This is a genomic window from Actinoplanes awajinensis subsp. mycoplanecinus, from assembly GCF_001509495.1.
GTDB classification, from domain to species: Bacteria; Actinomycetota; Actinomycetes; order Mycobacteriales; family Micromonosporaceae; genus Actinoplanes; species Actinoplanes palleronii.
The window spans coordinates 168,454-225,375 of record NZ_LLZH01000121.1 but is presented as its reverse complement, the minus strand read 5'-3'; the positions used below and the strand labels follow the sequence as shown (position 1 = coordinate 225,375).

Sequence of the window (56,922 nt, the reverse complement as noted above, 5' to 3'; positions counted from 1 at the left end):
TGTCGGCGCTGCGGGAGAGCGTCGCCGGGCCCAGCTTGCCGGCCTGGGCGTGCATCGCCTCGAGCTGGTCGGCCGGTCCGTCGATCAGGCCCTTGGCCACCGCGTCCGGGACCTGCTGCAGGACGATCAGGTCGCGGAGGCGTTCGAGCAGGTCGGAGGCGAAGCGTCGGGCGTCGTGACCGGCCTCGGCGACCCGGTCGATCGTCGTATAGGCGGCGGCGCCGTCACCGGCGGCCAGCGCGTCACACATCTCGTCGATCAGGGCCACGTCGGTGACGCCGAGCAGGGCGACCGCGCGGGCGTAGCTGACGCCGCCCTCGCCGGCGCCGGCGATCAGCTGGTCGAGGACCGAGAGGCTGTCCCGGGCGCTGCCACCGCCGGCCCGCACCACGAGCGGGAAGACCGCCGGCTCGACGTGCACGCCTTCAGCCTCGGTGAGCTTCTGCAGGTACGGCCGGAGCGTCGCCGGCGGGATCAGCCGGAACGGGTAGTGATGGGTCCGCGAGCGGATCGTGCCGAGCACCTTGTCGGGCTCGGTGGTCGCGAAGATGAACTTCACGTACTCCGGGGGCTCCTCGACGAGCTTGAGCAGCGCGTTGAAGCCGGCCGACGAGACCATGTGCGCCTCGTCGATCACGTAGATCTTGAAGCGGCTGTTGGCGGGCGCGAAGAACGCCTTCTCCCGCAGCTCACGGGCGTCGTCGACGCCGCCGTGGCTGGCCGCGTCGATCTCGATCACGTCGATCGAGCCGGCGCCGTCGGTGGCCAGGGACTTGCAGGAGCCACAGACACCGCACGGGTCCGGGGTCGGGCCCTGCTCACAGTTGAGCGAGCGGGCCAGGATGCGCGCGCTGGACGTCTTGCCGCAGCCGCGTGGCCCGGAGAAGAGATAGGCGTGGTTGAGCCGGCCGCTGCGCAACGCCTGCGACAGCGGCTCGGTCACGTGTTCCTGACCGATGACCTCCGCGAACGTGCGCGGCCGGTACTTCCGGTAGAGGGCGAGAGCCACTCCTGCCACCTCCTGACGACCGCGCCATTCTCCGTCGAGGGTGTGACAAGAACAAACGACATGCCCTAACAGGGGAAGTCGCGGGGAGGAGACAACGAAAGGACCCCTCGTGCACCCGTCAGAGCCCGCTTATCCTTGCTGCCTTCCGGCCCTGGGGAGGTTCACAGGATGACGCCGCACGAGGGGCTGATCGAGAGCCTACCCGGCCGGGTAAAGTCCGTTGCGCCGACCCCCGATGCGCGGGGTGTCCCGCCGAGCCGTATTCTGGCGCACGGAGGATTCGCCTAGTGGCCTAGGGCGCACGCTTGGAAAGCGTGTTGGGGGAAACCCCTCACGAGTTCGAATCTCGTATCCTCCGCACCGATGAAAGGCCGGACCCAAGCGGGTCCGGCCTTCTTCGTCTACCCGGTCAGCGCTTGATCTTCACGCTGCCGCTGGTCCTCCGGCCGTCGTAGCAACCGGTCCGCTTGGCGATCACCGTCACGGTCACCTTCTTGCCGCCCCAGGACTTCTTGAGCGTCAAGGTCGAGCCGGTGGCGACCAGTTTGCCGTCGACTCGCCATTCGTACCGATAGGAATCTGCTCTCGGCGACCAGGTGCCCACCGCGACCTTGACCTTGCGGCCTGCCTTGACCGTCCCGGCGATCTTCGGCGACGTCGTCGCCTTCGGCGCGACGCCCCAGCCCACCGTGCCGCCGGCGGACACCGCCGGAGAATTCAGCCGGTTGGCACGCTTGGCGGTAACCGTCACGGTGATCCGTTTGCCGCGGAGAGAACCAGGGATTACGTACGACGATCCGGTCGCTCCCCTGATCGCCGCCCCGTTCGCGGCCCACTGGTACGCGTACCCGGTCGCCGCCGGAGTCCAGCTGCCGGCCACGGCCCGGACCGTGGCGCCGACCCGGACCGTCCCGCTGATCGCCGGTGCCTTGACCAGCTTCAGCGCGGTGGTGGTCACGGTCAGGCCGCCGTACAGCGTGCCCTGCCGCCAGTCGGTGTCCGAGGACACCGCGATGTCCCAGACGCCCGGTGCCACCCCGGTGAGGTTCGCGGTGGCGGTCAGGACGCCGTCCGAGACGCTCTGCACCGCCGCCGTGATCGAGGCCGACCCGGCGTGGTTGAGCTGCACCCGGTCGCCGGTCGCGAGGGCCTCGCCGCGCAGGGTCAGCGTGACCGGCCCGAGGTTCGACGCGCTCGCCGGAGTCGACGAGGTGACCTTGCAGGGGTCCGAGTCGCAGATCGTCCCCACCCGGTACGGGAACGTCCCGCTCGCCTGCTCGGGCGCCAGCACGAACAGCGCTGTGGACGACTTCGGCGCCGGGTACGACACATACGCCCCACACCCACGCCCCCCACTGGCCCACGAACAGCGCACGATCCCGGCCCCGGTACCGAGGGTGGAGAAGTAGTACGGCTCGGGCAGCGCCTCGCCCCCGGCCGGGTTGGTGATCACCGCGCGGAAGTCGCTCCGCCCGTTGATCACCGGCACGGCCACGCAGATCGCGGTGTGCGCGGCGTCCAGGGTGCCGGCACGGGTGAACCCGGGCACCCCGGTGACCGCCGGGCACTGCGCCGCCGGCTTGTCCGCGGTGCCGAGGTTCCAGGTGTCCACGGCGTAGGGCACCGCGCCCGCGGTGGCCGACCGGACGAACAGCAGGTACGACGTCGCCCCGCTGACCCGGCACGGCACCACGTATCCGGCGCACCGGTCGGTGCCCGCGGCGTCGGTGATCCAGTACCTCGCGTCGTAGTCGGTGCTGCGGACGCCGAGCCAGTAGTTGCCGCTCGCCGCGGCGGTGACCCGATAACACCGGACGTCGTCCAGCGCGGTCAGGGTGCCGGTCGCGGCGCTCCCGCCGAGCACGGTGTTGGCCGGCGTCTGGCAGTTCGTGCCGGTGGCGTCCCGGCGGGCGACCCGGTACTGGGCGTTCTCGGCGGCCGCGGTCAGCACCGCGACGTACGCCTTGCCGGTCTGGAACTTGCACCGCAGGACGATCGCGGAGGTGCTGTACGACCCGCACACCTCCGCGCCGGTGACACTGTCCTTGACGGTCAGCACGGCGTAGCCGGTACCGCTCACCGACGCGAACGACACGATCTCCGAGGCAGTGTGCTGCGTCCCCGGGATGGTCCAGCAGGTGGCGAACTTCGTGCTGGAGAACGTCGTGGTCAGCCCGGCCGGTTTTCCGATCAGGCCGGCCGGCAGTGTGCCGCAGCCGGTGATCTGGTCGAGCCGCTGCACCACGACCGCGTAGTCGCCGGGCGCCGAGTCCTCCGGCGCGTTGAGCAGGAGCCGGTACGGCGCCGCCCCGGTCAGCACGCAGTTGTTCGTCGAACAGAGGTCGTCACCGGCCGCGTTGATCAGGGTCCAGTCCGGCCGTGCCGCTCCGGTCGCCCGCGACGGGGTCAGCACGCTGATCTTCGCGCCGGCCGGGCTGGACAGCCGGAGGCAGTCGGTCTCGCCGGCAGTGCCGAACGAGCCGCGGATCGCGCCGGTGGCCAGGCCCTGCTCGGTGACCGGAACACAGCCCGGGCCGTTCGGCGCGGTGAAGACGGTCGCGTAGGAGCCGTCCCGCACCCCGCTGTTGCCACCGCCGACGACCAGCGTGTACTTCCCGGCGGCCGGGAACGGGCAGAGGTAACCGGCCTGGCAGAGCCGCTTGCCGTCCGGCGTGTAGACCTGCGACCAGGTCTCGTAGTTCTCGTCGTCCACCACGCGGACCAGGTACCGGCCCGCCGCGGGCACGTCCAGGGTCCGGCACCGGATCCCGCCGAGCGCGCCGGCCGGTCCCGTTCCGTACGCGCCGGGGGTGATCTCCGGGCAGCCGGTCGCCGCGGAGAGCGACCGGATCTGCAGGGTCACCGGGTCGGTGTCGTCCGCCTCGGTGATCACCCGGTACGGCCCGGAGCCGGGCAGCACGCACCCGTCCTGGTCCGACTCGTACTCGGAGCAGATCGAGGTGCCGCTGCTGTCGGTGATCCGGGTGACCCCGCCGCCGGACGCGTAAACGATCACCCGCTCGCCGGGCTGCGCCGCGAACGGCTGGCAGAACACCTCCACCGGGCTCGTCGGGGTGAACGTGACGACCGGCTGGTCCCACCCGGTGCCGACGACCGGCGCGCAACCCTCGTCCCCGGCCACGTCGACGATCGACGCCCGGAAGCTCGTCGGGTTCCCGGTCCAGTCCGGGTGCCGCAGCCACAGGGTGTAGTCCCCGGTCGCGGGCACCTCACAGGCCACATGGTCGTACTCGGCGCAGATCCGCCCCGCGGCGTTGCTGAGCTCCCAGTCGATCTGGCCGCCGTCGACGGTACGCACTGACTTGGTGCCGGCCGTCAGGTGCACCGAGTAGCAGGTGAACTCGGCGGTGCCGAGTTCACCGGCGACCACCTGGCCGGCGCTCAGCGGGCCGAACGCACCCTCAACGAGCGCGCCACAGCCGATCGGCTGGTCGGTACGGATCAGGCGCAGCGTGTAGTCCACCGCGCTGCCGTAGTCGTCGGTCAGGAAGAACGAGTGGGTGCCGTTCGCGGTCAGCGTGCAGTCGCCGCCACCGAACTGGATCGGGCAGACCTGCTCGCCGGAGGGGTCCCAGAGCGTGCCCCGGATGTCGGCGGAGTAGCCCGGTGCCGTGGTGGTGCCGCTGGTCTCCACAGTCAGCCGCATGCCGGCCTGGCCCTCGAAGCGGTAGCAGTCACCGGCCGAGCCGCGGGCCGCCGACCGGGACAGCGCGGCGCCGTGCACGGTGAAGGTGGCCGGATCGAGGGTGGTGCAGGAGGAGGGCGCGTCGCGGGATTCCACCCCGATTCCGTACGACGCCTCGCCCTCGCGGTAGTAGAGGTAGACGTCGACCTGGTACGTGCCGGGCTGCTCGACGGTGCACTCACCCGGGTACGGGCCGAGTGAGCAGGAGCCGTCCGGGGTGTGCAGGATCGCCTGTGCGGAGTCGCCGACCGCGTTGAACTGGGTGAGGATCCGCTCGTTCGGCAGCGTGGTGGTGATCGTCCAGGTGTGGTGCTCCGAACCGCGCAACGCGTCGCAGGTCTCCGGTTCACCCATGGCCAGTGTGCCGCCGCAGCCTTCGGCCACCGGGGCCGACGGCGAGGCGGGCGACGACGAGGTCGGGGACGGCGTGGCCGGCGGGGTGGTGGCCGTGGTCGTGCCCGGCCAGGCGGGCGGGCTGAGGGTCGGCGACGGCGAGACCGGCGACGCCGACGGCTCCGGCGAGGTCGGCGCGACCGGTGACCGCGTGGGTGTGGGTGGTGCGGGCGACACGGTGGACGGTGCCGGCGCCACCGTGGATGACAAGGGTGTGACCGGCGGCGACGGATCCTCCGCGTACGCCGCCGCCGGCAACCCGACTGCTATGACCAGGCCGCTGAGCACAGCGGCGCTCCAACGCCTCACGAATTCCCCCCGGATCGCATCGACGGCTTGAGCCATCGACGGAGATCTTGTCAGGGTGAATATTCACTAAGGCAGATATCCCAAAATGCGGGAAACCCCAGGTGGTAGGCGGCGACGCTCCCGTGCCGACCTATAGCTGGCCGGCAGCTATCGCGTCGTCGATCTCCGGAAAGATGGCGAAATAGCGGCCCAGGCCGACCGTCTCCAGCAGCCGGGCCATGAACGGCCGCGGCCCGGCGAAGCTGAGCCAGCCGCCCCGGTCCGCGATCACCTGCTTGCTGGTGATGAACGCGCTCAGACCGACCGAGTCGCAGAACTTCAGCGCGGTCAGGTCCACGACGATCCGGGGCACCGGTCTCTTGAGGAGCTCGGCCAGGACGGTCTGCAATTCCCGGGCCGAGTCGGCGTCCAGTTCGCCCTTGAGATGCAGCACGGCGACATCGGGTCGGTGTTCGGTGATGATGGCCCGCATGACGATCGCTTCCTGCCCGGTGGGATGGAAATTCAGGTTAGATCGTCGCTAACCGCGCACATCGGACTCAAGGTGCGTCGCATCCCGGCGTGACCACCGGGCCCCGCACCCAGCGAAAAAGGCCGGACCCCATCGGGGGATCCGGCCTCATCGAAGGCTGGCCGAGACAGTCAAGCAACAACGGCACAGCCCGGGCTCCTGGCGCTCAGAGCTCGCGCCACCGCCAGCGTGGACCGCGCCACGCGTCGGCCAGAATCATCGCTGATGACCGGCCGGGACACTGCTGCACCTTCGACTTCCCCTCGGGGCCGCCCAATTGGGCCTCGACCTCCCACAGGACACCGTCGGTGCGGACGTAGACGTCGCGGCGCTGAAGCCGGACGTCGCCATTCCACCAGTGATGCTCAACTCTCACGTGTCAAATCTACGACAGGCATCGACGAACCTAGGTGGGGCGATTCTATGAAAGTTTCTCGTCGTCCGGTCGGAACCACATTGTCTGATCCGGTGTATTTGGGTTGCGTGACTTGCGCGACACCCTATGTCGCTGGGCCGTCCCCGATCCACTACGGAACGTAACTCAAGGCTTTGACGTGCGACGACATCTGCCTGTTACAAGAGTGCCGCTGATCATGGAGAACGTCCGAACGGACGAGGTGCCGCCGGTACGCCCGGTCGACCCTCCCGCAAGGCACACAGAGTGACGTACGAGACGAGAGAAAACAAGAGAGCCCGATCCAGACGGATCGGGCTCTTGTTGGCGGTGGTGAAGGGATTTGAACCCTTGGAGGGCTTGCACCCTCACACGCTTTCGAGGCGTGCTCCTTAGGCCGCTCGGACACACCACCGGGAAGTACGTTACCGGATGCCCCCGGGCGCTTGTCGCCGGGTGCCCCATAACCGATCTCGGGGCCGCTGACCTGGCAAGATCGCAGACAAGATCGAATGAGACGGAGAACTCGTATGAGCGTGCACATCGGTGCCAAGCCGGGCGAGATCGCCGAGCGGGTGCTGCTGCCCGGCGACCCGATGCGGGCCAAGTGGATCGCGGAGACGTTCCTGGAGGACGCGGTCTGCTACACCCAGGTCCGCGGGATGCTCGGGTTCACCGGCACCTGGCAGGGACAGCGGGTCTCGGTACAGGGCTCCGGCATGGGCATGCCGTCGGCCTCCATCTACACCCACGAGCTGATCAACGAGTACGGCGTGAAGTCGGTCATCCGGATCGGCTCCTGCGGCGCCCTCGCGATGGACCTGAACCTGGGTGACGTGGTCGCGGCGATCGGCTCGGCGACCGATTCCAACATGAACCGGGCCCGGTTCGACGGCCTGATCGACTACGCCCCGGTGGCCGACTTCGGCCTGCTGCGCACCGCGGTGGACATCGCCGAGGCCCAGGGCGTCCCGATGCGGGTCGGCCCGATCCTGGCCGCGGACGCGTTCTACACCGACCGCCCCGACCTGTACGACGCGCTCGCCCTCTACGGCGTGCTGGCGGTCGAGATGGAGTCTGCCGCGATCTACACCATCGCGGCTCGCTACGGCGCCAAGGCGCTCACCATTCTGACCGTGAGCGATCACATCAAGCGTGGCGAGGCGATGGAGTCCGCGCAGCGCGAGCAGGGCTTCAGCAACATGGTCAAGATCGGCCTCGACACGATCATCGCCGGCGCCTGACCGCACCGAGCCGAAGCCCCGGGCGCACTCCCCGCCCAAAGTCCCCACGCAACGCCGTTGAGCCGCTTGCGTGGGGACTTTCGGCGCGCTCCGCACCCCAACTTCACACACAACGCTGTTAAGCCGCTTGCGTGGGGAGTTTGGGCGCGCTCCGCACCCCAACTTCACACACAACGCCGTTGAGCCGCTTGCGTGGGGAGTTTGGGCGCGGTCCGCAACCCCAACAGGGGTGGGAGCGCGGCCGGGGCCTGGAACCGGGCGCGGCCTCGCGGCGGCCTCACGGGCGGGACTCGGCTCGTAGCCTACGGACGAGCGCTCGTCATTCGTACCAAATAGGGTTTAGCGGAAGAAACCCCGCAGCAACCTGGCGCACTCGTCCTCCAGGACCCCGGCGTAGACCTCGGGTTGGTGGTTGAGCCGCCGGTCGCGGACGACGTCCCAGAGGGAACCGACCGCACCGGTCTTCGGCTCCCACGCGCCGAACACCAGTGTCGAGATCCGGGCCAGCACCAGCGCGCCGGCGCACATCGTGCACGGCTCCAGCGTGACCACCAGCGTGCAGCCCTCCAGGCGCCACTCGCCGACCGACGCGGCGGCCCGGCGCAGCGCCAGCACCTCGGCGTGCGCGGTCGGATCGCCGGTCAGCTCCCGCTCGTTGCCGGCCGCGGCCAGCTCGGTGCCGTCCGGTCCGAGAATGATCGCGCCAACCGGGACGTCTTGCGGCGAGGTGGACGCGACCGACAGAGCCCGCCGCATCCACCCCTCATGCCGCTCGCGACGAATCACGCCTCGCGCAGCTCCTCCATCTCGTCCCCACACCCGACCTTCTGACAGATCTCGGCGGTGATGTCGGACGGCAGCATGCCCTCCATCCCGCACAGCGCCAGCAGGCGTTGCGCGGTCACCCCGAGGTCGTTCAGCAGCTCGGCGTCGCCGATCGGATCGGCGTCCGGGTCGGCCGCCGGGCGGTCGTCCTCGTCGTCGTCGTCGGCCTGATCGGCATCGTCGTGATCGAGGAGGTCGTCGGTGTCGACGGCCGGCGCCTCGATCTCACCGAGCAGCACCGATCCGATCCGCGACTCCTCGGCGAAACCCGAGTCGGACCCGAAGACCCGCAGGTCCTCGCCCTCGTCCAGACGCAGGATCGAGAGGTATTCGTCATCGCTCTCGACGAACAACAACGCCAGCTCGGCATCCGGCTCGGCATCCCGGAGCGCATCCACCACCTCGTCGATGTCAGCCAGGCCAGAAAGGTCCAGCTCCGACGCAGTCCACCCATTCTTCCCGCGGGCGACAGCGGCAGCGAAAATCGACACGATTCCCCCAACGCGGTTCTTATCCTCAGCGCCCTGACGGTAGCGGGTGGGGCGGCAGGTGCGGCGCGCCACGCCCTTATCTACAGCGAGATCACTGCATGTGTCCGAGAGAGATCAGTTAACGGTACGACGACGGGTGGCGATCAGCTCACGCAGGCGCATGCCCCGCACCCGCTGTGGCGGCGCCGACACCCGCACCGATTTGGCGCGAGCCACCGCCGCCAGGATTTCCAGACGCCGGCGGCACCGGTCCACGTCGAGCCGCTCCGGGGAAGCGTCCAGCCGTTGCCGTGACGCGTCCAGCCGCTGCGCCGAGGCTTCGATCCGCTGCCGTGACGCGTCGAGCCGCTGCAGTGAGGCGTCGAGCCACTGCCGTGAGGAGGCCATGGTGCCGAGAGTGCCGAGCCGTCCGGCGTTCGTCAAGAGTCGATCCGCACTTCGGGCACACCCGTGCGCAGGGCGATCAACACCTTCCGGAGCGTGGCCGGAAGACGTTGGTCACCACAGGGGGAAGTCGTACGTGTCCACCCATCGGGCGGTCACGAAGCCCAGGGCGACGGACAGGCCGATCCCGCTCACGATGGCCACCCCGGCCGCCACGCCACGGTCCCCGATCAGGGTCAGGACCAGGGCGACCAGCCAGGCGGAGACCGCCGCGGCGATCGTCCACCAGGCATACGACACCAGGTCGCGGCCGAGGCTGCCGAACAGGATCAGCCACACCGCGCCGGCGGCGAGGCCGCTGAGCACCGGGGCGGCGCCGATCGGGTGCGGCTCGCGGTAGACCGGGCGGGGCGGGAGCCCGGCGAGGAAATTCAGCGGGGGCTCGGGGACCGACGCGGGGGCGGGCGCGGGCCAGGTGATCTGCCGGTCGGCCATCTCGATCCTTTCGGTCCACCACAACCACGCCACGACTCCTGCAGCGTATCCGGCCGGACATCGGCGCGGGTCTGCGCGAAACCGGCTCGTCTGCCAGGATGTCGCGGTGCGTTTACTCCGTACCCTCTCAGGTTTGACGATCGCGGCCGTGTTCCTGTCCGGCTGCAGCGCCGTCGGCGGGTCGGTCTCAACCGCCGACACCGCGGCGCCGGTCAAGGCGGCCGCCACTTCGACGCTCACCACCACCAAGGTGGCCGTGGCCGCCGCCGCGAAGGCCAAGAAGTACGCCTTCCCGGTCGCCGCCAAGACCGTCTCGTGGCACAAGACCCACTCGGGTTACAAGGCCACCGACATCTTCGCGGCCTGCGGCTCCAAGTTCGTGGCCACCACCAACGGCGTGGTCCTGGAGATCAGCCTCAAGGACCGCTACAAGAAGGGCATGAAGGACGGGCCGTACAACGGCGGCCTGTTCGTGTCGATCCTCGGTGACGACGGTGTCCGCTACTACGGCTCGCACCTCAAGTCGGTGACCAAGGGCATCAAGAAGGGCGTCCGGGTCAAGACCGGTCAGCTGCTCGGCAAGGTGGGGCACACCGGCAACGCGAGCGGTGTCTGCCACCTGCACTACGGCATCTCGCCGGGCTGCAAGAAGGTCGGCGACTGGAAGGTGCGGCGCGGCGTGGTGTGGCCGTACTCGTACCTGGCGTCGTGGCGCAAGGGCAACCAGAAGAGCCCGGTCGCGGCCGTGAAGGCGTGGAAGAAGAAGAACAACTGCAAGGCCTGATCGACTCGACGGATTTCCGGGGGGCCCGCGCCGACGCGCGGGCCCCCCGCCGTCTATAACCAGTACGTGCGCATCGCGGTCATCGGACTCGGACTCATCGGCGGCTCGCTGCTGCGGGCACTCGCGGCGGACGGCCACGAGGTGATCGGGTACGACGCCGACCCGGCGACCCGGGAGCTGGCCCGGGCGGCCGGCTACCGGGTGCTCGGCTCCGCACCGGCCGCCGTGGACGGGACCGACGTGGCGGCACTGGCCGTACCGTTGCCGGTCCTGCCGAAAGTCCTCGCCGACCTTGCCGGGTACGACGGTCTGGTGACCGACGTGACGTCGGTGAAGTCGCCGGTCCGGGCGCTCGCCGAGGAACACCTGGTGCGCCGCTTCGTCGGTGGCCATCCGATGGCCGGCACCGAGGCGTCCGGGTTCGCCGCCGCCGACTCGGAGCTGTTCACCGGCTGCGTGTGGGTGCTCTGCGTGGAGCCGCACGGCACCGACCTGGCCGACTGGCTGACGTTGGCCCGGCTCTACACCGGGCTGGGCGCCCGGGTGCTGCCGATCACCGCGGCCGAGCACGACAACGCGGTCGCGTCGATCAGCCACGTCCCGCACCTGCTGGCCGCCGCGCTGGCCGGCAAGCTGGGCAGCCCGCTGAACGAGGCCCTGGCGGCCGGATCGTTCCGGGACGGCTCCCGGGTGGCCGGCACCCGCGCCGAGCTGACCGCCGCGATGTGCGGGGGCAACGCGACCGAGGTGGCCCGCGAGCTGCGCCAGGTGATCGGCGATCTCGAGGCGATGCTCCGGGATCTGGAGAGCCCGGACCCGGTGCGGGCGCTGATCCCCGCGCTGGAGCGCGCCGGTGAGCTGCGGCGCGCCTGGCCGCCGAAGCCGGGGGTGCCGGGGGTGCTGACCGGGCCGGCCGTGCGGACGCTGCTGGAGCTGGGCCGGGCCGGCGGCTGGGTGACCGGGATCGGCACGGACGACATTCTGACAATGCGGCCAGAATCTGACCGCTACTCCTCCTAGCGTGGTTCCTGACAGCGAAACCCGCGACTCACAGGAGCCGAAGATGCCCGGTCAGGTCGGACCCATCAGCAACGAGCAGGAGGGCCTGCTCGGTTACCTCACCCAGATGCGCTACGTGCTCAAGCTGACCGCGTACGGACTCACCCCGGAGCAGCTCCGGGCCGCTCCGAGCGCCAGCCCGCTCAGCGTCGGCGGCCTGATCAAGCATTGCGCGTCGACCGAGGAGAACTGGCTCGGCACGGTGCGCGGCGAGGAGCAGAAGGCGGACTTCGCGGCGTACCAGCAGAATTTCGCCCTGGCCGACGGCGAGACGATCGACGAGGTGTTCGCGCGCTACGACCGGATCGCCGAGGAGACCGAGAAGACCGTCGCCGAGATCGGTGACCTGAACTTCTCGATCCCGGTCGACCACTCGGTGCCGTGGAATCGCCCCGACCTCGATCACTTCACGCTGCGCTGGATCCTGCTGCACCTGATCCAGGAGACCGCGCGGCACACCGGGCACGCCGACATCATCCGGGAGAGCGTGGACGGCGGCACCGCGTTCCCGCTGATGGCCGCGGCCGAGGGCTGGCCGGAGACCCCGTGGCTCAAGCCCTGGGTCAAGCCTGGCTAGGGCCGCTCGCCCCGATCGACGCGGATCACCCGGCGGTCGGTGACGATCGCGGTCACCAGGTCGTAGGGGGTCACGTCGAAGGCCGGGTTGACCGCGTCGCTCCACGCGGTCACCTCGGCCGCGCCGCGATCCTCGATCTCCACGTGCCCGCCGGTCGGTGTAGCCGTGTCGACAGTCGACTCCGGGGCCACCACCAGGAACGGGATCCCGGCCCGGTGGGCGCCGAGCGCGTGCGAGAAGGTACCGATCTTGTTGATCACGTCGCCGTTGGCGCAGATCCGGTCGGCGCCGAGGATCACCGCGTCCACCTCGCCGCGGGCCATCAGGAACGGTCCGGCCGAGTCCACCGCGACCCGATGCTCGATCCCTGCGCGAGTGAGCTCCCACGAGGTCAGCCGCGCGCCCTGCAGCAGCGGCCGGGTCTCGCTGGCGATCACCCCGGCCAGGGCACCGCGCCGGTGCAGCTCGCCGACCACGCCGAGCGCGGTGCCGACGGTCACCGCGGCCAGCCCGCCGGTGTTGCAGTGGGTCAGCAGCCGCGGCCGTTCCCCGCACAGCTGCAGGACCAGGTCGGCGCCGCGCGACGCCATCGCCGCCGACGCCGCGATCTCCTCGTCCCGGATCACGCAGGCCTCGGCCAGCACCGCCTCCGGGCCCGAGGACAACAGGTGGGCGGCACGTTGCGCGCCGCGGGCCAGATTCACCGCCGTCGGCCTTGCGGTTTCAATTTTTCGTACGGCGTTGTGCAGCGCCGCCGGGTCGTCCCCGTGCACCCGGGCCGCGAGAGCCACGCCGAACGCCCCGGCCACACCGAGGGCCGGGGCACCGCGTACCGCCAGCGACTGGATCGCCGCGATCAGCTCGCCGACCGTGTGCAGCCGGAGCACCCGCAGGTCACCGGGCAGCGCCGTCTGATCGATGATCTCAACAGCGCCGTCCACCCAGTCGATCGTCCGCATGCCTGAAAGGTTACTGATCCCCGCGATCGCGCAACTTGGTGAGGATCTCGCGGAAGACGTCGTCGCTCTTGCCGACCTTGTCGGACGTCCAGCGCTCCTGGATGCCGACGGTCTGCCCGCCGTGCAGCAGCAGGGTCGTGTTCACCGGCACCTCCCGGTCGATCCGCACGGTGGAGATGTCCTCGAACGCGATGAAGCGGTACCGGGCGGTCAGCTCGGCCGGTGACGTGCCGCTCAGCAGCGCGGCCACCCGCTTCTCGCCGTCGTCGGTCGACTTCGGCGCCGGCACCACCACAAAACCCTTGCTGAGCAGGATCAGGTCGGCGTGTTCGGTGCCGTCCATCTTGACGTTCGGCATCGCGCCGAGCACGTCGGCGCCCTGTCCGGTGGCCCGGGTCTGCACCACCTGCACCGCCTCCACCTGCACGCCCTGCTCGGCCAGCCGGGCCCGGGCCTCGCCGACGGTCTCCGGCGCGACCGCCAGCTTGGCGATCTCGGTGAAGTCGACAGGCTCGCCGTTCCGGTCGGCCAGCACGGCCGGCTTCGACCAGGAGTGCTGCCAGCCGGCCTGGCCGGAGCGCACCGCGGCCAGCCCGAGCAGCGTCGCCATCACGTCGGCGAACTCGGCGGCCGCCTCCTTGCGGGTCGACTGCGGGAAGAACTCGGCCGCCAGCTCACCGAGCCGACCCGCCTCGACCAGGCCGAACACCTCGGCCAGACCGGCCACCGGGAGACCGGCGATCCGGGCCGCGCTGCGGAACACCCGGTCGGCGCGGTTCTGCAGCACCAGGGTCATCGACGCGGCGGTGAAGTCCTCCCACGGCAGCACGGTCCGGGTGCCGAAGTCGACGACCTCCCGCTGCAGTGCCATCCCGGCCGCTTCCACGGTGGGCATCAGCGCGGTCGCCGACCGGCCGTCGACGGCGTGCGCGGTCCGCGGCGCGGCCCGCATCGCGGCGATCCGCTCGGAGATCGCCGGGTGGGTGTCCCAGCGCGACGTCTCGTCGTCCGGTTCCTCCTCGCGCATCCGGGCCAGCTCGTCCGCGCGGGCCTGGTAGAGCTTGGCGAAGCCGCCGAACACGTCGTCGGGTGCGTAGCCCAGCTCCCAGCCGTACGCGATGTACCGCCCGAAGTAGAAGTCCCAGGCCGCGTCGACCACCGGCAGCTCCCGCATCGAGGAGACCGCCGCGTCGACACCGGCCACCCGGACCGAGGCCAGGTCGGCCTCGAGCTCCTGCCGGCGCGCCACCGCGTTGCTGACCAGCTGGTAGAGCCAGCCGTACGCCTTGAAGACCCAGCCGAACACGTTCCAGTTGCCGACCCCGCCGAGGGTCTCGTGCATGGCCAGACGACCCCGGTAGGCGACTCCCGCGAGCCGGGTGTGCGAGCCGGAGTAGTGCCCGAGCTCATGCGCGAGCACCGAGCGGAGCTGGTCGACGGTGAACGTCTGCAGCAACGGCATGCCGATGTAGAGCCGGCGCACCCCGCCGATCAGCCCGAGCAGCTTGGTGTCCTCGCTGACCGCGGCGTTCACCTCGGGAACGATGCGGATCTCGTCCGGCGCCCGGGTGCCCACCTCGGCGGCCAGCTCACGGACCTGCTGCCACAGCTGTGGCGCCTGGTCCGGGGTGACGATCAGGCCGTGCGGGTCACCGGGCTTGGCCCGGATCGCCCGCCACAGTCCGGCCAGCACCGCGCCGACCGCGGCGAGCAGCAGATAGCTGAGCTTGGCCGCGCCCGCGCCGTGCAGGTGCTGCCAGATCTCATAGATCAACCAGCCGACCAGGGCCAGCTGAACAAGTCCGAGTAGATAGAAACCGGCCAGCATGACGACCGAGATAACCGCGCGCAGCGCAGTGGACATCGCGTTGTTCTCCCCTGAAATGCCACCGGTCCCACCCGGCAGCGCAGGGAACATACCGATGTGAATCTTTGCCGGGCAACCCCGTTCCGGCGACTCCTCACGCTTAGTCTTGGTCGTATGGCATCCCGTGATCCGGTCGCCGATCTGCGGCGCATCGCGTTCCTGCTGGAGCGGGCGAACGAGGCGACCTACCGGGTGAAGGCGTTCCGGTCGGCGGCCGCGGCCGTGGCCAAGGTCCCGCACGCCGAGCTCGCCGAGCGTGCCGGGGCGGGCACTCTGGCCAAGCTGGCCGGGGTCGGCGAGGTGACCGCCCGCTGCGTGACCGAGTCGCTGGCCGGCGAGGAGCCGGTCTACCTGCGACGGCTGCTCAGCACCGAGGGCACCGACCTGCCGGCCGAGGCGGCCGCGCTGCGTGCGGCGCTGCGCGGTGACCTGCACGTGCACTCGGACTGGTCGGACGGCGGGTCGCCGATCGAGGAGATGGCGCTGGCCGCGGCCGAGCTCGGGCACGAGTACTTCGTGCTCACCGACCACTCGCCGCGGCTCACCGTGGCCCGCGGCCTGACCGCCGACCGGCTGCGGCGCCAGCTCGACCACGTGGCGAAGCTGAACGAGCAGCTGCCCGACGGTTTCCGGATCCTGACCGGCATCGAGGTCGACATCCTCGACGACGGCTCGCTCGATCAGGAGGACGAGCTGCTGGCCCGGCTGGACGTGGTGGTCGGCTCGGTGCACAGCAAGCTGCGCGACGACTCGGCCCGGATGACCCGGCGGATGCTGGCCGCGATCGCCAACCCGCACCTGGACGTGCTCGGGCACATGACCGGCCGCAAGGTGGCCGCGGCCGGCGCCGGCGACGCCGCGCACCGGACCGCCAGGACCCGCCCGCCGAGCACCTTCGACCTGGAGAAGGTGCTGGCCGCGTGCGTCGAGCAGGACAAGGCCGTGGAGATCAATTCGCGGCCGGACCGGCTGGACCCGCCGAAGCGGATGCTGACCGTCGCGGTCGAGGCCGGCTGCCGGTTCAGCATCGACACCGACGCGCACGCACCGGGGCAGCTGGACTGGCTGGGCAACGGCTGCGAGCGGGCGGCGCTCTGCGGGGTGTCCGCCGACCGGGTGGTGAACACCTGGCCCGCCGATCGCTTGCTGGCGTGGACCGGCTCGCACGGCTGAAATGGACGAGCTCACCGAGCCGGGCATCCCATAGGGTCGGGCGGTGGGACAAATTGACGAACTCGCGAACCGCTATGTCGATGACTGGGCCGAGCTGACCCCGATCGGCGCCACCGCCGTCGGCATCTCGGGTTACGACGACAAGACCGATGACCTCTCACCGGACGGCTACGCGGCCCGGGCGGAGCTGACCCGCCGCACCGTCAACGAGCTCGACGTCCTCGAGCCTGAGCACGAACACGAGCAGGTCGCCAAGGACGCCATGATGGAGCGGCTGGGCCTGGAAATCGCCCGGGCCGACGCCGGCTACACCGCCACCGACGTCAACGTGATCTTCAGTGCCCTGCACGAGCTGCGGATGGCGTTCGACGGGATGCCGACCGAGGGCGAGCAGGCGGTGGCCAACATCGCGGCCCGGCTGAACGCGTTCCCGGTCGCGCTCGAGCAGTACCGCCGCACCCTGCTGGACGGTGCCGACCGGGGCGTGGTCAGCGCCCGCGCCCAGCTGCTGGCGGTCGCCGAGCAGTGCGACGCGTGGACCGACACCAAGCGGGACAGCTTCTTCACCGGTCTGGCCGGCCGGCTCGAGGCCTCCGGCGCGCTCGCCACCGAGCTGAACCGGGGCGCCGCCGCCGCGACCGCCGCCACCTCGGACTTCGGCCGGTTCCTGCGCGACGAGCTGGCGCCCCGGGGCCGGGAGAAGGAGGCCGCCGGGCCGGAGCGGTACGCCCTGGCCTCCCAGTACTTCCTCGGCGCGAAGGTCGACCAGCAGGAGACGTACCTCTGGGGTTTCGAGGAGCTGCACCGGCTGGAGCGGGAGATGCAGGTGGTCTCCGCGGCAATCGGCGGGCGGGGCACCACCGTCGACGAGGCGGTGGCCGCGCTGGACGCCGACCCGGCCCGCAGCATCCCCGGCAAGGAGCGCTTCCGGGACTGGATGCAGGCGCTCTCCGACCGGGCGATCAGCGAGCTGAACGGCGTCCACTTCGACATCGAGGCGCCGGCGCTCAAGCTCGAGTGCTGCCTCACCCCGACCAGCGACGGCGGCATCTACTACACCGGTCCGAGCGAGGACTTCTCCCGCCCGGGACGGATGTGGTGGGCGGTGCCGGAGGGGCAGACCACGTTCTCCACCTGGCGCGAGGTGACCACGGTCTTCCACGAGGGAGTGCCCGGCCATCACCTGCAGGTCAGCCAGGCGCTGCTCCGGGCCGGCACGCTGAACCGCTGGCAGCGGCTACTGGCCTGGTGCTCCGGGCACGGCGAGGGCTGGGCGCTGTACGCCGAGCGCCTGATGGACGACCTGGGTTACCTGACCGATCCGGGTGACCGGCTCGGCATGCTGGACGCACAGGCGCTCCGGGCGTCCCGGGTGATCGTCGACATCGGCATGCACCTCGAGCTGGAAATCCCGCGGGACAACCCGTTCGGCTTCCACCCGGGCGAGCGTTGGACACCCGAGCTGGGCTGGGAGTTCCTGCGGCAGCACACCCGGGTGGCCGAGGAGGTGCTCCGGTTCGAGTGGAAGCGCTATCTGGGGTGGCCGGGGCAGGCTCCGTCGTACAAGGTCGGCGAGCGGATCTGGTTGCAGGCAAGGGATGAGGCCCGCCAGCGCAAGGGAAGTGACTTCGACCTCAAGACGTTCCACCGGGACGCCCTCAACCTCGGCGCGCTCGGCCTGGATCCGCTCCGGAAGGCACTCGCCAGGATTTGAGTCATTCAGGCCTCTCCGTATCGAAAGGGACGGAGAGGCCTATTTTTTTGTGGTGGATCACTCACCCACGGTATGGATACTCCATTCCGTAATGGGAATAACACTTTCCGTGGATACCACTGCACCCAAGACGTAACGAATCCGAAGTAAAACTCATATTCACGTCTCGGCTTGGATACCGATACCATCTGCCCGGCACTTGTCACGCCGTTGAAAACACCCGCACCACAGGGCCCGCAAAGCCCTCCACAGTGCGGGTACAGCGCGGCCGACAGTGCTGCGTATCCCCCGATCGTCCGAGCGAACTCTGACCCTTGGAAAGGGGTTTCTTGAGGTTTTCTCGGATAGATTGACCCAGATCGGTGCGCCCGCATGGCTACAGTCGGTAGCCCCCCAATGGCCCATCGCGTGTGTGCATGGCGGAGGACGAAAGCAATGTCAGTCTCGGTGAACAGCCGGCGAACCCGTTTACGCTCCGCCCTTGCGGTGGTGCTGACGGCGCTTGTCCTGCTGCCGGCCGCAGGCCTGTTCCTGCGGGTCCTGCAAGAAAACTCGAAGCAGCGCGACAACACCCAGCTCGAACTGGACGGCGTCGAGTACCTCTCCGCGATGTCGTCGCTGATCACGGCCCTCGCCGAGTCGCAGTCCTCGTCCCTGCAGGGCGTCGCCACGGAGCCGGCCTCGGTGACCGCGGCGGTGTCCCGCGTGCAGGGTGTCGACGAGCGCTACGGCGACGACCTCGGTACCAAGACCCGCTGGGCCGATCTGAAGGACAAGATCGCCAAGCTCCCCAAGGTCACCGGTACCTCGGAAGCGATCATCCAGAAGCACATCGAGGCCGCTGACCTCACGCTCGCGCTGTACGACACGGTCCGGGAGAACTCGACCCTGAACCGTGACCCGGAGAGCGACATCTGGTTCCTGCAGCAGGCCGCCGCGTTCGACATGCCGACCGCTGTCACCGCGGTCAGCCGGATGGCCGACCGCGCGTCGATGACCGCGGGCGCCAAGACCAAGGCACAGCAGCAGACCCTGATCACGCTGCTCGGCTACCAGTCGCAGAAGGTCCAGGAGAGCACCGACACGCTCACCGACAACCTGCAGGCGGCGGCCGCCGACACCAGCAGCGACACGCTCAGCGGCAACCTGGTCAGCAACCTCGACTCGTTCCGCCGCGGGATCGAGGCCGCCAACCGTGGCGCCCCGATCGGCGCGAAGCCGAACGCGTCGACCCTGGTGACCGCGCAGTCCACCCTGCAGACCGCGCTGAGCGCGCTGTCCGGCGTGGTGCTCAAGGAGATCTCCAGCCTGCTCGAGGACCGGATGGACAGCCTGACCTACAAGCGGATCGAGGCATTCGGCCTGTTCGGCGTCGCGATCGCGCTGATCGTGGTCGGCGCGTTCTGGACCCGGACCCGGGGCCGCGAGGCGCAGAACTCGCTGAACATCGGCGAGCCCACCCGGGACGTCTCGGTGCAGTCCGCCGGCAACAACGGCAACCAGGGTGGCAACCCCTACGGTGGTGGCAACCCGTACGACTCGGCGCCGCCGTACGGCGAGACCCCGAACTACGGCGGCGGGCGGGAGCGTTCCGGTGCTCTTCGGTAAGTTCCGCATCCTGGGCAAGCTCGCCCTGCTGGTACTCGTACCGTTGCTCGGTGTTCTCGCTCTGACCGTGCCGATCATCTACAACCGTGCCCAGGCCGCGACCACCGCGCAGGACACGTCGAACACGGTCCAGTTGGCCACCCGGGTCAGTACCGCGGTCCTGGAACTCCAGGAGGAGCGGCTGCTCTCCGTCGGTTTCTCGCTCGGCCTGGTGGACGAGGCGGCCTTGGTCGTGCAGAGCGCCGAGGCCGCCGAGAGCGTGGCCGAGCTCCTCGAGGACGACATCACCCTGCCGTCCACGCTGCGCCGGTCGGTCATCCTGGCCACCAAGCTGAACAGCACCCGGCAGAACGTGCTGAACCGGCTCACCGACCCGGTCGAGATCGTCACGGACTTCACCAACGTGATCACGCCGATCATCGACGGTCTGGGGCTGTCCACCCACGCCGACCTGACCACCGAGGTCGGCCAGCAGGTGTTCGCTCTCGAGCGCGCCATGCTGTCCGACGACCTGATCAGCCAGGCGTCCTGTTACCTGGCCACCGGCGCGGCCCTGATCAAGTCCAAGAACCCGAAGGTTCAGGCGAGCGCCCAGCAGCTGCTGGGCCTGTTCAGCCAGTCGTTCAGCCAGATCCAGTCGATCATCACGCAGTCGAAGCCGTACTTCACCGACTCGCAGTACAAGCTCTACCTGAGCACCCAGGACGCGTTCCAGTCCCGGGTTGGCGCGGAGTTCACCACCCAGCTGGCGATCAACCCGGCCGGCGCGCTGGGCACCCTGAACGCCAAGACGCTGTTCCCGTCGCTGAACTCCGTCATGGTCCTCGGTGGCTTCGTCGAGAAGCGCGTCGCCAAGGACGTGGACAACGCGGTCAACGCCAACCGGTCCAGCGCCATCCAGCAGGCACTGCTGGTCGGTGGCGCCACCATCGTGCTGCTGTTCCTGGTGATCACGCTGAGCATCTTCATGGCCCGCGCGGTCGCCCGGCCGCTGCGGCGCCTGACCGTCTCGGCCGACCGGATCGCCCGCGCCGCCGAGGCCGAGCTCGAACGAGTCGCCGACGACGAGGGTGAGGCGGCGGTTCGCCCGATCCGCCTCGACCCGGTCGACGTCGAGGCCCAGGACGAGATCGGTGACCTGGCCCGAGCGTTCGACCGGGTGCAGACCACCGCCGCCCGGCTGGTGGAACGCCAGGTGCTCGGCCGCCGTAACGTCGCGCAGATGTTCGGCCACGTCGGCCGGCGTACCCAGAACCTGGTCGGTCGTCAGCTGTCCCTGATCGACGGCCTGGAGCGCCGCGAGACCGACAGCGACCGCCTCCGCGAGCTGTACCGACTGGACCACATGTCCAGCCGTCTGCGCCGGAACGCGTCCGCGCTGGTCGTGCTCTCCGGTGGCGCCGGCGCCAACGAACACATGGCCCCGCTGCCGCTCTCCGACGTCGTCCGTCTCGCCCTCGGTGAGATCGAGGACTACACCCGTGTCGACGTGGAGGTGCCCGAGGAGATCATCGTGGTGCCGGCCGTGCTGGCCGACCTCACGCTGCTCCTCGCCGAGCTGCTGGAGAACTCGACGACGTTCTCCCCGCCGCACACCAACGTCACGGTCAGCGCCGAGGAGCTGCGCGGCGGCGCCCGCCTCGCGATCATCGACCGCGGCCTGGGCCTCACCCCGGAGCGGCTGGCCGAGGAGAACGCCCGGCTGACCCGTCGTGAGCGCCTCGACCTGGCACCCACCGAGGTGCTCGGCCTGTTCGTGGTCGGCCGGCTCGCCCGCCGGCACGACATCGAGATCACCCTGACCGACACCCCGGACGGTGGCGTCACCGCGTGGGTCGACCTCAGCCCGCAGCACCTGATCGCCCGGGTCGAGACCCTGGCCGTGCCGAGTGCTCCGGCCGTGCCGGCCGCTCCGGCGATGCCGCAGATCCCGATGCAGCGCGAGCCGATGTCGGCGCAGCTCAGCAACGCGCTGCGGGGCAACACCGCCGAGGTGGCGATCGCCAGCACCTCGATCCGTACGGTTCCGGGCAGCCAGCAGCCGTTCGACCCGAACGTGGTGGGCCGGGCTGCCCACACGCTGTCCTCGGTGCCGTCCTGGAACGCGTTCGGCGGCTCCGGCCCCGCGCCGGTCCTCGACGACCCGTATGCCGGTCAGCCGGTCTACGACGCCGAGCAGGTGTACTCGCCCGGGGTGGCGTACCAGGAGCCGAGCTCGCCGTACCGTCAGCCGGATCCGGCGCACGCGTACAACAGCGGCATCCCGGTCGCCGGCCGCGTGCCGGCCGCCCTGCCCGAGTTGCCCGCCGCCGGTCAGGGTGCCTGGGGTGGCAACGAGCTGGCTCTGCCGGCTGCGCCGTCCTGGAACGCACCGCAGCCGTCGGAGACCAACTGGAACACCGCGCCGTCGGCGTCGGCCGCGCCGGTCTGGAACACCCCGGCCCCGGCCGAGACCAACTGGAACGTCCCGGCCCCGGCCGAACCGGCCCGCAACTCCGCGCAGCCGGCTGAGCCGTCGTGGAACACCCCCCAGCAGCCGGCCGAGCCGTCCTGGAACACACCCCAGCAGCCGGCCGAGCCGTCCTGGAACACACCGGTGCCGCCGGCCGAGCCGGTCTGGAACACCCCGGCTCCGGCTCCCGAGCCGGTCGCTCAGGAGCCGGTACCGGCCCCGCCGAACAGCAGTGGCAACAAGCCGCTGCGGCGCCGGGTGCCGGGTACGCAGCTGCCGGTGGACTCCGGTCCCAAGCAGCACGCCGCGGCGCCGTCGCAGGACGACGCGCTGGCCGCCCGAGCCGCGTTCGACGCGTTCGAGGCCGGCGTCACCCGGGCGCACGACACCAGCACCTCACTGCCGGCCCCGGACTTCAACGGCGGGCAGTGGAACACCCCGGCTCCGGCCGAGGCAGCCGCACCGCAGTGGAACGTGCCGGAACCGGCGGGGACCCAGTGGAACGTCCCCGAACCGTCCGGAACGCAGTGGAATGTCCCGGAGCCGGCCCCGACGCAGTGGAACGTCCCGGCCCCGGAAGCAGCACCGCAGTGGAACGTGCCGGCTCCCGAAGCGGCACCGCAGTGGAACGCGCCGGCGCCCGAGACGACTCCGCAGTGGAACGTCCCGGCACCTGAGCCGGCCCGGTCGCAGCAGTGGGATGCCCCCGCTCCGGCAGCTGCACCGGCCTCGCCTCCGTCGTTCGGCGGTGGCGCAGGGCTGACTCGCCGAGTGCCGGGGGCAACCCTGCCGAGCGAGCCGCACCAACCGATCCTTCCGCCCGCGCCGACCCTGATGGACCCGGAACAGGCCCGAGCACTGATGGATCAGTTCGAGTACGGCGTCGCACTCGCACTGAATGAAACTCAGCCACAACCCGAGGGACAACCGCGATGACTTCCCCATACCCCACCGCGCAAAGTCAGCTCAGCGCCGAAGCCAAAACCTTCAACTGGCTGCTTGACTCGTTCACGTCCGGTACAGCGGGCGTCATCGAAGCCATCGCCGTCTCCTCGGACGGCCTCCTGATGGCCATGTCCGCGATCAAGGACCGCCCGAACGCCGAGCGTCTCGCGGCCGTCGTGTCCGGCCTCACCAGCCTGTCCGGCGGTGCCGCGAGCTGGTACCGGCTGGGCGCCCTGAACCGCGTCATCATCGACATGGCCGACGGCTATCTGCTGGTCACCGCGATCAGCGCCGGCTCGGTGCTCGGCGTCATCGCCGACCGGACCGCGAACCTGGGAACCCTGGCGTACGAGATGACTCTCTTCGCCACCCGGGCCGGTGGCGCCCTGAGCCCGCGCCTCATCGCCGAACTTAAGAACGCCGTTCAGCAATGAGCTACCCGGACCCCGACGAACCGGTAGCTCCGGCGCGCCCCGGAGTCCGGCCGTTCCTGCAATCCGGTCCTAAGCACTCGATCGGTGGTTACACCCCTACCGGGGAACAGCCGCCGGTCGAGCCGACACAGACCAACACTCTGCGCCCGTTCGTCATCACGGCCGGGCGTACCGATGGAGGCGACCCCGACATCGGTATGGAGACTCAGGTGACGATGGTGCCTGGTGCACCACCGTCACGGCTTTCACCGGAAACCAGGGCGATCGTGTCTCTCCTCGAGGAGAGCCCGACTTCGATAGCCGAGATCTCCGCACGCCTGCGCCTGCACCTGGGCGTCACCCAGATCCTCATCGGCGACCTGCGCGCCGCCGGCCAGGTTGACGTTCAGGTGCTGGAAAACGACACCCCTGACCCCGAGACCATCATGCGAGTGATCCGTGGACTTCGATCCATCAGCTAACCGCGTCGTCGGAACCGCGCGGATACCGGGCGGCGCCGCGCCCAAAAAGGCGCCCGTACCGGTAAAGATCATCGTGGCCGGCGGCTTCGGGGTGGGTAAGACGACGACCGTCGGCGCCATCTCGGAGATTTCGCCGCTGACCACCGAGGCCGAGATGACCTCCGAGTCGGTCGGCATCGACAACCCCGGTCAAGCCACCATGAAGACGACCACCACCATCGCCATGGACTTCGGCGTGCTGACCATCGATCAGACGCTGAAGCTCTACATCTTCGGCACGCCGGGACAGACCCGGTTCGCCTTCATGTGGGACGACCTGGTGAAGGGCGCCCTGGGCGCGCTGGTCGTGGTGGACACCAACCGCATCGACGATTGTTATCCAGCGGTCGACTACTTCGAACGGGCCGGTCTTCCGTTCGTGGTCGGCGTCAACACCTTCAACGGCCAGATGGGTTACAGCCTCGACGAGGTGCGCTGGGCGCTCGCGGTTCGCGAGGATGTCCCGATCATCTCGTACGACGCTCGTTTCCGCGGTTCTGTCCGGGATGCCCTGCTCGTCGTTCTCGACCAGGCTCTCGACAAGGCCATCCGGATGAAGTCGTAGGGTGTGCGGCGGGTCGCCCGGATCACGTCATTCCCAATCTTGCCGATAAGAGGGCAGAGTAGGGATACCGGGCGACCGTGCGAGGGATTGAGGACGGTGGACGTGCGAGGCGGACTGGATGACGCACTCAGCAAACTGGCCCGCCGTGACGAGCTCCGGCGGCGGGCGACAACCGGCGAGACTCCGGGCACTCCGCCGGAGGTGACCGAACTGGTCGAGGCGATCGCTGGCGTGGTCGCCCGGCATCCGAGCCTCGGCGTCACCGTCGGGGTCGAGGGCGCCGGTGATCCGGTGCTGCTGCACTTCGCGTTCGCGGACGGCACCGTGCAGGTCCGGGCGGATCGCTCGGTGACCGGCCGGGCCGACGAGGCCGGGTCGGCGCACGCCGATTTCGAGATCAACGTCGACGATCCGGAGCCGCCGCCCCGCGGCAGCCACGACGATCAGGACCGGTTCGGCCCGACCGACTACGACTACGACTACGCCGAGCCGCCCACCGCGGAACGCCCGTTCGTCGCACCGTCGCAGCCACCACCACCACCGGCGGCGTATGCGCCACCGCCGGTGCCGCCGACCGCCTACGCGCCGCCCTCGGTGCCGCCGCAGCAGCAGCGGCACACGTTCGGGCCGACGCCTCCGCCGCACGCCGAGCCGGCCGCTTTCCAGGAGCCGCCGTCGAACCCGGTCCCGTTCCAGGCTGGTCCGCCGGAGGAGACCGAGCAGGCCGCCCGGCGACTGGCCGCGATGCTGCGCAGTCACCCCAACCTGCTGGACAACTCCGGGGACTGAGTTCCTCGTGACGAGAGGCGGTCGCTGCGGCGGCCGCCTTTTTTGTACCCACTGACAGTTACTCTCCGCAGTCGCCCGAACACGCCGCGAGACGGCCGATCGGTGCCGTGAGGTGGCTGCCGCACGCCCGGTTTCGGCAGCTCCGAGGCGTCTGAGATGTCTGACATAGACCTTTCGGGCGATTTGCACTGACGGGCGGCCCATCGATATTGAGTCACGCTGAGTAGCGCCATATTGTCCTATTACGTCCGGGAGAGCGACCGGAATCTGGCGATCAGTGACAAGCATGGGGGCACACGATGTCGGCATCAGACGGCTGGTTCATCGCGGTCGCGGGCTACGCGATCCTGCTGGCCTGGCCGCTCTCCACCGTCATCCTGGTCTGGTTCGCGGTCCGGTACGGCGGAACGCACCGGGCCAAGGTCGTCAACAAGGCGCTGGCCAGCGGCGGCGGCAAACCGGGCTACTTCTGGATCATCGTGCCGGCCCTCAACGAGGAAGCCGTGGTCGCCAACACGGTGAAGGCGGCACTCGGCCTGCGCGGCCCCGGCGGCACGCTGACCCGGGTGCTCGTCGTCGACGACGGCTCGGACGACCGCACCCCCGAGGTCCTCGCCGCCATCGACCACGATCGCCTGCACGTGATGCGCCGCGAGCTGCCGCACGCCCGGCAGGGCAAGGGTGAGGCGCTGAACGCGGCGTACCGCTACATCGCCCACCGCAGCGAGCAGGAGGGCATCCCGGCCGACCGGGTCGTGCTCGGCATCATCGACGGCGACGGTCAGGGCAGCGACAACATCCTGGTCGAGGTCGGCCGCCTGATGGGCGACACCAAGGTCGGCGCCGTCCAGGTCCAGGTACGCATCCGCAACCGCAACAAGCTCCTCGGCGCGGTGCAGGACCTGGAGTTCGGCGCGATCGTCGACGCCTGCCAGAACATGCGGGACGCGCTGAACACCGTCGGCCTCGGCGGCAACGGCCAGTTCAGCCGGCTCTCCACACTGATCTCGCTGGGCACCGCACCCTGGTCGAACTGCCTCGTCGAGGACATGGAGCTGGGCCTGCGGATGCACCTGCAGGGCGTCTCGATCCGATACACCTCGCGGGCCTCGGTCACCCAGCAGGCGGTGGTCGACATCTTGCGGCTCACCCGGCAGCGCACCCGCTGGGCGCAGGGCAACCTGCAGTGCGCCCGCTACCTCGGCTCGCTCTTCGCGTCCGGCAACATCGCGCGCACCTCGCTGGTCGAGATCCTGCACTACCTGGTCTCGCCATGGATCAACGCGATCGTCGCGGTCCTGCTCTCGCTCTCCGGAACCGTCGGCGCCCTCGGCCTCATGATCGGGCACCCGCTGCCGATTCTGCCGACTTGGTGGGCGTTGGGCGCGAGCGTCGGCATCTGGGCAGCTGTCACCACGTTCCCGGGCCTGGTCTGGGTGCTGGTGCACCGGGCCAAGCGTGCGGACGAGTCGATGTCCCGGATGCTGCTCGCCGCCCTGGCCTACCCGGCCTTCCTGCTGCTCGGCCTGACCGCCACCTACCGGGCGCTGGGCCGCCAACTGAGCGGCAAGCAGGCCTGGGCCAAGACCGAACGCCTGGTCGAGGAACCCCTCGCCCTCCAGACCGCCTGATCCCGCAGGCCCGGTACGTGAAAGTGAAGGAAGGCTCCCCCCGATGTCCCTTCGCGAAGTTCATCTGATCGGCGGCACCCGTCCCGAGGCCGTCAAGCTCGCTCCGGTCGTTCTCGCCTTCCGCGAGGCCGGCCTGCTCCGCCCGATCCTGCTGGCCAGCGGCCAGCATCCGACGATGGTGACCCAGGCGCTCGCCGCGTTCGACCTGGAACCGGACATCACCCTCACCGTCGAGCGCCACACCGGCACCCAGGCCGAGCTGCTCACCGCGATGGTCCAGCAGCTCGACGAGCTGTGGTCGGTACGCACCCCGGCCGCCGTGATCGTCCAGGGCGACACCACCACCAGCCTGGCCGGCGCGCTCGCCGCGTTCTGGCGCCGGATCCCGGTGGTGCACCTGGAGGCCGGCCTGCGCTCCGGTGACCTGGCGTCACCGTTCCCCGAGGAGGGCAACCGCCGGCTGGTCGCCCAGGTCGCCTCGCTGCACCTGGCGCCCACCCCGCTGGCCGCGATGAACCTGCTGGACGAGAAGATCGCCGCGAGCGACGTGCTGGTCACCGGCAACACCGTTGTCGACGCGACGCTCGCGGTCGCCGCCCGGGGCCTGCCGTACGAGAACCCCGCCGTCGCCGCCGCCCGGGCCACCAGCACGAACCGCCTGGTGCTGGTCACCGCGCACCGCCGCGAGTCCTGGGGCGAGCCGCTGGACCGGATCCTGGGCGCGGTCAAGGAGCTGATCGCCCGCTACCCGGACATCGACGTGGTGCTGCCCAGTCACCCCAACCCGGCGGTCCGGGCCCAGGTGGACGCGGCGCTGGCCGGCGTGGAGCGGGTCACCGTGACCGATCCGCTGCCGTACCCGGACCTGTCCCGGCTGCTCTCCGAGGCGTACCTGGTGCTCACCGACTCGGGTGGGATCCAGGAGGAGGCGCCGTCGTTCGGCGTGCCGGCGCTGGTGCTGCGGGACGTCACCGAGCGGGTCGAGTCGCTGGACGCCGGATGCGCCAAGCTGGTCGGCTCGGATCCCGCGCTGATCGTCGCCGAGGCGTCCGCGCTGCTGGACAGCCGGCTCCGACGGGACGCGATGACGTCCGGCGGTAACCCGTACGGCGATGGTCGTGCCGCCGCCCGCACCGCGCAGGCCACCGCGGCCCTCCTCGGCCTCGCGCCGTCCCCCGAAGCCATGCCCGTGCTGCAGTCCGCCACCGAGATCGGAGTCGACGCCTGATGCGTACTTCCAAGGTCACCCGACGCTCCCTGATCGCCGGTGGCGGCGCGGCTGCGGCCATCGCGGTCGCGGCTGGTGTCGGTTTCCGATCAGTCGAGGCCGACGCCGCGGTCACCACACCCATCACCTCGGCCGGCCGGACCGGCAAGGGTGGTCCCGGCTCCGGGTCCGCCAAAACCCTTGTTCTGTACGACACCACGGGCGACTACGGCTGGCTCGGCGAGGTCTACGCGACCCAGACGGCGAACCTGAGCTCGCGCTTCGGCTCGTGGACCGCCGCACCGGTGGCCAAGTACAAGTCCGGCGACCTGAACGCCTACACCGCGGTGGTCTACCTGGGCTCCACCTACGACGAGCCGCTGCCGGCCGCGTTCCTCACCGACGTGCTCGCCACCAGCAAGTCGGTCACCTGGGTCTACGACAACATCTGGCAGCTGGCCGCGCGCGACGGGTTCACCGCCAAGTACGGCTTCGCCAGTGGCGCGTTCGACTTCGCCGAGATCACCGAGGTCGGGTACAAGGGCCGGAAGCTGACCCGGAGCACCGACAACAAGTCCGGGATCATGAACCTGGCGATCAGCGACAGCACCAAGGTCACCACGCTGGCCACCGCGGTCCGCCCGGACGGCACCAGCTTCCCGTGGGCGGTCAAGTCCGGGAACCTCACCTACGTCGGTGAGATCCCGTTCGCCTACGTCACCCACGACGACCGCTACCTGGCCTTCGCCGACCTGCTCTTCGACTCGCTGGGCGGCGGCACGACCGAGCGGCACCGGGCCCTGATCCGGATCGAGGACGTCGGGCCGGACGCCGACCCGGACGGGCTCAAGGCGGTCGCCGACTACCTGTCCGCGCAGAAGGTGCCGTTCAGCGTCGCGGTCTACCCGCGGTTCCGGGACCCGAAGGGTGTGCAGAACAACGGCAAGGCGCAGGACTACACGCTGGCGTCGAAGCCGAAGGTGCTCGCCGCGCTGAAGTACATGCAGGCCAAGGGCGGCACGCTGATCATGCACGGGTACACCCACCAGTACGGCGCGGTGGCCAACCCGTACGACGGGGTCAGCGCGAACGACTTCGAGTTCTACAAGGCGCACGTCGACGCGGCGGACAGCGTGATCTACGACGGGCCGGTCGCCGAGGACTCGGCGGCGTGGGCCACTAGCCGGATGGTCGCGTCCGGCGCGATCTTCGTGGCCACCGGGCTGGGCGCTCCGAAGATCTTCGAGTTCCCGCACTACGCCGCGAGCGCGCTCGACTACCAGGCGGTCAACGCGCTGTTCGGCAAGCGGTACGACCGGGGCCTGTACTTCCCGGGTGTGCTGACCGGCGCCAAGTTCGACTACACCCGCCAGTTCGGGCAGTTCTTCCCGTACCCGGTGCGGGACGTGTACGGCTCGGTGGTCGTACCGGAGAATGTCGGTAATGTCGAGATCGAGCCGTTCAACAATCACCCGGTGCGGATGCCCGCCGACATCATCGCGTCGGCCCAGCGGAACCTGGTCGTCCGGGACGGTGTGGCGAGCTGCTTCTACCACTCGTATCTCGGCACCGACCACCTGAAGGACCTGGTCACCGGGATCAAGGCGGCCGGCTACACGTTCGTGAGCGCCGAGTCGGTGCTGAACGGCTGACCCCGTTCGCCGCTCGTAGGCCGCCGTTGCCGTTTTCCGCAGCGGCGGCCTTCTTCACTACCAAGGAGACAGACGTGGACGTGGTGGACTTCTGGGTCCGGTCCTGGACCTCGGACGACCTGACCGCCGCCCGCCGGCTGCTCACCCCGCACGTCGAGGTGGAGTGGAACCTGGACGCGCCGGTCGACGACGAGGAAGTGCTCCAGGTGCTGCACCGGATCGCCGCGTTCGCCGACCGGGTGGAGCTGACCGCGCGGACCGACGCGATCGACGGCGCCGCGCTGATCTACGACCTGATCGGGCCGTTCGGCTCAGCGCAGCTCGTCGAACTCCTCGCGGTCGAGCAGAACCTGATCACCGAGGTGCGCCACGTCTACGACGTCACCGCGATCGACAGGTATTTCCCCGGCCTCTACGCCAACTAGAACGCCCGGTCCAGCAGCGCGAACAGCGCCGCCCAGTGCCGCTGCTCGCCCTCCGGGTGGTGCATCGCCGTGTCGGACATGGTGAACCCGTGCGGCGCACCCTCGTACACCTCGGACGTGTACTTCACCCCGGCGTCGGCCAGCGCGGCTTCCAGCTCCGCGATCTGCTCCGGCGTCATCGAGCTGTCGTTGTCGGCGTGTCCGAAATAGACCTCACCGGTGATCGACCCGACGCCCCGGTGCGGGCTGTCCGGCTGGTCGCCGACCACCCGGCCGGCGTGGAAACTGCCCAGCACCGACACCCGGTCCGGCAGCGCCGAGATCACCCGGAGCGCGTTCATCCCGCCCATGCAGTAGCCGAAGATCCCGGCCGGACCGGCCGCGACACCGTCCTGCGCGGCGAGGAAGTCCAGGTACGCGGTGGCGTCCGCGACCACCCTCTCCGGCGTGAGCTCCTGCATCATCGGGCCCAGCTTCGCGAACGCCGCGCCGCGCTCCTTCTCGTCGGTGAGCACCGCCGGGTCCACGATCGGGCTGCGCTGACTGCGATAGAACAGGTTGGGGAGCAGTACCGCGTACCCGCGCTCGGCCACCCGGTCGGCCATCTCGCGCAGCCGCGGGCGGACACCGAAGGCGTCCATGAACATCAAAATCCCCGGGTACGGCTCGGGCCCGTCCGGCTTGACGAAGTACGCGTCGGAGAGGCCGTCCGCGGCCGGAACGTCGATCGAAGTCTGTTGCATCGCCGCATCCCTTGAACCATTGGTCATGATCGGGGCGACCGTAGCACCGCCTGACGGGTTTACCGCCGGAACGTCGTATTCTTCGTCGTATGGCCACCCGGCTGCGTGCGGATGCCCGCCGAAACCGAGCGGCCCTGCTCTCCGCCGCTCGCGAGGTCTTCGCGGAGCAGGGCCTGGACGCCTCGCTGGACGAGATCGCCCGCCGCGCCGGCGTGGGCAACGCCACCCTGTACCGCCGTTTCCCCAGCCGCCGGCACCTGATCGCCGAGGTCTTCGCGATCCACATGACGGCCGCGGTCCACCTCGCCGACCAGGCCTGCGAGCACCCCGATCCGTGGGCCGCGTTCGTCGGCTACCTGACCCGGGTCTGTGAGCTGCAGGCCACCGACCGGGGCCTGGCCGAGCTGCTGGTGACCACGATGTTCGACGACGACGAACGGCTGTCCGCGCTGCGGGCCACCGCCCAGCGGCGCGCGGTCGACGTACTGGTCCGCGCGCAGCGGGCCGGGCGGCTGCGCCCCGACTTCACCCGGCACGACCTGTGGCTGGTGATGATGGCGAACGCCGGGGTCAACCGGCACGCCACCGACCCGTACGCGTGGCGCCGGCAGCTGGCCCTGCTCATCGGCGGCCTGGCGACCCGGTGACCGGGCGGTCACCGCACGGCTTTTAAGGATCTTTAAGGCTGCTGCCGGAGACCGTTAAGACGCTTCGGCGCAACAATCGCTCCGTCGTCTTCCCCGGTGATCGGAGTCCTTCCATGCAACGCAGCCGTCTGCGGCTCGCCATCTACTCCACGGCCGCGGTCCTCGCGGTCGGTGGTGGCATCGGCGCGGCGGTCGCTGCCACCACCGGTGGCACGGGCAGCCTCACCGCCAGCTTCACCAAGGACAGCGACTGGGGCACCGGCTACCAGGCGCACTACACGATCCAGAACGGCACCGGCGCCGCGGTGAACGGCTGGCAGCTGGTCTTCGGCCTGCCCGCCTCGGCGAAGCTCAGCACCTCGTGGGACGCCACCGTCACCACCAGCGGCAACGTCGAGACCGCGAAGAACGCCGGCTGGAACGGCACCATCGCGGCCGGCGGCACGATCTCCTTCGGCTTCGTGGTCAACGGCAAGGGCGACCCGACGAGCTGCACGATCAACGGCGCGTCCTGCACCGCCGGCGGCGTGGTGACCACCGCACCCACCGCCACCGCGACGGTCGCGCCGACCAAGACCGCCACCGTCGCACCCACCAAGACCGCGACGGTCGCGCCCACCAAGACCGCCACCGTCGCGCCGACCAAGACCGCGACCGCGTCACCGACCGCGACCGCCACGGCCAACCCCGGCACCGGTACGGGCAGCGGCGTGCTGGTCGCCCCGTACGTCGACATGGGTGTTCTCTCCAACGGCGGCACGCTCTCCGCCCTCGGCGCCGGTGGCAACGTCAAGTCGTTCAGCCTGGCGTTCGTGACCGCGGCCGGCTGCAAGGCCAGCTGGTTCGGCGCGTTCGACCCGCGGGCCAAGCAGTTCGCCGACCAGATCAGCGCGGTCCGCGCGGCCGGCGGCGACGTGAAGGTCTCCTTCGGTGGCGCTACCGGCGTCGAGCTGGCCCAGGCCTGCACCTCGACCAGCGCGCTGCAGGCCGAGTACCAGGCCGTGGTGGACGCGTACCAGCTGAAGTACATCGACCTCGACATCGAGGGCGCGGCCTCGGCCGACACCGCCTCGATCACCCGCCGGTCGACCGCCCTCGCGGCGCTGCAGAAGGCGAACCCGGGTCTGAAGATCTCGCTGACCCTCCCGGTGCTGCCGGAGGGCCTGACCGCGGACGGCCTGAACGTGGTCACGTCGGCCAAGTCGGCCGGCGTCGACCTGGACCTGGTCAACATCATGGCGATGGACTACGGCCGCTCCGGCCAGGACTACGGCGACCTGGCGATCCAGGCGATCACGTCCACCAAGAACCAGATCAAGTCGCTCTACGGCAACAGTGACGCGGCGGCCTTCAAGATGGTCGGCGTCACCCCGATGATCGGCAAGAACGACGACAACGGCACGTTCAGCCAGAGCGACGCCAAGGACGTTGTCACGTTCGCCAACGCCAACCACATCGGCTTCGTCTCCTTCTGGGAGATGCAGCGGGACAAGAACGCCTGCAACGGCGCGCTGTTCCAGTGCACCAACGTCGCGCAGACCGCGTTCGAGTTCTCCAAGATCTTCGCCGGCTTCAAGGGCTAAGAGCCGGCTCACCAGAAGAAGGGCCCCGGATCGCCCCGGGGCCCTTCTTTGCTGTCCAGAACTATTCTTCGCTCTCCAGAACTAAACGAAGCCCCGGCCGGTCTCGTCCAGGGACTCCCGGGCCAGATCGTGGAAGCTGATGTCGGGGCGGCGCTCCAGCCACACGTTCAGCGAGACACGCAGCACGGCCAGGAACGTGGTGGCGATGAGCTGCGCTCGTACCCCCAAGGGGTCACCCGGACCGAGGCGGACCGCAACCTCGGCGGCGAGCTCGCGTTCCAGCGCGGCGAACGTCTGCACCTGCGCCGCGGCCAGCGACGGATGCCGGCGCACCATCCGGCTGCGGGCGATCCACTCCGGATCGAGGTCGCCCTGCTGGCCGTAGAACTCCTCGGCCGCGGCGCTGAGCGCGACCCACGGCGACTCGGTCGCCGGCCGCTCCCGGGCCAGGCCCGCCAGCAGCCGCATCCGTTGCAGGTCACCGTAGAAGAGCGCTTCCTCCTTGTTGGCGAAGTAGTTCGAGAACGTCCGCCGGGAGACGCCCGCCTCGTCCGCGATCGCCTCGACCGTGATCTTCTCCGGCCCGTGCTCGAACGCCAGGCGCAATGACGCCTCGTGCAGCGCCTGCCGGGTGGCCGCCTTCTTCCGCTCGCGCAGGCCGGGCTGCTCCGGCTCGGAGGTCGTGGCGCTCATGCCGCCGAGCGTACCGGCGACGCTCATCACTTCCCAACGGGAAAACTTGCGCACTGGGCAACTTGAGCAGATAGTTGTATGTACCAAGCACTGCGAAGGAGCCGCCATGACACACCCCGGTGGCACCGAACGGCACCAGCTGCTGGCGACCATGCACGAGGTCATCAAGGCGGTCCGCCTGCTCAAGCAGGACCGTCCACCGACCCTCGCGGCCGTCCCGGTGGGCACCGTCGGCGTCCTCTCCGAGATCCGCGCCCGGGAGACCACCGGCTGCCACGCCAAAGAGCTGGCCGCCGACAACGCACTCGACCCCTCCACGATCAGCCGGGCCGTCGCCGCCCTGGTCCGCACCGGGCTGGTGGCCCGCAGCGCCGACCCCGCCGACGGCCGCGCCAGCACGCTGCACCTGACCGACCAGGGCCGGGACGTCCTCGACGCCGCACAGGCGCATTACGAGACCCGGTTCGCGGCAGCGCTGCGCGACTGGAGCCCGCAGGAGATCACCGACTTCACGGCCGCGCTGCAGCGCTTCGCCCGCGACCTCATCGACCAGCACACCCACGCACCTGAACTGGAGGCGGCGCGATGAGCGCTCCGACCATCACTCGCTCGGAACCGGGAGCGATGACCCACCGCGAGATCCTGGAGGCCCTCTCCGGCCTGCTGCTCGTGCTCTTCGTCGCGATGTCGAGCTCGACGATCGTCTCGACCGCGCTGCCGCGGATCATCGGTGACCTCAACGGCTCGCAGACCCAGTACACCTGGGTGGTCACCGCGACCCTGCTGACCGCCACCGCGTCCACCCCGATCTGGGGCAAGCTGGCCGACCTCTACAGCAAGAAGACGCTGGTCCAGATCTCGATCGTGGTGTTCGTGCTGGGCTCGATCCTGGCCGGTATCACGCAGAACACCGAGCAGCTGATCGCCGCCCGGGCCTTCCAGGGCCTCGGCATGGGCGGTGTGCAGGCGCTGGTCCAGGTCGCCATCGCGGCGATGATCCCGCCGCGGGAGCGCGGACGGTACAACGGCTACCTCGGTGGCGTGATGGGCCTGGCCACGGTCGCCGGCCCGCTGCTCGGCGGCGTGATCGTCGACACCGACGCGCTCGGCTGGCGCTGGTGCTTCTTCATCGGCATCCCGCTCGCCCTGGTCTCCCTGGTGGTGCTGCAGAAGACCCTGCACCTGCCGGTGATCCGCCGGAGCAACGTGAAGATCGACTACCTGGGCGCCACCCTGATCGCGGCCGGCGTCAGCGTCATCCTGGTCTGGGTGTCGTTCGTGGACAGCTCGTTCGCCTGGATCTCCTGGCAGAGCTTCGTCATGGTCGGCGCCGGCGTGGCCCTGCTCGCCCTGGCCACCTGGGTCGAGTCCCGGGCCGCCGAGCCGGTCGTCCCGCTCTCGATCGTCCGCCAGCGCACCACCGCCCTGTCGATCCTGGGCAGCCTCGCGGTCGGCATGGCGATGTTCGGCGGCGCGGTCTTCCTCGGGCAGTACTTCCAGATCGGCCGCGGCTACAGCCCGACCGAGGCCGGCCTGCTGACCATCCCGATGATGTTCGGCCTGGCCCTCGCGTCGACGATCGCCGGCCGGCTGATCACCCGGAGCGGCAACATCAAGCCGTACGTGGTGGCCGGCACGATCATCCTGGTCGCTGGATTCGCCGGGCTCTCGTTCCTCGACCACGACACCCCGCTCTGGTACGTCGGTATCGCGATGTTCCTGGTCGGCGCGGGTGTCGGCATGTCGATGCAGAACCTGGTGCTGGCGGTGCAGAACACCGTGTCACTCAAGGACATCGGCGCGGCCAGCTCGACCGTCGCGTTCTTCCGCTCGCTCGGCGGCACGATCGGCGTCTCGGTGCTCGGCGCGGTGCTGGCCCACCGGGTGTCCGACTCGATGACCGACCAGCTCGCCGCGATCGGCGTGCAGTCCACCGGTGGCGGCGACGTCAGCCCGCTGAACCTGGGCAGCCTGCCGCCGGCCATCCAGCACATCGTGCGGGTGTCGTACGGCGACGCGACCGGCCACATCTTCCTGATCTCGATGGGCATCGCGGTGGTCGGGGTCATCGCCGCGATCATGATGAAACCGGCCAAGCTGCGCAGCACGGTCGATCTGGCCGCGCCGAAGACGGACGAGCCGAAACTCGCCGTCACCAGCAAATAGTTCTCTCCCAGCGGCGCCCGGACTTCACCGAGTCCGGGCGCTGCTCCCATTCCGCGACCCAGATCACCTGCCGGAAACCGAAACCTTCTGTTGACAGAGAGCTAACCTCGGTTGACGGAGAGCTGATCATCGGCACGGTTTTCCTCAGCCCAGGCTCTCCGTGACCGATCAGTCGGCCGACCACGGAGAGGAGCCCCGGGTTGAACGAGCGTGTGATGGACGCCGAGGCGCTGTCGGCCGTCCTCCTCAGCATCGAGGACAAGCGATCCTGGGACGCTCGCGCCGAGTTGATCCGGACGAGCGAGCTCGAGCAGATCGCGATCGACCTCGGCGACGAGCTGCTCGCCATGCGGGCCCGGCTCTGCAAGATCAATATGCGGATGCGCTGCGGTGACCTCGCGGCGGCCGCCGAGGACATCTGGCACGTCAACCAGTGGGCGGTCGAGCACGACGCCCACCAGCTGCTGGCGCGCACCCACCTGATCTGGACCTCCATCCACCTGCACCTCGGCGACGCCGAGCAGGGCCTGGAGCACGCGGTCCTCGCGGTCGAGCTGCTCGACGACGAGTCCACCGATCACATGCACGTCTGGCACCGGACCAAGCTGGCCGACGCGCTGTATTTCGCCGACGACATGGACGGCGCGAGGATCCGGTATGCCCAGGCCGAGGAGGTGGCGCTCCGGCTCGGCTCGCCGGCGCTGCTCTGCCTGCTGAACAACTACGCGTACGTCGAGTCCACCGGCGGCGACCAGAAGCGGGCCAACGAGATCGCCGAGCGGCTGCTGCGGCTCGCCGACGAATGGCACATCCCGATGGAACCGGCATTTCTCGACACCATCGGTTCCATCCAGATCATCAACGGTGACTTCGCGGCGGCCGAGGAGACCATGCGCCGCTGCCTCGAGCTGCACGCCAAGGGCAAGTGGGACGACGCCAACGACATGGCGCAATACCTGGTCACCCTCGCCCAGGTGCAGCGCGGCCTGGGCAAGTACGACCTGGCCCAGGCCAACCTCGAGGAGGCTCACCGGCAGTGCCTCGAGCGCGACCTCGGCGAGTCACTGGTCCGCCTGCACCTCGAGCAGGCCGAGCTGTACGCGGCCCGCGGCGACTTCGAGGCGGCCTTCGCGGCGCACAAGGTCTTCTTCGAGGCGCACCACCAGCAGCAGTCCCTGCAGAAAGAGGCGCGCGCCCGGACCCGGCAGGCCATGTTCGAGACCGTCGAGGCACGTCAGGAAGCCGAGCGGTTCCGCGAGCAGGCCCGCCGTGACCCGCTCACCGGCCTGCACAACCGCCGGTACGTCGACGAGCGCCTGCCCGACCTGATCCGCACCGATCCGGCGCTGACCGTGGCCCTTGTCGACCTCGACCACTTCAAGCAGATCAACGACCAGCTCTCGCACGACGTCGGTGACCAGGTGCTGGTCCGGGTGGCGCAGGTGCTGGCCCGGGAAGTGGCCGCGGCCTGCCCGGAGGGTTTCGTGGCCCGGATGGGTGGCGAGGAGTTCCTGGTGGTGCTGCCGGGCACCGCCGTGCCACGGGCCACCGCGCAGCTCGACGACATCCGACGCACGCTCCGTAACCAGCACTGGGCGCCGATCACCCGCCATCTCCCGGTCACGGTGAGCATCGGCGTGGCCGGTCTGATCGATGCCGAGGAACGCGCCCAGGCACCCCTACTGTCCACTGCGGACGGTCATCTGTACGCTGCCAAGCACGGTGGACGTGATCGTGTGGTGTCCGCCGCTGATCTTCGGGGGTACGCCGGACACGCCTCGGCCGCCTGACCTCGCCGTCTCACTCCGTAGTCAGAAACGGATTGCGGGGGTTAAGTCGGTCAATCGTTGGCGCTAGGCTGTACGCGCTGTCGAAGATCGACGGTCGGGTTCGGTGCGCAAGGAGGCGGTCGTGCAAAGCAGTGGCAACTCCGCAACCAACGAGGTCGCCCCGCCCGGCGTCAATATCAACGTGCCGCACTCGGCCCGCATCTACGACTACTGGCTCGGCGGCAAGGACAACTTCGCCGTCGACCGCGCGGTCGGCGAGGCGATGATCCAGGCCATCCCCGGTATGCGGTACATGGCCGGCGAGAACCGCAAGTTCGTGCACCGGGCCGCCCGCGACCTGGTCGCCAAAGAGGGCATCCGCCAGTTCCTGGACGTCGGCACCGGCATCCCGACCCGGCCCAACCTGCACGAGATCGCCCAGCAGATCGCGCCGGAGACCCGGGTCGTCTACGTCGACAACGACCCGATCGTCCTGGTGCACGCCCGCGCGCTGATGCTCAGCTCCCCGGAGGGTCGCAGCGAGTACATCAGCGCCGATCTCCGCGACGCCGGGTCGATCCTCAACGATCCGATCCTCAGCGACACGCTCGACCTCACCAAGCCGATCGGCCTCACCCTGATCGCCGTGCTGATGCTCCTCGCCGACGCGGACGATCCGTGGAGCACGGTGGCCGCGCTGCGCGACGCCATGCCGTCCGGGAGCTGCCTGGCGATCACCCACCCGACCGCCGACTTCAACCCCGACGAGGTGAACACCGCGGTCGCCGCCGCGACCGGCGCCGGGATGACGCTGGTGGCGCGCAGCCAGGAGGCGGTCGCCCGCTTCTTCGGCGACTGGGAGCTGCTGGAGCCGGGCCTGGTCCCGGTCTCGGCCTGGCGGCCGGACACCGAGGTGGCCGATCCGCAAGCGGCGTACTACTGGGCGGGCGTCGCCCGCAAGCCCTGAGTCGTGCTCCCTCGGGCTTCTTCCACGCATAACGCCTGAGGCGCACCGGATCGGCCCCGCCCACTGCCCGGGCGGGGCCGATTTCTTTCCGGTGGTCCAGGCCGGCTTTCCACTTCCGGCCTTTTCCCGGTACGTCGGGAGAGCGGCGTCCCGGGCACCTTGCCGTCCCCGCCTCCCGCCCCGGCGGGGTCCGGCAAGCCTCTTACTTTTCCGCGGCCATCTCACACAACCCCTTGTGACCGCCGGCCGCGGCGTCTGTCTTTTCCACCGGCACTGTCGTTCCACCAGCGCTGTCCACCTCACCGGCACTGTCTTTCCACCGGCACTGTCGCTTCACCGGCGCTGTAGTGGAAGACCGAGTGGGTGGTCCAGCACGGGGAACCAGACCACCCACCCGGCGTCATACCGGCGTGTCTCGCAACACCCGAAGTCTTGGCCGTTTGCAGGCCGGTGGCACCGGGACGCGCCCGGCCCGGATCAGCACCTCGCGGACCGCACCCTCGCGGCCGTCCGGATCGACCACGATGCCGCGCACACCGAGCCAGGTCTCACCGTCGTGCGGGATCGGCCGGTGCCAGTCGACCCGGACCACCCGCATCCGCAGCGTGCCGATGCCATAGCAGTAGTCGGACTCGGCGAACTCGTGCACCGGCCAGCGGGGCCGGCTCGGCCGCAGCCGGTCGTCACGGACGCGCGGCGCCGAGGCCATCCACCGCGAACGGGCGTGCGGATGCCCCACGGCCTGATTGCCGTGACAACGGACGAGGTCACTCGCGCGCGTCTGACTCACCCTCCTCGGCCGGCGGCTCGGCGACGGTTGTCCCGCCGGGCCGACTCAGTGCGTAACGAACACTGCCGAACCGGTGACTGACCGCGCTGGCCCGCGAGGACGCGGCGACCACGTCATCAGTGATCGCCAAGTCCCGATGAACCGGTGGCGGATTGCCCCGGCGCGGACTCACGGCCGCACCGGGGTCACCCGAATCGGGGTGTTCTGGGCCGATGTTGGGAATCGACATGCTGGTTAACCTCTCGCTCGGACGCCCCCGCCAGGGAGCCTTGCGTCGAGGCCGCAGACGTCGCTCCGCGACCGGCCCGTCACCTAAAGATGTCACCCTGAGTGACCCTCCTTCGGTGCCTCACGTGAGTTATCATGCTCAGAATCCCGTGCCTACGCAAGGCCAGATGCACGTGCATTTGCATCACCACCGATTTAGGCATGCGGACAACACCTCCCGGGTCGAAGGGCGATCCGGGCAGACCGAGGGAGCTACACATGGCCTACGTGGTCAACGGCATGCCAGCCGGTCAGCTGCAGGACGTGACCTGGCAGAAGAGCCGTCGCAGCAACCCGAGCGGCAACTGCGTGGAGTGCGCCGTCCTGCCCGGCGGCGACGTCGCCGTGCGCAACTCCCGCGACCCGGAGGGCGCTGCCCTGATCTACACCCGGGCCGAGATCGTGGCGTTCCTGGGCGGGGTTCGCGATGGGGACTTCGACAACCTGGTGGCCTGAAACAGCCAAAACCGGCCCGGTCGGAACCTGCCGACCGGCCATCTTGACGAGCGCGTCCGCCAAGCGGACGCGCTTCGTGCTTTCCACCCCCGGTTCGCCCGCAAGCCCCGCTCACCCCGGCCCGGCTCGCCCGGGCACGACCGCAGCCCCGCTGGCGGGTCGCTGGCTGGCCCTCAGGGGTGCCTCAACGCCCTCGAGACACCCCTGGCCGCCAGCCGGAGCCAGGCACGCGGGCACGGCCGGGAGGTTGGCTGGTGCTCAGGGGTGTCTCGACGCCCTCGAGACAGCCCTGGGCGCCAGCCGAGGACCGCGGGTGGGGCGGGGGCTCAGATCGGGCGGCCGACCTCGTGGAGGAGTTTGCCGAGGATCTCCGGGGTGTGGTTCGGGGGCTCGGCGTCGATGCAGACCCGCTCCATCGCCATCGCGTACTGGTCCACGTCCTCGCGCTTGTCGAGGTAGATCGCGCTGGTCAGCTGCTCGACGTAGACCACGTCGGGGAGCTCCGGCTCGGGGAACCGCAGGATCGCGAACGGGCCGCCGGCCGCGGCGTGCCCACCGGCGGTGAACGGGATGATCTGCAGCCGCACGCTCGGCAGCTTCGACGCCTCGATCAGCGACTCGATCTGCGAGCGCATCACGTCGACACCGCCGATCGGCCGGCGCAGCACCGCCTCGTCGATCACGGCCCACAGCTGAGGGCCACCCGGACGGGTGAGAATCTGCTGCCGCTGACGCCGTACCTCGACCCGCCGGTTGATCTCCTCGGCGGTGGCCCCGGCATGCCCGAGCATGATCACGGCGCGCGCGTACTCCGGCGTCTGAAGCAGACCCGGGACAAACTGGATCTCGTACGTACGAATGAGCGTGGCGGCGGCCTCGAGCCCGAGGTACGCCTGGAACCAGGACGGAAGGACGTCGTTGAGTTGCTGCCACCAGCCGGGACTGTTCGCCTGCCGGGCGAGGCCGATCAGCGCGTCGCGCTCCTCGCTGGCGACCACGCCATACAAGGTCAACAGGTCCGCGACGTCGCGTTCCTTGAAGCTGACCCGGCCGAGCTCCATCCGACTGATCTTGGAGCCGGAGGCACGGATCTCGTACCCCGCGGACTCTCGGGTGATCCCTTTCGACTCCCGCAGCTTCCGAAGCTGGGAACCGAGCAGAATGCGCAGCACCGTGGGGCCGCCGCCCGGCGCCTCCTCCTGCGTACCCGCGCTCACCTGACTCCTCGTCGCCGCGTCGTGACTAGCGGAATGCAACCGGATGCATCCTAGAGCGGAGATCGTCTACCGCGAAACCATGTCAAGCGTAGTCCCGCAGAAGCGGATGCGCGCTCGGATGCACGTGCAGACGGCCTTGCGGACGCACTTGATGACGAGCATGATAGCTGACAGACACGTACCGACTGCTAACGCAGCGTTGATCTAGCCAGCCGTCTGAAAATTTCGGCTGCTCGGCCGAGGCGTCCAGTTGGCGCTGCCTGCTGGCCCCCCGATGCCGCCTCGAGAGCTTGGAGGCAACGCGATGTCGAGTTGGATGACATCAACGCCGACAGTCACCCCGCCCCAGCGTGACCCGGCGGATGTGGCACCGTCCGAGAGCTACCGCCCGGCCGACCCGGTGTGGGTTTACCGCAACGGCTGGCGGGCCGGCATCATCGAGGCCGCCTCGCGTCGCGCCGTCACGGTGACCTATCACCCGGACACCCAGCACCGTGGCACCGGCGTCGACACCTTCACCGCGCCGTACGTGACGTCACGCGACCACGACGACCCGACACTCGACAATCGTGGCCTCCGGCTGGTCCGGCGAAAGCCGCTGGCATGACCGGCGCCGTCACGGTCTCCGCGATCGTCGGCCTGCTGAGCCTCTTCTCCGGCGTGGCCCTCGGGTGGTATCTCCGGCGTACCAATGACTGGTGTCCCACCTGCGGCGAGCAACTCACCTGCGGTGACTGCAAGGTCGGCGTGCACTGGCACGAGCAGCAGGCCGCAGCCAGCAACTGACCGTCTTCTTCCCGGCCCGTCGCGGCTGCCTCCTCGCCGGCCAGCCGCGGCGGTCTTCTTGCCGGCCCGTCGCGGCCGCTGCGATGCGGGTTGGCGCAGGCACGGCCGGTGTAGCTTGGCTGCCATGAGGGCGGCGGAACAGAGCACGGCGGCCGGTCACCGGTCGTGCGCGAGCAAGGACGCCTCGCTCGCCCGCGCCTTCGAGTTCCTCGGCCGCCGCTGGAACGCCGCGGTGCTCGGCTCCCTGGAGAACGGACCCGCGGGTTTCCGCGAGCTGTCCCGCGCGATCGACGGCATCAGCGACTCGGTGCTGTCGAACCGGCTTTCCTGCCTGGTCGGCGCCGGCCTGATCGCCCGCGACGTGGAGCCCGGCCCGCCGGTCTCGGTGTCCTATTCACTGACCGCTGCCGGTCAAGCCCTCATGCCGGCGCTCGGTCACATCGCCGCGTGGGCCGACGAGCACCTGCCGCGGTGATTCTCTTCACCAGTCGTCCCCGTGGCTTTCTGATCGTGACACGCTAGCTTTTTAGAAGTGGATACTCTTTCTGAAGCGAGCCCTGTTCGTCACGCGGTGCTGACCGCCGAGGGCCGCAGCCTCCTCTTCACCGACGCGCGTACGGCGTCCTTCTTCGCGCCGACCCCGGTCACCGACGAGGAGCTCAAGGAGATCTGGGAGCTGGCCAAGTGGCCGCCGACCCAGGCGAACACCCAGCCGCTGCGAGTGCTCTTCGTGCGTACCGCCGAGGGCAAGGAGCGCCTTGTCAAGCACCTGGCCGAGGGCAACCGGGCGAAGTCCTCGAGCGCGCCGGTCACCGCCGTGCTGGCCCTGGACACCCAGTTCCACGAGCACGTCCCGCAGGTCTTCCCGCACAACCCGGCCCTCAAGGAGATCTTCGAGGGCAACGTTGACAAGCGGATCCAGGACGGCACGTTCAGCGCCGCGCTGCAGGCCGGGTACTTCATCATCGCGGCCCGCGCGATCGGCCTCTACGCCGGCCCGATGACCGGTTTTGACAAGGCCGGGGTGGACGCCGAGTTCTTCCCGGACGGGCGCTTCAAGTCGCTCGCGGTGGTCAACCTCGGTCACCCGGCGGAGAACGCGTACAAGGGCCGGCTGCCGCGGCTCGATGTGGCCACCACGGTGCAGTGGGCCTGAGGCTTCCCCTCGTACAAAATCGGGGTTTTTATGCACCAGCGGCCCGGCGGCGAACCGCCGGGCCGTTGTCGTGTGCCGGACTCGCGTTTCCTGGTTGACCGGCCGTGGCACGGGGTATTTTCGAGCCGTCCACCCTGGTGAACCGGAGGTGTCGGCGTGCTCGATCCGCGGGAAGAGCGAGAATTCGACGGTTTGGTGACCCGGTTGCGGGACACCGACCCAGGCTTCACGGCGCGGGTCGATCAGCTGCGGCTCCGCCAGCGCCGCCGGTGGGCGACGCTGGCGACTCTGCTGTGGATCGTCGCACCGTTCTGCCTGCTCTACGGCGGGTGGACCGGCGCGCTGGAGGCGGTCCTGGCCATCGGTTACGGCGCGTGGCTGATGCGCAAGCGCAACCGCGCGGCCGACGCACCGACGTGGCCGCCGTCGAATGATCGTTTACAGCTGGATTAGGACCACTTGTCGCCGGTCAGGCGCTCGTAGACCTCGACATACCGGTCGCGGGTCGCCTCGACCACGCGGTCCGGCAGCTCCGGGCCCGGCTCGGTCTTGTCCCAGTCGGTCTCCCGGGTCGCCCAGTCCCGCAGCACCTGCTTGTCGAGGTAGCGCTGCACGTCGCCGGGCTGCCACTCGTCGGCCGCCCAGAACCGTGACGAGTCCGGGGTGAGCAGCTCATCCCCGAGCTTCAACTCGCCGTCCTTCAGCCCCAGCTCGATCTTGGTGTCGGCGATCAGGATGCCCTTGGCCGCCGCGATCTCCGACCCGCGACGGTAGATCTCCAGGGTGATCCGCCTGAGCTCGTCCGCCTGGTCCTTGCCGACCTTCTCCTGCACCTGCTCGAACGTCATCGGCTGGTCGTGACCGGCCCCGACGGCCTCCTTGGTGCTCGGCGTGAAGATCGCCTCCGGCAGCCGCGACCCTTCGATGAGTCCGGGCGGCAGCGGCACTCCGCTGACCGCGGCGTCGCGCTGATAGTCCTTGAGGCCGGAGCCGGCGAGGTAGCCCCGCGCGATGCACTCGACCATCACCATGTCCAGGCGCTCACACCGGATCGCCCGACCCTGCCACTGCTCCGGCACGTCGGTCGACGAGATGATGTGGTTCGGCACGACGTCGCTGAGCTGGTCGAACCACCACAGCGAGAGCTGAGTGAGAATCTTGCCCTTGTCGGGGATCGGCGTCGGCAGGATGACGTCATATATCGAGATCCGGTCGGAGGCGACGAGGATGAGGTCGCCCCCGTCGGCGTAGACGTCCCGAACCTTGCCGGAGTGCAGCAGCTCCACGTGGTCCCCTCAGGTGTGGCCGGTTGGCGTGCAGTTTCACGCTATCGAACCGGGCCGCGGCAGACCTGAGGGCCCAAGGATCAGCGTGGCGTTGCCGTGCGCATCCTCGCCCATCACGCCGTCCCACCCGATTCCGGAGATCAAGGGCCAGACGCTCCCGGCGACTTCCGCGAACCTCAGGGGAGCAACATCCGCAAGATCTTTGCCCGATGACAGCTCAACAACCGCCAGCTCAAAGCCGACGTAATCCTGATCAGTCGTCTGAAACGACACCTTCACCGCCTCCGGAACCTGCTCCTCGATAGTCCGCAGCGCGGCATTCAGTGCTTCTTGATCGCCATCACGCAGTGCCATGTCCCCTCCACCAACGAAGATTTCCGGCTTCCGCACCATCGTGCCGACCGGGACCGGCCTCGGCACTCCACGTACGACCATCCAGTGACCCGAACAGCCGGTGGCGAAGGTGCACAGCTATCAATCGCCGCTGCCGACAAAGCAACTGTTTCTTGTGGACTGACCGAACCGGCGACAGCCTGACCCTTAGTGGTCATATGACTAGCCAGACAGAGGTGAAGACCGATACCATCGGCCACACGCATCAGCAGGGGGGCTCGTGACAAAGCAACTCGAGAGTGGGATGTACAGCTTAGCCAAGCTGTTCTCGCAGGAATTTTTCTTTCGGATCCCGGAATATCAACGACCATTCATGTGGGACAAGGAAAACTTTTCCAATCTCATCGGTGACTTACTCCAGACGCCGTGGGATGAACCTTACTTTCTGGGCACCCTGGTCCTTCACAAGCAGCGCGAGTCTGAATATGACGTCGTTGACGGCCAGCAGCGCCTCACGGCCCTGTGCATTCTCATCGCATGCCTTCGCGACGCTTTGTTTAAAATAGGCGAACCGAAGCTCTCGAATGAGCTTCACGCTAAAATATTCCAACCCGAGAACACGCTGGATTCAATTCCTGCAAAGAATCGCCTGCAAGTCAAGGATCAAGCAGTATTCAATGAGTTGATCAGCATGCGCGGCGGAGCCGCTTCGCCCCTTTCTGAGCACCACCTTAGCAAGCCCGCCGGGCAGCGTTATAACGATGCTCGTGAGTTGTTCTGGGCCGCGCTTGACGAATTGACAGAGGAAAGGCTGCGAAGCTTTGCCATATTTGTCAATAAGTCCTGCACGTTGATGTACCTCGCTACCGATTCGTTCGAGGACGCTTTCCGGCTTTTCACTGTTGTAAACGACCGCGGCAAGCAGCTTCGCCGCATTGATGTCCTCAAGGCCTACAACGTGGACCCGGTACGCATCCCCAACGCTGACGCCCGCTTGAAATACGCCCACCAGTGGGAGGACATGGAGAACCAGCTGGGCGAGTCACGCTTCGAGGACATGTTCCACCTTCTACGGCTCATCTACGTGAAAGATAAGCCTGCGGCTGACTTGCACAAGGAGTTCATCAACCGCATTCTGGGCAAGCCTGGCATGCCACGGCCCGGCAGTAGCTTCATGGATGACCTGACGAAGTTCGTCGACCTTTACGATCGCCTTTTCGTGGATCAAGATTACCTCGACTCCGGCGCGACGCTGCACGTTGAATATCGAACGCTCATGGCTGCCATGGTCGAACATTTCCCGGCCTCAGAGTGGCGGGCTTGCCTACTCCTTTTTGCCGACACCTTTGGCAAGAACGACCTTTACACGTTCCTGCTTGAGCTGGAAAAAGTCTATTTGGACCAGTGGGTGCGCGGGGTGCGCAAAGATGAGCGCTATGGAACATATACGGGAATCTTGAAGAAGATCGCCGCCACAACGGATGCCGGCGAGGTAATCACCGCCACCCGCATCGACACTGACGAGATCCAGAAAGCATGTCGCGCCAACAACTTCTACGGGGCCGGGTACGCAAAATACCTTTTAGTTCGGGCCGAGATTGTGACCAGCGAACTTGATCACCCGCACCAGTTCCAAGCGCGTTCCATCGAACATGTCCTACCGCAGAACCCTAAACCGGGTGGCACCTGGAGCAGTACTTTCACGTCGGAAGAGCACAGCCAACTGGTAAACACTGTCGGCAACCTGGTGTTACTCAGCAAGAGCAAGAACTCGGCCGCAGGAAGGCGCGAGTTCGCCGACAAGAAGACGACCTATCTCGAGAACAGGGTTTCTGACTTTCCTCGAAGCGTTCAGGTCCTGAGCTACCCGGCATGGACGCCAGACGACATCCGAACGAGAACGGAAGATTTCGCGCAGCTCGTCCTTCGGAACCCATAGCATGTGCAGGTCTGGGCCGCCGGCATCGAGGATGCCGGCGGCACCCGAACTGTGTCGCCATCCCGAGCGCGACTCGCCCTTCGGCCAGCCGATCGCGCCCAGAGTCCGCCCGGGCTCACGGTGATCCGGCAAACTGACCGCTGTGCCTGATGAGCTGACCGCGGGACTCTACGAGAACATCGTCACGGAGTCACTGCTCGCCAAACTTGCTGACGTCGACGAGCAACTGATCGAAAAGCAAGGCATTCGGTCGGCTGAGGCGTCCGACCGTTTCGCCCGGCTGCTGGCCGGGCAGGTCGCACGGGCGTTGGACACCGTGCCGGAATCCGACCGGGTCAGGATCGGTATCGAGGTGGCCCGGTCGCTCCTGGAAGTGCTGCACGAACGCCTCCCCAAGGCCGACTCCGCCACCGAACGACCTGAGGTCCCGGGCGAGGCGCTCACCGCGATCGGTACGTTCGACCTGGCCGGAGTTCCGCGATTCCCACGCCAGCCGCTCATTCCGCTACTGGACACCACTCTGCTGACCAACGCTCCGGGTGAGCCGCGGGTCGGCAATCAAATTCATGCCGAAATCGCGTCAGCCGATGCCATCGACCTGGTCATGGCGTTCATCCGGCGCAGCGGGCTGCGACCGTTGATGGATGCACTGAGGAAGCACTGCGAGCAGGGCAAACCACTTCGCGTGCTGACTACGACGTACACCGGCTCGACCGAGCTTGAGGCGCTGAATCAACTTACCGAGTTGGGCGCGGACGTTCGGGTCTCGTACGACCTGACGACCGCACGGCTGCACGCCAAGGCCTGGCTTTTTCACCGAAACTCCGCCCTGAGCACGGCCTATGTCGGCTCGTCCAACCTGACCCACTCGGCCCAGATCGCCGGCATGGAGTGGAACGTCCGGGTGTCTGCGGCCCGCAATCCGGACGTGGTGCGCAAGATTGGCGCCGTCTTTGAGAGCTACTGGCAGAGCGGCGACTTCCTCCCCTACGTCGAAGAGCAGTTCCGCAAAGCGCTGGAGTTCGGGCGGCAACGCGGCGACCGGCACCAGACCACGCTGAGCCCGATCGAGATTCGCCTGGAGCCGTTTCAGGAGCGGCTGCTGGAGATGATTGAGGTTTCCCGGCAGTCCGGTTTCGACCACAACCTACTGGTCTCGGCGACCGGCACCGGGAAGACCGTGATGGCTGCCGTGGACTACGCCCGCCTTCGCAAGCGACTGGGGCGGGCTCGGTTGCTCTTCATCGCGCACCGGCGGGAGATCCTGCAGCAGAGCCTGGACACGTTCCGGCATGCCATCCGCGACCACACCTTCGGCGAACTCTGGCTGGGTGGGCAACGGCCCGATTCCTACGAGCACGTGTTCGCGTCGGTGCAGACTCTCACCAGCCACGGTCCGGAGAAACTGGCCGCCGACCACTTTGACGTCGTCATCATTGACGAGTTCCACCACGCGGCCGCCGAGTCGTACGAAAAAATCCTGGCGCACCTCAAGCCGAAGCAGCTTCTCGGACTCACCGCGACCCCGGAACGCACTGACGGCCTCTCCATCCTCCACTGGTTTGGCGACCGGATCGCCGCCGAACTGCGCCTGTGGGATGCGATCGAACAGCATCGACTCACGCCGTTTGTGTACTACGGCATCCACGACGGCATCGATTTGACCGAGGTGCCCTGGCGCCGCGGGCAGGGTTACGACCTGACCGCCCTCACCGAGACCTACGTGGGCAACGGCAGCTGGGTCCGGTTCGTCTACGACCAGCTTCGGCAACACGTCGACGACCTCGCCACCATGCGGTGTCTCGGGTTCTGTGTCAGCGTCGACCACGCCCGCTACCTGGCCGAGCAGTTCCGGGAGCTGGGCGTGAACGCGGTTGCGGTCTCCGGTACCAGCTCGGATGAGGAGCGGCGCGGCGCACTTCGCGGATTGGAGAACGGCAAGGTCCAGGTCGTCTTCTCGGTTGACCTGTTCAACGAGGGCGTCGACGTACCTGCCGTGGACACTTTGCTGTTCCTCCGGCCGACCGACAGCGCCACCCTCTTCCTGCAGCAGCTGGGGCGCGGGCTCCGCCTGCTGGCCGGCAAAACGGTGTGCACCGTGCTGGACTTCGTCGGCATGCACCGCCGCGAGTTCCGCTTCGATCGGCGCTATCGTGCCCTGCTCGGTGGCAGTCGGCGGGATCTGGAAAGGGCTGTCGAAGAGGGCTTTCCGTTCCTGCCAGCGGGCTGCCACATGGAACTGGACAAGGTCGCCCAGGATGTGGTGCTTCGCAGCATCCGGGAAGCGGTCCCGGCGAACTGGAAGTCTCGGTTGCGGGACCAGGCCAGCCGGCCAGTCGCCGCGTCCAGCGCTGTCGCCCCCGCCTCCGACGCCACATAGACCCGGCGCCCGTCGGTCGCCACCAACTCGCTGGCTCGGCTCGGTGCTGACCACCGGATCGCGCCGGTGGACGTGTCCACCGCGACCAGCGCGCCCGACCTTGCCGACGCGTAGAAGCGGTCCGCCGCTGGGCTCGCCGCCTGGACCTCCCACGGCTCCGGCGTGGACCACCGGGCCTTTCCGGTGCTGATGTCGACGGCCGTGGTCCCGGTGGCGCCCACCAACGGGACCACGCCGTTCGCCGAGACGCCGCTCGAGACGAAGCCGGGTTTGCGCCACAGCAGGTGGCCGTCGCGTACCCGATAGGCAGTGACCTCGTCGTCGTCGGACGGTGAGTTGCCAGAGATCAGGACCACGTTCTTGTCGACCACGACCGTGTCGACCGGTGCGTCGCGGCCGATGTGCCAGCGGGCCCGGCCGGTAGCCGCGTCCAGGGCGGTGAGCTGGCCGTTCGGGTCGCTCTGTGACTGGCAGTCGCCGTTGGCGAGGATCAGCAGGTCACCGGCGACGGCCATCCGCGGCAGCGTGTTGTCCTCGGCGTAGTCCCAGGTGAAGCGCCAGATCATGCCGCCGGCGGCCGGGTCGTAGGCGGTGACGCCCTCCCGGTCGGTGGCGAAGAGCCGACCGGCGCCGAGGACCGGGGACGAGAAGCCGGAGCAGCTCTCGTCGACCTCGCGGAGCTTCGCCGACCAGATCGTCCGCAGATGGCCGACGGTGGCCGGGGTGATCGCGGACTCGTGCGGGTTGAACCAGCTGTCCTCGGCGTCATAACCGGGGTGGCCCCACAGCGGCACGGGCAGACCGAGGACCAGGGACGACAGGGTGGCGACAGTACGCTTCACATCCGCAAGATAACGGACTAAAGGTGCAAAAAAGCGGATGGCCCGCCCGCCAGGCCGGGCCATCCGCGGCCGCGGTCCGGCGTCAGCCGTTGAGCAGCTTCAGCATCTGCTGGACCTGGTCGGCGCGGGATTCCTTGACCCGCTCCGCGAACGCCTTGGTCTGCTCGTTCGCGCCCTTGTCCAACTCGATCTGCGCCATCTCGACGGCGTTGTGCTGGTGCGCCAGGAAGAGGTTGAGGAAGGCGGTCTCGAAATCCTTCTTCGTCACCGTCTTCAACGAGTTGATCTCGTCGTCGGTGGTGCTCGGCAGGCCACCGTGGTCGGCGTGGACGCTGACCCGCTTGTCGACGGTCGTGGGTTTCTGCCACTCGGTCAGCCAGGAGCGCATCAGGGTCAGCTCGTCGGTCTCGGTGAGCGACACCGCCTTGGCCAGGTCCGCGACGTCCGAACGGGTGGCCCGGGAGGCGCCGATCGCGGCCATCTCCAGGCCCTGCTGCTGGTGGTCGGCGAGCATCTGCAGGAACATCACGTCGTTCGCGTTGAACGTCGCGCCGGCGGTGATCTCCGCGACGGTCTGCACCGAAGGAGCGGCCGGGGCGGCCGGCGACGACGGAGCGGTCCCGCACGCCCCGAGCAGGAACGGCGCACCGAGCGCGACGGCTAGCAGGCGGCGCTTCACAGCGGCAGCCAGAGCGCGAGCGTGTAGACCGACGGCTCCCAGCTGTTGATCGACCGGTGCGACTGGCGGCAGGTGTAGGAGGCTCCGCCGAAGGTCACCACGTCACCGGTCTGGTAGCTGGTCCCCGGCGCCCAGGCGCTTCCGCTGGAGGCGGGCGCGGAGGATGTCGTCGAGCTGGTCGGAGCCGTCGTAGGAGCGACCGTCGTAGGAGCGGGAGCGGGAGCGGCCATGGTCGGCGCTACCGTGGGAGTGGACGTAGCCCCGCCACCAACGTTCAAGTCGATGCAGCTGTAGAACGCGTTCGCGGTGTCCCCGATGTTCCACACCGCGAGAACCGTCCGCTTCCCCGGGAACTTGCTCAGATCCACGGTGTGGCTGACGGTCGCCTCGGGGATCGCGTTGTTGTCGTTGAACGTGGCGACCTCGGTACCGTCCACGTAGTAGACCCAGCTCGCGGTCCGGTGCCGGGCGGTCAGCACCCAGTTGAACGTGGTCGACGTGCCCACGGACTTGGCCGGCCAGTTGCGCGAGTTGTCGTTCAAGATCGAGAAGTTCGCGTTTCCACCGTTGCATTGCTTGGAACCCTTCGGGGCCTCGACGCTCTGCGGCTCGAACTGGATCGAGCCGCAGTCGGTGACCGTTCCGGCGGCACAGAGCGCCTGACGGCTCGGCGGCGACGAGACGTATCCGTGCGCCAGGGCCGGTGAGGCGATCACCAAAGTCGACCCGACCATCCCGAGGGTGGCCAGCGGGTAGGCGATCTTCCTGCGCATGTCAGTCTCCAGACAGCTCGTCCTGGCTTCCTTACGAGCCGGAACGTTAAGAGCAGCTGCCATAACGAAGCCTTAACGCGACTGTAAAACCACCAAGATCAGAAGTTCGCGCGCCGGCGGCGACGCGGTTCCGGATCAAGATCAACATCAGGAGCGGCGGTCAGCAGGAAGCCGACCCGCGCACCGCCCAGCGGGCTTCGACCGACAATCAACTGCCCGCGTACGGTGTCAGCCGCTCTCCGCACGATGTCCAGCCCGAGCCCGGTCGAGCCGGCCCCGCTGTACCCACGCTGCACCGCCGCGGCGGGATCGGCGATCCCCGGCCCGGCGTCGTCCACCAGCAGCCCGGTCGACGAGACGCTGACCCGGAACGCGACGCCCTCGTCGGTGTGCGAGAAGACGTTGCCGAACATCGCGTCGACCACCATCGTCACGTCGCTGCGGGACATCGGCACCGTCACCGGTTCGTTCCCGCCGACCACCTCCCACGGGCGCTCCTGGTCCTCGGCCAGCACCGACCAGAACGCCAGCCGGTCGGCGAGCACCTCGACCAGGTCGCAGCTCTCGTTGCCGCGATCCTCCACACCCAGCCGGGCACCCGTGATGATCTCCTCGAGTTCCTGGTCGAGCAGGTCACAGGCTTGACGCATCCGGTCGGCGATCGGCCCGGGCGGGATCGCCTCGGCGTCCAGCCGCAGCGCGGTCAGCGGCGTACGCAAGCGGTGCGACAGGTCCGCGGCCAGTTCCCGTTCCCGGTCCAGCAGCCGCCGCAGGTCGCCGGCCATGGTGTTGAACGCCTGCGCCGCGTCCCGCAGCTCGCGCGGACCGGTCGGCTCGATCCGCTCGTTGAGCTCGCCGGCGCCGAGCCGGCGGGTCGACGCCGCGAGCTGGCGGGTGGACCGCACCAGCTGGGCGCCGAGCCGGTCGGCGAGCGCGGTCGAGCCGCCGACCAGCAGCACGGCCAGCCCGAACAGCGCGAGCCAGGCGGACCAGACGCCGCGGCGCATCTCGTCGTCGGTGACGAACACCTCGACCACCACGGTGCGGCCGTCGGTGAGCACGGTCGGCTGCAGGTACGCCACCCCGCCGTCGGCCGCCGCGGTCGCCGAGCGGCGCTGCGCGGCGGCCCGCTCGACGGTGGTGTCGCTCAGGTGCGAGGTGCCGATCGGGTCCAGGCCGGGCAGGTGCACGGCGAGCAGCCCGGCACTCCCCGCCGACGTGCTGGCCACCGCGTTGGTCAGCGCGGTCGGTTCGGCGTTCACGCCGAGCACCGTGACGATCGAGGTGGCCTGCTGGCGCGCCTCGGAGATGGCCTTGTCGTGGGCGATCTGCCAGATCGCGACGGCCAGCGGGACCAGGAACGCGAGCGCCACCATCGAGGTGATCGCCAGCGCCAGCCGGTTCAGCGCCCACCTCACTGCGGATCGACCATCATCACGCCCACGCCGCGGACGGTGTGCAGGAACCGCGGCTTGGCGGCCGTCTCACCGAGCTTGCGGCGCAGCCAGGAGATGTGCACGTCGATCGTCTGTTCCTCGCCGATCCGGGCCTGGTTCCACACCTGGTTCATCAGCTCGCGCCGGCTGATCACCTGACCGACCCGTTCGGCCAGGTAGGCCAGCACGTCGAACTCGCGGCGGGTGAGCTGCAGCGGCTCACCGCGCAGCTCGGCCCGGCGCTGGCGCGGCTTGATCACCAGCTCGCCGACGGTGATCGCGTTCGGCGCCTGCTCGGTGGTGGTGCGGGCCCGGCGCAGTACCGCGGAGATCCGGGCCAGGATGTGGCCGCCGGAGAACGGTTTGGTCACGTAGTCGTCGGCACCGGCGCTCAGCAGTGCAATGATGTCCGCCTCCGAGCGCCGGGCGGTCGCCACGATCACCGGCACGTCGGAGACCGTACGCATCATCCGCAGCGCGTCGGTGCCGTCGATGTCGGGCAGCCCGAGGTCGAGGATGACCAGGTCGGGGCGCTCCTGTGTGACGATCTTCAGCGCTTGGGCGGCCTGCCCGACCGGGCGCACCACGTGCCCGGCATCGGTCAGTGCACGGGTGAGTGCGGCCGCGATGTTGCGGTCGTCCTCGACCAACAGGATCAACGCCATGGCGTACACCATAGGACCAGGTGAGAGGATGAGCCTCGTGCGCTCTTCGAGGTGGCTGCCGGTAGCCGGCTGGTTCCTGGCGACCGCTACCAGCATCGTGCTCTCCTGGGTGGCGCTCCTTCCGGTGCTCAACGCCGCCCGCCCCGACGTCGGCGCGCTGCCCGACATCGATCAGGTCCCGGCCGCCGACATCGTCGCGCCGCTGCCGGTGCCGTCCACGTCGTCGCGCCCGGAGCCGGGCCGCACCGCGGAGCCCGGCCAGACCTCGTCCTCGCCCAAGGGGACCAAGCGGCCACAGCACACCAAGCCGGCCACGAGTCCGGCCACCGAGCCGCCGACGTCCGCGCCGGCCGTCACCACGGCGCCGGCCACCACCACCGAGGACGGCTGGACCGTCACGACCGGCAGCGACGGGGTGAAGACGTACGTGCGCTCGTTCTCGGTCGAGGGCGGCCAGGCGGTGATCCGGATGACCAGCCGGGGTGTGGTCTCTCTGGTGACCGCCACTCCGGCGGACGGTTACGCGGTGGAGAAGACCCAGACCGCGCCGGATGACCTGGCGGTTTACTTCAACGAAACCAACCACAGCTTCATCATCCGGGCGATCTGGTGGAACGACGCTCCGTTCACCGAGGTCAACGAGATCGGTTCATAGAAGTTCCTTAATAAAGCGCTCTCTCAGCGGCCATTCAGGAACCGCAAGGGTTTTCCCTGATTCGGTGACGTTCGTCGATGCTTAACGTCTCACCACAAGTCATCCAGGTGTGACCCATCGTCCACGGACGGTCGTGACCCGCCCGCCAACCCCCCGGGCGGGAAAGGAGATGTGCGTGAAATCCCGTACCCCTGTCGTCGTCGCTGTGGTCGCCGCAACCGCGGCCGCTACGGTGGCCGTGGCGCTCGCCGGACCGGCGACCGCCCAGCCGAGCACCCCGGTGGCACCCGCCGCGGCTGCGGCTCAGGCCGCTTCGGCTCTGTTCGCGGCTCGTCCCGCCGCCCTGCAAGCAGCGGCGGACGAGGTCTTCGTCCAGCACGACGTGATCTCGACCGACACCCTCCAGTACGTGCCGTTCGACCGGACGTACAAGGGCCTTGCGGTCATCGGCGGCGACGGCGTCGTCGTCACCGACGCGCTCGGCCAGGTCAAGTACACCTCGGTGGCCCAGTCGACTCCGCTCGGCGCCATCAACACCACGCCCACCCTGAGCGCCGCTGACTCGCTGAAGGTCGCCAAGGGCGAGCTGAAGACGGTCGGCAGCGTCGAGGGCACCAAGCTCATCGTGCTCAACACGACCGGCTCCCCGGCCCTGGCCTGGGAGTCCACCATCAAGGGCACCAGCGCCGACGGCCCGAGCCGCCTGACGGTCGACGTCGACGCGGCGTCCGGCAAGGTGCTGCGGACCTACGAGCACGTGACCGACGTGGCCGGCACCGGCACCGGCTGGATCAACGGCTCGGTCAGCCTGGACACCACCCTCTCGGGCAGCACGTACAGCCTGAAGGACCCGAGCATCGCGACGCTGACCTGCCAGGACGCGTCGACGAACACCACGTTCAGCGGCACCGACAACGTGTGGGGCAACGGCACCGGCACCAACAAGGAGACCGGCTGCGTCGACGCGTTCTACTCGGCGCAGAAGGAGAAGGGGATGCTGTCCAGCTGGCTGGGCCGCACCGGCTTCACCAGCAGTGGCGGCGCCTGGCCGATCCGGGTCGGCCTGAACGACCAGAACGCGTACTACGACGGCACCCAGGTCCAGATCGGCAAGAACACCGCCGGTCAGTGGATCTCCTCGGCTGACGTGCTGGGCCACGAGATCGGCCACGGCATCGACGACAACACCCCCGGTGGCATCTCCGCCGGTGGCACCCAGGAGTTCGTCGGCGACGTGTTCGGCGCGGCCACCGAGGCCTTCGCCAACAACCCGAACGACCCGCCGGACTACCAGGTCGGCGAAGAGGTCAACCTGGTCGGCAGCGGCCCGATCCGGTACATGTACAACCCGTCGCTCGCCGGTGACGACAACTGCTACTCCAGCAGCACCCCGAGCCAGGAAGTCCACGCGGCGGCCGGTCCCGGCAACCACTGGTTCTACCTGCTCGCCGAGGGCACCGCGCCGACCAACGGCCAGCCCGCCAGCACCCGCTGCAGCGGTTCCGGCGCCCTGACCGGTGTCGGCATCCAGACCGCCACGAAGATCTTCTACAACGCGATGTTGATGAAGACCTCCAGCTCGTCCTACGTGAAGTACCGCACCTGGACGCTGACCTCGTCGAAGGCTCTGGACGCCACCTGTGGCCTGTTCAACAAGGTCAAGGCCGCCTGGGACGCCGTGAGCGTGCCGGCCCAGACCGCCGACCCGACCTGCACCGGCGGCAGCACCAGCTCGCCGACCTCGTCGCCGACTGCCTCGCCGACCACCTCGGTTCCGGCCGGATGCAGCGGCACCAACGCCACCGACGTCACCATCCCGGACGCCGGCGCGGCCATCACCAGCGCGATCACCATCAGCGGCTGCGCCCGCAGCGCCTCGGCCACCTCCACGGTCGCGGTGAACATCGTCCACACCTACCGCGGTGACCTGAAGGTCGACCTGGTCGCACCGGACGGAACGGTCTACGCCCTGAAGGCGACGTCCAGCACGGACAGCGCCGACAACGTGGCCACCACCTACACGAAGAACCTGTCCAGCGAGGCCGCGAACGGCGCCTGGCTGCTCAAGGTCCAGGACATCTACTCCTCGGACACCGGCTACATCAACACCTGGACGCTCACCCTCTAGTCAGGGCGCGTTCGTGAGAGGGGCGCTGCCGGTCACGGCAGCGCCCCTCGACCTTTTGGCTGGCTCTCAGGGGTGTCTCCGCATCGCGGAGACACCCCTGAGGACCAGCCGGAACCCGCAGGCGCGCTGCGGTCGGGAGCGGTCACGGTCTCGCGGCGGCCTCACGGGCGGGACTCGGCTCGTAGCCTGCGGACGGTCGCTCCGTATTCGTACCGAAAAAGGTCCGATGTGGTGCGACCTGGACCACAGCGAGGCCTTCTCGTGATCTTCGGTGTTTACGGTTCCCGGCAATGCTGGACGGGAGGTCGTCATGGTGACTGACGTATTCGGTGCGGTGGTGCCCGGACGGCCGACCGGTGTGCTCGCCGACGTGTGGGGCCGGTCCGCGGTGCGCGATGTGATCCTGACCGTCGGCGCTGCCGGTGCTGTCGGGCTGGCCGCGCAGATCGCCATCCCGGTTCCCG

54 protein-coding genes, 2 tRNA genes, 1 other RNA gene and 1 pseudogene (2 of these 58 cut by a window edge) are annotated in these 56,922 nt (G+C 68.9%); 35 read left to right on the top strand and 23 right to left on the bottom strand.

The window, feature by feature from the left end:
• Both ADL15_RS57375 and ffs read right to left on the bottom strand, forming a co-directional pair.
• Positions 1-1,009, bottom strand: partial view of a DNA polymerase III subunit gamma and tau gene (locus ADL15_RS57375; protein ID WP_067690860.1) — the beginning only. The gene continues 3,008 nt to the left of window position 1, outside the view; the window shows 1,009 of its 4,017 coding nt (coding positions 1-1,009); the start codon lies at positions 1,007-1,009; its stop codon lies off the left edge, out of view.
• A gap of 95 nt (positions 1,010-1,104) precedes the next feature.
• Positions 1,105-1,200: signal recognition particle sRNA small type (ffs, locus tag ADL15_RS16250), an RNA gene on the bottom strand.
• Between the two features lie 82 nt (positions 1,201-1,282).
• Here ffs and ADL15_RS16245 point away from each other — a divergent pair.
• Positions 1,283-1,367 (top strand) — tRNA-Ser (locus ADL15_RS16245).
• 51 nt (positions 1,368-1,418) lie between these two features.
• Here ADL15_RS16245 and ADL15_RS16240 read toward each other — a convergent pair.
• Positions 1,419-5,069 carry a hypothetical protein gene (locus tag ADL15_RS16240; protein ID WP_067690858.1) on the bottom strand — a complete coding sequence of 1,217 codons (3,651 nt, stop codon included), beginning with the start codon at positions 5,067-5,069 and terminating at the stop codon, positions 1,419-1,421.
• Between ADL15_RS16240 and ADL15_RS56440 the strand changes: the two genes are divergently transcribed.
• Positions 5,068-5,448 (top strand): hypothetical protein, encoded by a 381-nt coding sequence (locus ADL15_RS56440; protein WP_067690855.1) that lies wholly within the window; start codon positions 5,068-5,070, stop codon positions 5,446-5,448. The genes ADL15_RS16240 and ADL15_RS56440 overlap by 2 nt on opposite strands.
• Before the next feature lie 99 nt (positions 5,449-5,547).
• Here ADL15_RS56440 and ADL15_RS16230 read toward each other — a convergent pair whose 3' ends face one another.
• The 3 genes from ADL15_RS16230 to ADL15_RS16220 form a co-directional block, all read right to left on the bottom strand.
• Complete coding sequence (locus ADL15_RS16230; protein WP_067690851.1) at positions 5,548-5,889, bottom strand: STAS domain-containing protein; 342 nt, start codon at positions 5,887-5,889, stop codon at positions 5,548-5,550.
• A gap of 205 nt (positions 5,890-6,094) precedes the next feature.
• The gene (locus ADL15_RS16225; RefSeq protein ID WP_067690847.1) at positions 6,095-6,304 is read right to left on the bottom strand and encodes a hypothetical protein; all 210 of its coding nucleotides are present in this window, start codon (positions 6,302-6,304) and stop codon (positions 6,095-6,097) included.
• Positions 6,305-6,647: 343 nt separating this feature from the next.
• Positions 6,648-6,737, bottom strand: a tRNA-Ser gene (locus ADL15_RS16220).
• A 115-nt stretch (positions 6,738-6,852) separates the two neighbouring features.
• Here ADL15_RS16220 and deoD point away from each other — a divergent pair.
• Positions 6,853-7,566, top strand: a complete 714-nt coding sequence (gene deoD / locus ADL15_RS16215; protein ID WP_067690844.1) for a purine-nucleoside phosphorylase — start codon at positions 6,853-6,855, stop codon at positions 7,564-7,566.
• 339 nt (positions 7,567-7,905) lie between these two features.
• On the opposite strand, the gene ADL15_RS16210 is transcribed toward deoD, so the two are convergent.
• The 4 genes from ADL15_RS16210 to ADL15_RS16195 all read right to left on the bottom strand — a co-directional run bounded on the left by ADL15_RS16210 (position 7,906) and on the right by ADL15_RS16195 (position 9,761).
• Entirely contained in the window at positions 7,906-8,322 is a 417-nt protein-coding gene (locus tag ADL15_RS16210) for a nucleoside deaminase (RefSeq protein WP_067690841.1), read from the bottom strand.
• A gap of 26 nt (positions 8,323-8,348) precedes the next feature.
• Positions 8,349-8,882 (bottom strand): tRNA adenosine deaminase-associated protein, encoded by a 534-nt coding sequence (locus tag ADL15_RS16205; RefSeq protein WP_067690837.1) that lies wholly within the window; start codon positions 8,880-8,882, stop codon positions 8,349-8,351.
• Positions 8,883-8,996: 114 nt separating this feature from the next.
• The gene (locus ADL15_RS16200) at positions 8,997-9,305 is read right to left on the bottom strand and encodes a hypothetical protein (RefSeq protein ID WP_067690834.1); all 309 of its coding nucleotides are present in this window, start codon (positions 9,303-9,305) and stop codon (positions 8,997-8,999) included.
• Between the two features lie 75 nt (positions 9,306-9,380).
• Positions 9,381-9,761 carry a hypothetical protein gene (locus tag ADL15_RS16195; protein ID WP_083971304.1) on the bottom strand — a complete coding sequence of 127 codons (381 nt, stop codon included), beginning with the start codon at positions 9,759-9,761 and terminating at the stop codon, positions 9,381-9,383.
• A gap of 133 nt (positions 9,762-9,894) precedes the next feature.
• Between ADL15_RS16195 and ADL15_RS16190 the strand changes: the two genes are divergently transcribed.
• The 3 genes from ADL15_RS16190 (at position 9,895) to ADL15_RS16180 (ending at position 12,181) form a co-directional block, all read left to right on the top strand.
• On the top strand, positions 9,895-10,545 hold the full coding sequence (locus ADL15_RS16190) for a M23 family metallopeptidase (protein ID WP_232344144.1): 651 nt from the start codon (positions 9,895-9,897) through the stop codon (positions 10,543-10,545).
• Positions 10,546-10,611: 66 nt separating this feature from the next.
• On the top strand, positions 10,612-11,565 hold the full coding sequence (locus ADL15_RS16185; RefSeq protein WP_067690827.1) for a prephenate dehydrogenase: 954 nt from the start codon (positions 10,612-10,614) through the stop codon (positions 11,563-11,565).
• 43 nt (positions 11,566-11,608) lie between these two features.
• Positions 11,609-12,181 (top strand): DinB family protein, encoded by a 573-nt coding sequence (locus ADL15_RS16180; RefSeq protein WP_067690824.1) that lies wholly within the window; start codon positions 11,609-11,611, stop codon positions 12,179-12,181.
• On the opposite strand, the gene mtnA is transcribed toward ADL15_RS16180, so the two are convergent.
• A complete protein-coding gene (gene mtnA, locus ADL15_RS16175; RefSeq protein ID WP_067690822.1) occupies positions 12,178-13,140 on the bottom strand; it encodes an S-methyl-5-thioribose-1-phosphate isomerase in 963 nt (320 codons plus the stop codon). The genes ADL15_RS16180 and mtnA overlap by 4 nt on opposite strands.
• A 10-nt stretch (positions 13,141-13,150) precedes the next feature.
• On the bottom strand, positions 13,151-15,004 hold the full coding sequence (locus ADL15_RS16170; protein WP_067690819.1) for a M48 family metallopeptidase: 1,854 nt from the start codon (positions 15,002-15,004) through the stop codon (positions 13,151-13,153).
• A 117-nt stretch (positions 15,005-15,121) separates the two neighbouring features.
• Between ADL15_RS16170 and ADL15_RS16165 the strand changes: the two genes are divergently transcribed.
• The 12 genes from ADL15_RS16165 to ADL15_RS16110 all read left to right on the top strand — a co-directional run bounded on the left by ADL15_RS16165 (position 15,122) and on the right by ADL15_RS16110 (position 30,102).
• Positions 15,122-16,180, top strand: coding sequence for a PHP domain-containing protein (locus ADL15_RS16165; protein ID WP_067690816.1), 1,059 nt, complete (start codon positions 15,122-15,124; stop codon positions 16,178-16,180).
• Between the two features lie 43 nt (positions 16,181-16,223).
• Positions 16,224-17,894: a DUF885 domain-containing protein gene (locus ADL15_RS16160; RefSeq protein ID WP_067690813.1), complete on the top strand. Its 1,671-nt coding sequence runs from the start codon at positions 16,224-16,226 to the stop codon at positions 17,892-17,894.
• A 489-nt stretch (positions 17,895-18,383) separates the two neighbouring features.
• Positions 18,384-19,502, top strand: a complete 1,119-nt coding sequence (locus ADL15_RS16155; RefSeq protein WP_232344142.1) for a hypothetical protein — start codon at positions 18,384-18,386, stop codon at positions 19,500-19,502.
• The gene (locus ADL15_RS16150) at positions 19,489-22,890 is read left to right on the top strand and encodes a HAMP domain-containing sensor histidine kinase (protein WP_067690807.1); all 3,402 of its coding nucleotides are present in this window, start codon (positions 19,489-19,491) and stop codon (positions 22,888-22,890) included. Before ADL15_RS16155 ends, ADL15_RS16150 begins: the two co-directional genes overlap by 14 nt.
• Positions 22,887-23,333, top strand: coding sequence for a roadblock/LC7 domain-containing protein (locus ADL15_RS16145; RefSeq protein WP_067690804.1), 447 nt, complete (start codon positions 22,887-22,889; stop codon positions 23,331-23,333). Before ADL15_RS16150 ends, ADL15_RS16145 begins: the two co-directional genes overlap by 4 nt.
• Positions 23,330-23,794: a DUF742 domain-containing protein gene (locus tag ADL15_RS16140; RefSeq protein ID WP_083971303.1), complete on the top strand. Its 465-nt coding sequence runs from the start codon at positions 23,330-23,332 to the stop codon at positions 23,792-23,794. Before ADL15_RS16145 ends, ADL15_RS16140 begins: the two co-directional genes overlap by 4 nt.
• The gene (locus tag ADL15_RS16135) at positions 23,772-24,398 is read left to right on the top strand and encodes a GTP-binding protein (protein ID WP_198170799.1); all 627 of its coding nucleotides are present in this window, start codon (positions 23,772-23,774) and stop codon (positions 24,396-24,398) included. The genes ADL15_RS16140 and ADL15_RS16135 overlap by 23 nt, the downstream gene beginning before the upstream one ends.
• Before the next feature lie 102 nt (positions 24,399-24,500).
• Entirely contained in the window at positions 24,501-25,187 is a 687-nt protein-coding gene (locus ADL15_RS16130) for a hypothetical protein (RefSeq protein ID WP_157441387.1), read from the top strand.
• Between the two features lie 299 nt (positions 25,188-25,486).
• On the top strand, positions 25,487-26,818 hold the full coding sequence (locus tag ADL15_RS16125) for a glycosyltransferase (RefSeq protein ID WP_067690798.1): 1,332 nt from the start codon (positions 25,487-25,489) through the stop codon (positions 26,816-26,818).
• Between the two features lie 43 nt (positions 26,819-26,861).
• Positions 26,862-28,046 (top strand): non-hydrolyzing UDP-N-acetylglucosamine 2-epimerase, encoded by a 1,185-nt coding sequence (wecB, locus tag ADL15_RS16120; protein WP_067690795.1) that lies wholly within the window; start codon positions 26,862-26,864, stop codon positions 28,044-28,046.
• Positions 28,046-29,677, top strand: coding sequence for a DUF2334 domain-containing protein (locus tag ADL15_RS16115; protein WP_067690792.1), 1,632 nt, complete (start codon positions 28,046-28,048; stop codon positions 29,675-29,677). The genes wecB and ADL15_RS16115 overlap by 1 nt, the downstream gene beginning before the upstream one ends.
• Before the next feature lie 74 nt (positions 29,678-29,751).
• On the top strand, positions 29,752-30,102 hold the full coding sequence (locus ADL15_RS16110; RefSeq protein ID WP_067690789.1) for a hypothetical protein: 351 nt from the start codon (positions 29,752-29,754) through the stop codon (positions 30,100-30,102).
• On the opposite strand, the gene ADL15_RS16105 is transcribed toward ADL15_RS16110, so the two are convergent.
• On the bottom strand, positions 30,099-30,845 hold the full coding sequence (locus ADL15_RS16105; protein ID WP_067690786.1) for a dienelactone hydrolase family protein: 747 nt from the start codon (positions 30,843-30,845) through the stop codon (positions 30,099-30,101). The two genes, ADL15_RS16110 and ADL15_RS16105, sit on opposite strands and share 4 nt — an antisense overlap.
• 89 nt (positions 30,846-30,934) lie before the next feature.
• On the opposite strand from ADL15_RS16105, the gene ADL15_RS16100 reads away from it, so the two are divergent.
• Both ADL15_RS16100 and ADL15_RS16095 read left to right on the top strand, forming a co-directional pair.
• Positions 30,935-31,492, top strand: a complete 558-nt coding sequence (locus tag ADL15_RS16100) for a TetR/AcrR family transcriptional regulator (RefSeq protein WP_067690783.1) — start codon at positions 30,935-30,937, stop codon at positions 31,490-31,492.
• A gap of 113 nt (positions 31,493-31,605) precedes the next feature.
• The gene (locus ADL15_RS16095) at positions 31,606-33,075 is read left to right on the top strand and encodes a cellulose binding domain-containing protein (protein WP_067690778.1); all 1,470 of its coding nucleotides are present in this window, start codon (positions 31,606-31,608) and stop codon (positions 33,073-33,075) included.
• 81 nt (positions 33,076-33,156) lie between these two features.
• Here ADL15_RS16095 and ADL15_RS16090 read toward each other — a convergent pair whose 3' ends face one another.
• Positions 33,157-33,768 (bottom strand): TetR/AcrR family transcriptional regulator, encoded by a 612-nt coding sequence (locus ADL15_RS16090; RefSeq protein WP_067691006.1) that lies wholly within the window; start codon positions 33,766-33,768, stop codon positions 33,157-33,159.
• A gap of 106 nt (positions 33,769-33,874) precedes the next feature.
• On the opposite strand from ADL15_RS16090, the gene ADL15_RS16085 reads away from it, so the two are divergent.
• The 4 genes from ADL15_RS16085 to ADL15_RS16070 all read left to right on the top strand — a co-directional run bounded on the left by ADL15_RS16085 (position 33,875) and on the right by ADL15_RS16070 (position 38,670).
• Positions 33,875-34,357: a MarR family winged helix-turn-helix transcriptional regulator gene (locus tag ADL15_RS16085; protein ID WP_232344140.1), complete on the top strand. Its 483-nt coding sequence runs from the start codon at positions 33,875-33,877 to the stop codon at positions 34,355-34,357.
• Positions 34,354-35,934, top strand: coding sequence for an MDR family MFS transporter (locus ADL15_RS16080; protein ID WP_067690775.1), 1,581 nt, complete (start codon positions 34,354-34,356; stop codon positions 35,932-35,934). The genes ADL15_RS16085 and ADL15_RS16080 overlap by 4 nt, the downstream gene beginning before the upstream one ends.
• Positions 35,935-36,134: 200 nt before the next feature.
• Entirely contained in the window at positions 36,135-37,724 is a 1,590-nt protein-coding gene (locus tag ADL15_RS16075) for a GGDEF domain-containing protein (RefSeq protein ID WP_232344137.1), read from the top strand.
• 181 nt (positions 37,725-37,905) lie between these two features.
• Complete coding sequence (locus ADL15_RS16070) at positions 37,906-38,670, top strand: SAM-dependent methyltransferase (protein WP_232344150.1); 765 nt, start codon at positions 37,906-37,908, stop codon at positions 38,668-38,670.
• 400 nt (positions 38,671-39,070) lie between these two features.
• Here the strand turns inward: ADL15_RS16070 and ADL15_RS16065 are convergent, their stop codons facing one another.
• Complete coding sequence (locus tag ADL15_RS16065; protein ID WP_232344136.1) at positions 39,071-39,409, bottom strand: hypothetical protein; 339 nt, start codon at positions 39,407-39,409, stop codon at positions 39,071-39,073.
• A 537-nt stretch (positions 39,410-39,946) separates the two neighbouring features.
• Here ADL15_RS16065 and ADL15_RS16060 point away from each other — a divergent pair.
• Positions 39,947-40,183: a DUF397 domain-containing protein gene (locus ADL15_RS16060; RefSeq protein ID WP_067690766.1), complete on the top strand. Its 237-nt coding sequence runs from the start codon at positions 39,947-39,949 to the stop codon at positions 40,181-40,183.
• Between the two features lie 326 nt (positions 40,184-40,509).
• On the opposite strand, the gene ADL15_RS16055 is transcribed toward ADL15_RS16060, so the two are convergent.
• A complete protein-coding gene (locus ADL15_RS16055) occupies positions 40,510-41,400 on the bottom strand; it encodes a helix-turn-helix domain-containing protein (RefSeq protein ID WP_067690763.1) in 891 nt (296 codons plus the stop codon).
• 304 nt (positions 41,401-41,704) lie between these two features.
• On the opposite strand from ADL15_RS16055, the gene ADL15_RS16050 reads away from it, so the two are divergent.
• The 5 genes from ADL15_RS16050 (at position 41,705) to ADL15_RS16030 (ending at position 43,795) form a co-directional block, all read left to right on the top strand.
• Complete coding sequence (locus ADL15_RS16050) at positions 41,705-42,007, top strand: hypothetical protein (protein WP_067690760.1); 303 nt, start codon at positions 41,705-41,707, stop codon at positions 42,005-42,007.
• Positions 42,004-42,186, top strand: a complete 183-nt coding sequence (locus ADL15_RS16045) for a hypothetical protein (RefSeq protein WP_067690757.1) — start codon at positions 42,004-42,006, stop codon at positions 42,184-42,186. The genes ADL15_RS16050 and ADL15_RS16045 overlap by 4 nt, the downstream gene beginning before the upstream one ends.
• A gap of 124 nt (positions 42,187-42,310) precedes the next feature.
• Positions 42,311-42,661, top strand: a complete 351-nt coding sequence (locus tag ADL15_RS16040; protein ID WP_067690754.1) for a winged helix-turn-helix transcriptional regulator — start codon at positions 42,311-42,313, stop codon at positions 42,659-42,661.
• Between the two features lie 57 nt (positions 42,662-42,718).
• Positions 42,719-43,342, top strand: coding sequence for a malonic semialdehyde reductase (locus ADL15_RS16035; protein ID WP_067690750.1), 624 nt, complete (start codon positions 42,719-42,721; stop codon positions 43,340-43,342).
• 156 nt (positions 43,343-43,498) lie between these two features.
• Complete coding sequence (locus tag ADL15_RS16030) at positions 43,499-43,795, top strand: DUF3040 domain-containing protein (RefSeq protein WP_083971300.1); 297 nt, start codon at positions 43,499-43,501, stop codon at positions 43,793-43,795.
• Here ADL15_RS16030 and ADL15_RS16025 read toward each other — a convergent pair.
• Positions 43,792-44,628 carry a phosphoribosylaminoimidazolesuccinocarboxamide synthase gene (locus ADL15_RS16025; RefSeq protein WP_067690744.1) on the bottom strand — a complete coding sequence of 279 codons (837 nt, stop codon included), beginning with the start codon at positions 44,626-44,628 and terminating at the stop codon, positions 43,792-43,794. The two genes, ADL15_RS16030 and ADL15_RS16025, sit on opposite strands and share 4 nt — an antisense overlap.
• Positions 44,629-44,664: 36 nt before the next feature.
• Positions 44,665-44,982 (bottom strand): hypothetical protein, encoded by a 318-nt coding sequence (locus tag ADL15_RS16020; RefSeq protein ID WP_157441386.1) that lies wholly within the window; start codon positions 44,980-44,982, stop codon positions 44,665-44,667.
• Between the two features lie 259 nt (positions 44,983-45,241).
• Here ADL15_RS16020 and ADL15_RS16015 point away from each other — a divergent pair, with 259 nt between their 5' ends.
• Both ADL15_RS16015 and ADL15_RS55345 read left to right on the top strand, forming a co-directional pair.
• The gene (locus ADL15_RS16015; protein ID WP_067690737.1) at positions 45,242-46,900 is read left to right on the top strand and encodes a DUF262 domain-containing protein; all 1,659 of its coding nucleotides are present in this window, start codon (positions 45,242-45,244) and stop codon (positions 46,898-46,900) included.
• Positions 46,901-47,042: 142 nt separating this feature from the next.
• A pseudogene (locus ADL15_RS55345) lies at positions 47,043-48,959 on the top strand (DEAD/DEAH box helicase family protein); the annotation flags it as partial.
• 89 nt (positions 48,960-49,048) lie between these two features.
• Here the strand turns inward: ADL15_RS55345 and ADL15_RS55340 are convergent.
• The 5 genes from ADL15_RS55340 to ADL15_RS15985 all read right to left on the bottom strand — a co-directional run bounded on the left by ADL15_RS55340 (position 49,049) and on the right by ADL15_RS15985 (position 53,675).
• Positions 49,049-50,122 carry a PQQ-binding-like beta-propeller repeat protein gene (locus ADL15_RS55340; RefSeq protein ID WP_232344134.1) on the bottom strand — a complete coding sequence of 358 codons (1,074 nt, stop codon included), beginning with the start codon at positions 50,120-50,122 and terminating at the stop codon, positions 49,049-49,051.
• Between the two features lie 82 nt (positions 50,123-50,204).
• On the bottom strand, positions 50,205-50,801 hold the full coding sequence (locus tag ADL15_RS16000) for a DUF305 domain-containing protein (protein ID WP_083971297.1): 597 nt from the start codon (positions 50,799-50,801) through the stop codon (positions 50,205-50,207).
• Entirely contained in the window at positions 50,798-51,574 is a 777-nt protein-coding gene (locus ADL15_RS15995) for a lytic polysaccharide monooxygenase (protein ID WP_067690728.1), read from the bottom strand. Before ADL15_RS15995 ends, ADL15_RS16000 begins: the two co-directional genes overlap by 4 nt.
• A gap of 98 nt (positions 51,575-51,672) precedes the next feature.
• Positions 51,673-52,992 (bottom strand): HAMP domain-containing protein, encoded by a 1,320-nt coding sequence (locus ADL15_RS15990; RefSeq protein WP_067690725.1) that lies wholly within the window; start codon positions 52,990-52,992, stop codon positions 51,673-51,675.
• Positions 52,989-53,675, bottom strand: a complete 687-nt coding sequence (locus ADL15_RS15985; protein ID WP_067690995.1) for a response regulator transcription factor — start codon at positions 53,673-53,675, stop codon at positions 52,989-52,991. Before ADL15_RS15985 ends, ADL15_RS15990 begins: the two co-directional genes overlap by 4 nt.
• Positions 53,676-53,703: 28 nt before the next feature.
• Here ADL15_RS15985 and ADL15_RS15980 point away from each other — a divergent pair, with 28 nt between their 5' ends.
• The 3 genes from ADL15_RS15980 to ADL15_RS15970 form a co-directional block, all read left to right on the top strand.
• On the top strand, positions 53,704-54,330 hold the full coding sequence (locus tag ADL15_RS15980; protein ID WP_067690722.1) for a DNA mismatch repair protein MutL: 627 nt from the start codon (positions 53,704-53,706) through the stop codon (positions 54,328-54,330).
• A 175-nt stretch (positions 54,331-54,505) separates the two neighbouring features.
• Positions 54,506-56,458, top strand: a complete 1,953-nt coding sequence (locus ADL15_RS15975; protein ID WP_067690719.1) for a M4 family metallopeptidase — start codon at positions 54,506-54,508, stop codon at positions 56,456-56,458.
• Between the two features lie 310 nt (positions 56,459-56,768).
• On the top strand, positions 56,769-56,922 hold the 5' end (the start) of the coding sequence (locus ADL15_RS15970) for a biotin transporter BioY (RefSeq protein ID WP_067690716.1). 449 nt of this gene lie beyond the right edge of the window; only the first 154 of its 603 coding nucleotides appear in the window; it begins with the start codon at positions 56,769-56,771; the stop codon falls past the right edge of the window.

Bases quoted from the DNA above. Each gene is read 5' to 3' on its own strand.
- ADL15_RS16140 (WP_083971303.1), top strand. From the start codon at position 23,330: ATGAGCTACCCGGACCCCGACGAACCGGTAGCTCCGGCGCGCCCCGGA.
- ADL15_RS16090 (WP_067691006.1), bottom strand. From the start codon at position 33,768: ATGAGCGCCACGACCTCCGAGCCGGAGCAGCCCGGCCTGCGCGAGCGG.
- ADL15_RS16230 (WP_067690851.1), bottom strand. From the start codon at position 5,889: ATGCGGGCCATCATCACCGAACACCGACCCGATGTCGCCGTGCTGCAT.
- ADL15_RS16145 (WP_067690804.1), top strand. From the start codon at position 22,887: ATGACTTCCCCATACCCCACCGCGCAAAGTCAGCTCAGCGCCGAAGCC.
- ADL15_RS16195 (WP_083971304.1), bottom strand. From the start codon at position 9,761: ATGGCCGACCGGCAGATCACCTGGCCCGCGCCCGCCCCCGCGTCGGTC.
- ADL15_RS16100 (WP_067690783.1), top strand. From the start codon at position 30,935: ATGGCCACCCGGCTGCGTGCGGATGCCCGCCGAAACCGAGCGGCCCTG.
- ADL15_RS16060 (WP_067690766.1), top strand. From the start codon at position 39,947: ATGGCCTACGTGGTCAACGGCATGCCAGCCGGTCAGCTGCAGGACGTG.
- ADL15_RS16210 (WP_067690841.1), bottom strand. From the start codon at position 8,322: ATGCGGCGGGCTCTGTCGGTCGCGTCCACCTCGCCGCAAGACGTCCCG.
- ADL15_RS16050 (WP_067690760.1), top strand. From the start codon at position 41,705: ATGTCGAGTTGGATGACATCAACGCCGACAGTCACCCCGCCCCAGCGT.
- ADL15_RS16170 (WP_067690819.1), bottom strand. From the start codon at position 15,004: ATGTCCACTGCGCTGCGCGCGGTTATCTCGGTCGTCATGCTGGCCGGT.
- ADL15_RS16105 (WP_067690786.1), bottom strand. From the start codon at position 30,845: ATGCAACAGACTTCGATCGACGTTCCGGCCGCGGACGGCCTCTCCGAC.
- ADL15_RS16240 (WP_067690858.1), bottom strand. From the start codon at position 5,069: ATGGGTGAACCGGAGACCTGCGACGCGTTGCGCGGTTCGGAGCACCAC.
- ADL15_RS56440 (WP_067690855.1), top strand. From the start codon at position 5,068: ATGGCCAGTGTGCCGCCGCAGCCTTCGGCCACCGGGGCCGACGGCGAG.
- wecB (WP_067690795.1), top strand. From the start codon at position 26,862: ATGTCCCTTCGCGAAGTTCATCTGATCGGCGGCACCCGTCCCGAGGCC.
- ADL15_RS16020 (WP_157441386.1), bottom strand. From the start codon at position 44,982: ATGGCACTGCGTGATGGCGATCAAGAAGCACTGAATGCCGCGCTGCGG.
- ADL15_RS16165 (WP_067690816.1), top strand. From the start codon at position 15,122: ATGGCATCCCGTGATCCGGTCGCCGATCTGCGGCGCATCGCGTTCCTG.
- ADL15_RS15980 (WP_067690722.1), top strand. From the start codon at position 53,704: ATGAGCCTCGTGCGCTCTTCGAGGTGGCTGCCGGTAGCCGGCTGGTTC.
- ADL15_RS15995 (WP_067690728.1), bottom strand. From the start codon at position 51,574: ATGCGCAGGAAGATCGCCTACCCGCTGGCCACCCTCGGGATGGTCGGG.
- mtnA (WP_067690822.1), bottom strand. From the start codon at position 13,140: ATGCGGACGATCGACTGGGTGGACGGCGCTGTTGAGATCATCGATCAG.
- ADL15_RS16180 (WP_067690824.1), top strand. From the start codon at position 11,609: ATGCCCGGTCAGGTCGGACCCATCAGCAACGAGCAGGAGGGCCTGCTC.
- ADL15_RS16085 (WP_232344140.1), top strand. From the start codon at position 33,875: ATGACACACCCCGGTGGCACCGAACGGCACCAGCTGCTGGCGACCATG.
- ADL15_RS16040 (WP_067690754.1), top strand. From the start codon at position 42,311: ATGAGGGCGGCGGAACAGAGCACGGCGGCCGGTCACCGGTCGTGCGCG.
- ADL15_RS15985 (WP_067690995.1), bottom strand. From the start codon at position 53,675: ATGGCGTTGATCCTGTTGGTCGAGGACGACCGCAACATCGCGGCCGCA.
- ADL15_RS16045 (WP_067690757.1), top strand. From the start codon at position 42,004: ATGACCGGCGCCGTCACGGTCTCCGCGATCGTCGGCCTGCTGAGCCTC.
- ADL15_RS16095 (WP_067690778.1), top strand. From the start codon at position 31,606: ATGCAACGCAGCCGTCTGCGGCTCGCCATCTACTCCACGGCCGCGGTC.
- ADL15_RS16115 (WP_067690792.1), top strand. From the start codon at position 28,046: ATGCGTACTTCCAAGGTCACCCGACGCTCCCTGATCGCCGGTGGCGGC.
- deoD (WP_067690844.1), top strand. From the start codon at position 6,853: ATGAGCGTGCACATCGGTGCCAAGCCGGGCGAGATCGCCGAGCGGGTG.
- ADL15_RS16125 (WP_067690798.1), top strand. From the start codon at position 25,487: ATGTCGGCATCAGACGGCTGGTTCATCGCGGTCGCGGGCTACGCGATC.
- ADL15_RS16080 (WP_067690775.1), top strand. From the start codon at position 34,354: ATGAGCGCTCCGACCATCACTCGCTCGGAACCGGGAGCGATGACCCAC.